44 protein-coding genes and 1 pseudogene are annotated in these 44937 nt (G+C 35.6%); 34 read left to right on the top strand and 11 right to left on the bottom strand.

Annotated elements, in window-relative coordinates; translation table 11 throughout:
• The 14 genes and pseudogenes from IAE53_RS07350 to IAE53_RS07285 all read left to right on the top strand — a co-directional run.
• Positions 1-301, top strand: a pseudogene (locus tag IAE53_RS07350) (IS30 family transposase); the annotation flags it as partial.
• A gap of 1165 nt (positions 302-1466) precedes the next feature.
• Positions 1467-2393, top strand: coding sequence for a DMT family transporter (locus IAE53_RS07345; RefSeq protein ID WP_200136123.1), 927 nt, complete (start codon positions 1467-1469; stop codon positions 2391-2393).
• 67 nt (positions 2394-2460) lie between these two features.
• Positions 2461-3273 (top strand): hypothetical protein, encoded by an 813-nt coding sequence (locus tag IAE53_RS07340; protein WP_200136124.1) that lies wholly within the window; start codon positions 2461-2463, stop codon positions 3271-3273.
• A gap of 221 nt (positions 3274-3494) precedes the next feature.
• Positions 3495-4295, top strand: a complete 801-nt coding sequence (locus IAE53_RS07335) for an alpha/beta fold hydrolase (protein WP_200136125.1) — start codon at positions 3495-3497, stop codon at positions 4293-4295.
• A gap of 523 nt (positions 4296-4818) precedes the next feature.
• The gene (locus tag IAE53_RS07330; protein WP_200136126.1) at positions 4819-5883 is read left to right on the top strand and encodes a YdcF family protein; all 1065 of its coding nucleotides are present in this window, start codon (positions 4819-4821) and stop codon (positions 5881-5883) included.
• A 20-nt stretch (positions 5884-5903) separates the two neighbouring features.
• Positions 5904-6302 carry a DUF1093 domain-containing protein gene (locus IAE53_RS07325; protein ID WP_200136127.1) on the top strand — a complete coding sequence of 133 codons (399 nt, stop codon included), beginning with the start codon at positions 5904-5906 and terminating at the stop codon, positions 6300-6302.
• 141 nt (positions 6303-6443) lie between these two features.
• Positions 6444-8210, top strand: coding sequence for a KxYKxGKxW signal peptide domain-containing protein (locus IAE53_RS07320; RefSeq protein ID WP_200136128.1), 1767 nt, complete (start codon positions 6444-6446; stop codon positions 8208-8210).
• A gap of 89 nt (positions 8211-8299) precedes the next feature.
• The gene (uasX, locus tag IAE53_RS07315; RefSeq protein ID WP_200136129.1) at positions 8300-9022 is read left to right on the top strand and encodes a serine-rich aggregation substance UasX; all 723 of its coding nucleotides are present in this window, start codon (positions 8300-8302) and stop codon (positions 9020-9022) included.
• 444 nt (positions 9023-9466) lie between these two features.
• A complete protein-coding gene (locus IAE53_RS07310) occupies positions 9467-10225 on the top strand; it encodes a hypothetical protein (protein ID WP_233610691.1) in 759 nt (252 codons plus the stop codon).
• An 11-nt stretch (positions 10226-10236) separates the two neighbouring features.
• A complete protein-coding gene (locus IAE53_RS07305; protein ID WP_200136131.1) occupies positions 10237-10827 on the top strand; it encodes an ATP-binding cassette domain-containing protein in 591 nt (196 codons plus the stop codon).
• Between the two features lie 69 nt (positions 10828-10896).
• Positions 10897-11844, top strand: coding sequence for a conjugal transfer protein (locus IAE53_RS07300; RefSeq protein ID WP_200136132.1), 948 nt, complete (start codon positions 10897-10899; stop codon positions 11842-11844).
• A gap of 15 nt (positions 11845-11859) precedes the next feature.
• Positions 11860-12087 (top strand): TcpD family membrane protein, encoded by a 228-nt coding sequence (locus IAE53_RS07295; RefSeq protein ID WP_010385861.1) that lies wholly within the window; start codon positions 11860-11862, stop codon positions 12085-12087.
• A 1-nt stretch (position 12088) separates the two neighbouring features.
• Complete coding sequence (locus tag IAE53_RS07290; RefSeq protein ID WP_200136133.1) at positions 12089-12457, top strand: hypothetical protein; 369 nt, start codon at positions 12089-12091, stop codon at positions 12455-12457.
• A gap of 135 nt (positions 12458-12592) precedes the next feature.
• Positions 12593-13201, top strand: coding sequence for an alanyl-tRNA synthetase (locus IAE53_RS07285; RefSeq protein ID WP_085699106.1), 609 nt, complete (start codon positions 12593-12595; stop codon positions 13199-13201).
• A gap of 136 nt (positions 13202-13337) precedes the next feature.
• Here IAE53_RS07285 and IAE53_RS07280 read toward each other — a convergent pair whose 3' ends face one another.
• Positions 13338-13826 (bottom strand): MepB family protein, encoded by a 489-nt coding sequence (locus IAE53_RS07280; RefSeq protein WP_085699108.1) that lies wholly within the window; start codon positions 13824-13826, stop codon positions 13338-13340.
• Between the two features lie 129 nt (positions 13827-13955).
• Between IAE53_RS07280 and IAE53_RS07275 the strand changes: the two genes are divergently transcribed.
• Genes IAE53_RS07275 through IAE53_RS07260 form a run of 4 tightly spaced genes read left to right on the top strand, consistent with a single transcriptional unit; the run spans position 13956 to position 18251 of the window.
• Entirely contained in the window at positions 13956-15977 is a 2022-nt protein-coding gene (locus IAE53_RS07275; protein ID WP_200136134.1) for a CD3337/EF1877 family mobilome membrane protein, read from the top strand.
• Positions 15977-17149 carry a phage tail tip lysozyme gene (locus IAE53_RS07270; protein WP_200136135.1) on the top strand — a complete coding sequence of 391 codons (1173 nt, stop codon included), beginning with the start codon at positions 15977-15979 and terminating at the stop codon, positions 17147-17149. The genes IAE53_RS07275 and IAE53_RS07270 overlap by 1 nt, the downstream gene beginning before the upstream one ends.
• Positions 17150-17164: 15 nt before the next feature.
• Positions 17165-17689, top strand: a complete 525-nt coding sequence (locus IAE53_RS07265) for a hypothetical protein (RefSeq protein ID WP_200136136.1) — start codon at positions 17165-17167, stop codon at positions 17687-17689.
• Entirely contained in the window at positions 17679-18251 is a 573-nt protein-coding gene (locus IAE53_RS07260; RefSeq protein ID WP_200136137.1) for a hypothetical protein, read from the top strand. The genes IAE53_RS07265 and IAE53_RS07260 overlap by 11 nt, the downstream gene beginning before the upstream one ends.
• A 32-nt stretch (positions 18252-18283) precedes the next feature.
• Here the strand turns inward: IAE53_RS07260 and IAE53_RS07255 are convergent, their stop codons facing one another.
• Entirely contained in the window at positions 18284-18826 is a 543-nt protein-coding gene (locus tag IAE53_RS07255; protein WP_200136138.1) for an NADPH-dependent FMN reductase, read from the bottom strand.
• 120 nt (positions 18827-18946) lie between these two features.
• Between IAE53_RS07255 and IAE53_RS07250 the strand changes: the two genes are divergently transcribed.
• Together IAE53_RS07250 and IAE53_RS07245 are read left to right on the top strand one after the other, a co-directional pair.
• On the top strand, positions 18947-19405 hold the full coding sequence (locus tag IAE53_RS07250) for a thiol-disulfide isomerase (protein ID WP_200136139.1): 459 nt from the start codon (positions 18947-18949) through the stop codon (positions 19403-19405).
• Positions 19406-19433: 28 nt separating this feature from the next.
• Complete coding sequence (locus tag IAE53_RS07245) at positions 19434-21932, top strand: ATP-binding protein (protein ID WP_200136140.1); 2499 nt, start codon at positions 19434-19436, stop codon at positions 21930-21932.
• A gap of 31 nt (positions 21933-21963) precedes the next feature.
• Here the strand turns inward: IAE53_RS07245 and IAE53_RS07240 are convergent, their stop codons facing one another.
• Complete coding sequence (locus IAE53_RS07240) at positions 21964-22305, bottom strand: MmcQ/YjbR family DNA-binding protein (RefSeq protein ID WP_200136141.1); 342 nt, start codon at positions 22303-22305, stop codon at positions 21964-21966.
• Between the two features lie 93 nt (positions 22306-22398).
• On the opposite strand from IAE53_RS07240, the gene IAE53_RS07235 reads away from it, so the two are divergent.
• Entirely contained in the window at positions 22399-22722 is a 324-nt protein-coding gene (locus IAE53_RS07235; RefSeq protein ID WP_200136142.1) for a hypothetical protein, read from the top strand.
• Positions 22715-24097: a cell division protein FtsK gene (locus IAE53_RS07230; protein ID WP_200136143.1), complete on the top strand. Its 1383-nt coding sequence runs from the start codon at positions 22715-22717 to the stop codon at positions 24095-24097. Before IAE53_RS07235 ends, IAE53_RS07230 begins: the two co-directional genes overlap by 8 nt.
• Before the next feature lie 84 nt (positions 24098-24181).
• On the opposite strand, the gene IAE53_RS07225 is transcribed toward IAE53_RS07230, so the two are convergent.
• From IAE53_RS07225 to IAE53_RS07215, 3 genes are all read right to left on the bottom strand, one after another.
• Positions 24182-24631, bottom strand: a complete 450-nt coding sequence (locus tag IAE53_RS07225) for an ASCH domain-containing protein (RefSeq protein ID WP_200136144.1) — start codon at positions 24629-24631, stop codon at positions 24182-24184.
• Between the two features lie 294 nt (positions 24632-24925).
• On the bottom strand, positions 24926-25246 hold the full coding sequence (locus IAE53_RS07220; protein WP_200136145.1) for a multidrug efflux SMR transporter: 321 nt from the start codon (positions 25244-25246) through the stop codon (positions 24926-24928).
• 124 nt (positions 25247-25370) lie between these two features.
• Positions 25371-25883 carry a GNAT family N-acetyltransferase gene (locus tag IAE53_RS07215; RefSeq protein WP_200136146.1) on the bottom strand — a complete coding sequence of 171 codons (513 nt, stop codon included), beginning with the start codon at positions 25881-25883 and terminating at the stop codon, positions 25371-25373.
• 268 nt (positions 25884-26151) lie between these two features.
• Between IAE53_RS07215 and IAE53_RS07210 the strand changes: the two genes are divergently transcribed.
• From IAE53_RS07210 to IAE53_RS07155, 12 genes are all read left to right on the top strand, one after another.
• The gene (locus IAE53_RS07210; protein ID WP_200136147.1) at positions 26152-26448 is read left to right on the top strand and encodes a hypothetical protein; all 297 of its coding nucleotides are present in this window, start codon (positions 26152-26154) and stop codon (positions 26446-26448) included.
• A gap of 397 nt (positions 26449-26845) precedes the next feature.
• Positions 26846-28498, top strand: coding sequence for a replication initiation factor domain-containing protein (locus tag IAE53_RS07205; RefSeq protein ID WP_200136148.1), 1653 nt, complete (start codon positions 26846-26848; stop codon positions 28496-28498).
• Complete coding sequence (locus IAE53_RS07200; protein ID WP_200554210.1) at positions 28449-28829, top strand: hypothetical protein; 381 nt, start codon at positions 28449-28451, stop codon at positions 28827-28829. Before IAE53_RS07205 ends, IAE53_RS07200 begins: the two co-directional genes overlap by 50 nt.
• A complete protein-coding gene (locus tag IAE53_RS07195) occupies positions 28822-29016 on the top strand; it encodes a hypothetical protein (protein WP_148424450.1) in 195 nt (64 codons plus the stop codon). The genes IAE53_RS07200 and IAE53_RS07195 overlap by 8 nt, the downstream gene beginning before the upstream one ends.
• 89 nt (positions 29017-29105) lie before the next feature.
• Positions 29106-29366 carry a hypothetical protein gene (locus tag IAE53_RS07190; RefSeq protein WP_072613700.1) on the top strand — a complete coding sequence of 87 codons (261 nt, stop codon included), beginning with the start codon at positions 29106-29108 and terminating at the stop codon, positions 29364-29366.
• Positions 29367-29526: 160 nt separating this feature from the next.
• Positions 29527-29742 carry a DUF3923 family protein gene (locus IAE53_RS07185; protein ID WP_148424451.1) on the top strand — a complete coding sequence of 72 codons (216 nt, stop codon included), beginning with the start codon at positions 29527-29529 and terminating at the stop codon, positions 29740-29742.
• Positions 29743-29849: 107 nt separating this feature from the next.
• On the top strand, positions 29850-30260 hold the full coding sequence (locus IAE53_RS07180) for a hypothetical protein (RefSeq protein WP_148424452.1): 411 nt from the start codon (positions 29850-29852) through the stop codon (positions 30258-30260).
• A gap of 135 nt (positions 30261-30395) precedes the next feature.
• Positions 30396-31364, top strand: coding sequence for a S66 peptidase family protein (locus IAE53_RS07175; protein ID WP_200136150.1), 969 nt, complete (start codon positions 30396-30398; stop codon positions 31362-31364).
• Positions 31365-32005: 641 nt separating this feature from the next.
• Positions 32006-33019, top strand: a complete 1014-nt coding sequence (locus tag IAE53_RS07170; RefSeq protein WP_200136151.1) for an ROK family protein — start codon at positions 32006-32008, stop codon at positions 33017-33019.
• Positions 33020-33108: 89 nt separating this feature from the next.
• The gene (locus tag IAE53_RS07165; RefSeq protein WP_200136152.1) at positions 33109-33741 is read left to right on the top strand and encodes a sugar O-acetyltransferase; all 633 of its coding nucleotides are present in this window, start codon (positions 33109-33111) and stop codon (positions 33739-33741) included.
• 235 nt (positions 33742-33976) lie between these two features.
• The gene (locus IAE53_RS07160; RefSeq protein WP_200136153.1) at positions 33977-34777 is read left to right on the top strand and encodes a Cof-type HAD-IIB family hydrolase; all 801 of its coding nucleotides are present in this window, start codon (positions 33977-33979) and stop codon (positions 34775-34777) included.
• Positions 34778-35126: 349 nt separating this feature from the next.
• Entirely contained in the window at positions 35127-36311 is a 1185-nt protein-coding gene (locus tag IAE53_RS07155) for an IS30 family transposase (protein WP_200136154.1), read from the top strand.
• A 514-nt stretch (positions 36312-36825) separates the two neighbouring features.
• Here IAE53_RS07155 and IAE53_RS07150 read toward each other — a convergent pair.
• The 5 genes from IAE53_RS07150 to IAE53_RS07130 form a co-directional block, all read right to left on the bottom strand.
• Complete coding sequence (locus IAE53_RS07150) at positions 36826-37917, bottom strand: IS30 family transposase (RefSeq protein ID WP_200136155.1); 1092 nt, start codon at positions 37915-37917, stop codon at positions 36826-36828.
• A gap of 289 nt (positions 37918-38206) precedes the next feature.
• Positions 38207-41971 carry an SspB-related isopeptide-forming adhesin gene (locus IAE53_RS07145; protein ID WP_200136156.1) on the bottom strand — a complete coding sequence of 1255 codons (3765 nt, stop codon included), beginning with the start codon at positions 41969-41971 and terminating at the stop codon, positions 38207-38209.
• Positions 41968-42150 carry a hypothetical protein gene (locus tag IAE53_RS07140; protein ID WP_147651517.1) on the bottom strand — a complete coding sequence of 61 codons (183 nt, stop codon included), beginning with the start codon at positions 42148-42150 and terminating at the stop codon, positions 41968-41970. The genes IAE53_RS07145 and IAE53_RS07140 overlap by 4 nt, the downstream gene beginning before the upstream one ends.
• Positions 42151-42167: 17 nt before the next feature.
• A complete protein-coding gene (locus IAE53_RS07135; RefSeq protein WP_147651519.1) occupies positions 42168-44348 on the bottom strand; it encodes a hypothetical protein in 2181 nt (726 codons plus the stop codon).
• A 33-nt stretch (positions 44349-44381) separates the two neighbouring features.
• Positions 44382-44831, bottom strand: coding sequence for a hypothetical protein (locus IAE53_RS07130; RefSeq protein WP_147651521.1), 450 nt, complete (start codon positions 44829-44831; stop codon positions 44382-44384).
• Positions 44832-44937: the final 106 nt, after the last annotated feature.

Genomic DNA, 44937 nt, shown 5'->3' with positions numbered 1-44937 from the left:
ACTAAAAATCAAGTTATATTATGCGACACCGTCATCACCACAACAACGTGGCTCCAATGAAAATCGAAATCGTAAGTTACGTGATTGGTATCCTAAAGGCACTTCTTTTAAAGACGTGAAGCAACGACAATTAGATGAAGTGGCTTCAAAAATGAATGCCATGCCACTTAGACAAGCTCTGAATGGAAAACGACCAATGGTAGTCTTTGCACAAGAATATAAAGCCATGCAACGTTACCGTAGAGCTTATGAAAAACGTAAACACCGAATGCTCGAAGAACGCCAAAATGATGAAAAATAAGGCATTAAAATTGGTAATAAAAATAATGAACTTTAGGCACTAGATGTGTCTTTTTTTATTGTGCTTAAAATAAAATGATTTGAAAACGGTTTTATTGACTGAAACATTTGATATAATAGTGAGTAATTAGATTGCTAAAAGCCTTTGTATAGACATTTCAAAAGCGTGGACGCTCCGTTTACTTTTAAACACAATCATGTTATTCTTGATGAAGTTGTGTCTTAATTAAAAAAGAATCATCGTTTATTTTACACAGAAGTTACCGGTAGATTACCATAACATTAAACATGTGGTGTTTAGGTTGACCGGAGTCTGTAGAATAATAAGCATAAGGTTTGATATAGGAGTTGAAATACTTCTGTAACATACCTTGTGCTTATATTTTTGTCAAAAAGGCTTATTTCATTAAGAAAACCTAAAAAATACAAAAAAGCACAAAAAAAGACCAGCCAATGGCTAGTCGATTATGTACTTTGAAAACTAGATATAAAAATTGATTACTATAAAATAATGTCCCCACGACCTTATTAAAAAAATCAAATTTGCTTAACTAATCTTCAATAAGATAATTGTAAAGTAATTTGTTAAATATAGCAATCATGGTTGGCTCTTAATTAGCTAACTCGGAGCCTCTAAAAGAGTGTAGAGAGAAACGTCTAGGACAGTTACTTCAATCAAAGTAATTTGTTACTCCGTTAGAAAAAATCTCAGTACCAATGCGATGTGAGCATACTGTGGCACGTATGTTACACCAAAGATTCTGAGTCGTGAAAACAACAAAAGTGTGAGAAACTAAACACGCACAGAGATTTAGTTAATTGTTTTGTTTAATAACACGTGCCTTAAGATTAAAAATCTAAATTCAATGATCACCTGTATACTTTACATTGAAGAACTAACTTGCTGTTAAAACTAGCTAGTCAAGCTTAGATTAAGCACATTAGGTATCGGTAAATCATTAGATATAGGTTTTTGAGCAAAGTTTGAGTTTCAATGAAGAGCTACTGCAGTAACATTGGAAAGAGAGAAGTTGCTGAAGCAGTCATAATGAAAGATAAAATTACTGATTTATTATAAATATACAATATTTTGGTAATGATTACGTTGATATGCTAATGGAATTACTGTAACATATCAGGTAATATCATAAATTTGGAGTATAAAGTTGAAAAATAGGTCAGTAGGTATTTGGTTAGCTATTATCGGTTCATTCTTTTGGGGAGCTGCGGGAACAGTAGCTCAGTTTCTGTTTCACAATTATAATTTATCTCCACAATGGTTAGTAGGAATTAGGTTATTAACATCAGGTTTTCTACTTTTGGCATTTGTTTTTTTTGTTAAAAAGGAGCCTATATTAAATATTTGGAAAAGTAAAAGTAGTATTGCGCTGTTGTTAGCCTTTTCATTTTTGGGCATGCTGCCGTCACAATTCACGTATTTTATGGCAATTAGGTTTGGAAATGCTGCAACAGCTACTATTTTACAATTCACTGGTCCACTTTTCATTATAATTTTTATTGCATTAAAGCAATTAAGACTTCCCCGTAGAATAGATTGTATTTCAATTATTATTGCCATGATTGGTACGATTCTGTTAGTTACAAAAGGGCACTTAAATACATTATCGTTAGCTCCTACGGCAGTTTTTTGGGGTTTATTGGCTGGACTTAGTCAAGCTTCATACACTTTAATTCCAAAAAAATTGTTGAGCAATTTTAGTGCTCTAGTTGTTGTAGGTTGGGCAATGCTTTTAGGTAGTATACCTTTTGTTCCAATAATCAGCACCCATCAATTGACGGTATTTAATTGGAAAATTGCTTTATCATTAGTATTTATAATTGTATTTGGAACAATTTTAGCTTATTTGTTTTATATTCTTAGTTTAAAATATATTGAACCTGCTATTACCGGTGTATTAAGTGCATTTGAACCACTAACAGCGACAGTTCTATCTGTAGCCTTACTTCATTTGCATCTTAGTTTCATTGAAATTATTGGGGCTTTCTTGATTATTTTAACTGCTTTTTTACAAGTGTGGCCTTCAAAAAATTCAAAAATACCAAAAAATATTAAAAGCAGTAAAAAGTATTAGTTATCGATTGTCTTCATGTATTGTGAAGACTTTTTTTATATAAAGAAGAAAGTAGAGAATTTACATTATGGTTAATAAGTTTGGTAGTTTATCACTACAAGGAAAAAGTATCGGAAAGCTCACATTTGCTGGGCGTAATTTAGTTGGTGCTAATGCTGATGTGGCAGTAGCGATGTTGAATGTGAATAACACATTGAATACTGAAAACGTCACACCACAGGCTGGCTTTGATTTTAGTATAGCTTTTGGTACACCGCTAAAATTGATCGATGCAAAAATTATTGCCGGTACTGCTCGCAGTAACCAAAGAAATGGCGCTCGTGTTGCAACTAAGACAGGTACTTTGTTGCCTATGTCTGATACAGCAACAGACACTTTACCAGAAGAAGATTATGATGCCGTATTCGTATCAGGTAAAGACAAAACAGTTCACGGACGTGCTCGTAGTGCTGATGCGTTTGATAGTCATGATTTAGTTTTGTTTAGGGTTACACCTAATTATAAAACTGACAATCGTGGCGAAGTTGCCCGTGATGATTACGATGAACCAATTATTTCAAATTATCAGTTCAACTTTATCCAACAAAGCAAATCAGGCGATGTTGGCAATGATGATAACATTGTCCGTATTTTGATTGACCCAGCAGAAAGTGAACGCTTGCAAGCTGGTTTGAAGCCGGGGGACAAGTTAGTACCACAAGGTTTGAAGTTTGCATTTGCTGGTAATGATGCCACTGATTGGACGGTGTATGCTGATACGTTAGTTGCACTTGATGAAAAGGCAACAGAAAAACCAACATCACATCAAAATAAGACAACTGCTAATCAAGCTAGCAAACTTAAAAGTGAGTCGTTTTATGAGCATTTAAAAATAGCATAAGTAACTACGCTATGTCTACATTAAAATATCTAAAAATTCATAGAGGGTTGTGGTTTCTAAAGAATGCGATTTTGGTTTTCTATATATGAACTATTTTTAACGTTCAAAAGTTAAGAATTCTTATACTAAATTCAGTTCCGTTTAAAGTGATTGCGGTTTAATCGGTTAACCCATAAACTATTTATTAATTATAATTTTATTGAAAAGCGGGTAAGAAATCAATGGAAACAAAAATATTTGAGAATATAGAATATCAAGTTATTGGGAACGGTATGCCAATAATATTTTTACATGGTTTATTTTTAGATAAGAGCTCAACTAAGATTTTTTTTGAAAAAGATAATCACCTTGCTGAATTCAAACGTATTTATTTAGACCTTCCAGGAATGGGTAACTCATTACCCACACCTGAAGCGACCACTGACGCTATTTTTAAAAAGCTTTTAAGTTTTATTGATTATGTAGTTGGAACACAAGAATTTATCATATACGGGCATTCATATGGTGGCTACTTGGCACAAGCAATTGCTTATCATTATCAGAATCAAGTTAACGGTTTATTCTTAACTTGTCCAGTGGCTATTGCTGATAAAGAATTACGCTTAGTAGAAAGACATAAAAGTGAATTTATTGGCGAAGTACACCATTCTGAAAATGAAACATTTTACGATGACTTTGAGTCTATGAATGTCTTAATTAGCCAATCACGATGGGCGGCGTACCAAGATCTTATTTTACCTGGTCTAAATAAGGCTGATGCCAATTTTTTAAAACGTCTTCAAGAGAATAGTTACACCATATCATTTGAAGAAAAATTACAAAATCTAGGACCAAATACAAAAATTCAATTAGTTTTGGGCAGACACGATCATGTAGCAGGGTATAAGCAACAGCTGAGTAAATTTATAAGTAATGAGAAATCAAATATAACGTTACTGGCATCTGCCGGACACAACGTTATGATAGATCAACCTAAATATGTGTATGACCTATTTGATAATTTTTTAAATACTTTTGAATAGTATTTAAAGATAAACTTTTGTCCTTTATTTTGTGAGAACTTGTTATTCTTCCATAAGTCAAAAGTTATCAACTAATTCAGGTCAGAAAATCTACAACAAAGCCGACAAAGCAAAAGGTTAATAGCTAAACAATATAGTAGAAAGGTTAAAGGCTGATTCAACAATCAGTCTTTTTTAGTTGTTAGAATGACACAGAAAATGATTTATTTTAGTTTTATGTTTGGGGTTTGGCTCGTTTATGTTGGGTCTATGCTCCCTATATTTTTACTCTTTATGAGTTTGGGTCAATCACTAGATGTCGCTATGATAATTGCTAGTGTTGTGACCTTTTTGTTTATTATCGTTCAACGAACCTTTACAGAGTTACATGTAATCAATCACACAATAACAGCTAATAAACAGACTCACTAAACTTTTGTGATAAAAAAATTTTAAGACATTTTGAGCAATAGTTTCTGCTTTTTTTGTAAAAACCTCTTTCATGCTACAATTGAAGTTAAGTAAGAGAGGGGATTCATTTATTATGGGCAATATTTTTGATAACTATTTTAGTTATTCTATATTTTTTATTGCCGCATCAGTTGTGATGTCGGCAATAACTTTTCTTCTAATCAAGAAAAACCGTTATAGACTTCTGTGTGGTATGGCAACCATTGCAACCATTTTTAGTTATTTTGTCTCACTTTCCATTATTGTGCTCCAGATCAATAACAAAGTGTTGACCTATATCTATTTAGCTGCGTTGGTATTAATTTTCATACCCATTTTTTTATTGACATTTTTAAGCGCATTCTTATTTATATGGAATGGCATCATAGTTTGGCGGCGTGAAAGTCATTCAATTGGAAACATGCTCACTTTAATTATTGGCGTTTTACTGCTGCTAATTCCAATTGTCTTTAGTTTGTTGAATCGATATATTCCAAACAACAAAATTATTGATTTTTTGGAGAATGTTTCATACGGCTTCCAAAATTATTTACTTTTCTGGGTTTTGACATTTCTTGCATCTTATCTGATTACAAAAGTAGTTCGTCCAAAGTTTAATAAAGAATATGCTATTATTTTAGGGTCCGGATTGATTAACGGTGATACGGTTTCACCATTGCTCGGCTCAAGAATTATGGTTGCTGCCAACTTTAAAAATCAACAATTCAAGAAAAATAAAATGCCTATGAAATTAATTATGTCAGGTGGCCAAGGGAGAGATGAATTGTTGGCCGAAGCTGAAGCTATGAGAGAATATGCAATTCATCATGGGGTGCCAGAATCTGATATTCTAGTAGAAAATCAGTCAAAGAATACTTATCAAAATATGATTTTTTCTAAACAAGTGGTTGAAGAAAATGGATTTGATTTACAAAAAGGGATTTTTGCAACAAATGATTACCATGTTTTTAGAGCAGCGGGTTTTGCACATTTAGTTGGCTTGAATATCGATGGTATAGGCTCTAAAACAAGTAAATATTTTTTGCCTAATGCATTAATTCGTGAATATATAGCAATTCTTTCTAATCACAAAAAATTTCACATAGCTTTTATGCTAGTCATTGTGATTATTAATATATTGCCCATATTTATCTCTTAGAATACAGGAGTAAAAATAAAATGAAAAAAGTAAGTTTAATCATTGCAAGTTTATTGACATTAAGTTTAGTGATTGGTCTAGCAATTCAGGTCAGAAATTATTATTACAACACCTATGCAGCGTCCAAGGCATATACTAGGGTGCCCCTAAAAGTTCCTAATCGTGAAGAAACAAAAGATGACACGGGAAAGGTGATTAAAGGATCATACAGTTATCAGTATCATTTTGAATTTGTGACCGCTGATGGTAATAAAAAAAGGGTTGCTTTTGAACTATCAGGAGAAAATGTTACACCATTTAAACCAGGCGAATTTTTGGAAGCGGAAGTATCGAACACTAGAGTTGTATATGGTCCAACTGCCATTAAACAAAATAAAATACCAAAATCAGTGTTAAAAAAGATTTCAGTAATTGAATAGAATATACAGACATTACTCTGTTAAAATGAGAAGTTTCCATTCGGAGGCTTTTTTTTTGAAACTAAACGATTGTGTTAGAAATATTTTATAAGGAAGGGAAACAAAGGCTACCTAATATGTAGTCTTTTTATTTAGAAAATTATGGAAAATGTAAAAAAATATAAGTTGTACAAGTCAGGTAAGCTCTGGGTTGCCGAGGCTGTTGCAGTAGTTGGTGTTGCTGTGACTGCTAATACCACAACTGTAAGTGCTAATACAGTTTCAAACGCTGATGCACAAGCAGTGACAACGACTAATACCACGAAAAATGACAAGCAAGTGCAATTGACTGCTTCATCAACTGATCAGACTAAAACTGATGATACGGCTAAGGCTGATACAGTTTCATCAACTGCTGAAAAAAGCACTGTGCCAACAACTGCTGGTTCAAATGTGACACAAGACCAGGCAAAAGATAGTGTTGATAAGGCACAAGATACTGTTAAGAATGACGCAGATACAGCTTCAAAGGCTGGCGTTAATGTGACGACTGGTAAGACAACTGATGTCACAATCAATGATGACAACGCTTCATCAAAAACAGATGAAGTGCTATCTGACTTGAATAAGCAAGACCAAGCGGTTAAAGACGCTACGGCAAAGCAACAAGCTAATGATCAAGCTTATGACAAGGCAACAACGGATCAAAAAGACGATACGACAAAGGGACAGGCTGATATTGACAAGTCAACTGCTGATTTAGATAAAGAAGTTGATCATGCTAAGCAGGCAGGTATTGATGTCAGTGTTGAAGTGTCAAAGACTGCCCCAGAATACAAGTCATTGAAAGGGCTAGAGGGTCAAGATTTGTTAGACGCAATGGCTTATAACATTGATTTGTACAATAAGGCGATTGCGGACGGTGTCGCAACACAAAATCAAGACGCACAAACTTTGGCTAAGTTGACGGCTGAATATCAAAAGCAAGTCGCTGATTATCAAGCCAAAAAGGCAGCCGTTGATAAGGCAAATGCTGATAAAAAAGCAGCCTATGATAAGGCAGTGGCAGAGTTTGAAAAGGCTGTTAATACCGAAATTAGTATGAGTGCTAAGACACAAACTGACGCTTCAAGCGGTCAATACAAAACCTTTATGACTTCTACTGTTAATCAAAAGACTGGTGAATTTACGCTAGAACACGACATGAATGACGGAGTTCATGTGATTGGTCATGGTGTTTTGAAAGGTAAGGTCAATTGGAAAGTTGTTGCCAATGGTGATGGTTCAGAAACAATCACAGTTTCATCAATTGAGTTGTATTCATACACTTATACGAACTATTATCAAAATTCGGCTGTTAACCAAAACATTAACTTCCATGTTTATGATTTGAATGGTAAGGAATTGTTCTCTGTTTATCATAACGGAAATACAACCTTTACCAAGAACATCAACACAACGACAGCGGTTAACAAGACGTTCACATTAGCACCTAATGCGACAAGTTCAGCTATTCAATTTTTGACAGTTGATGATAACTGGATTTGGAACACACATGGTCAAGTGGAATGGCAAATTAAGAACACCAATGTGACACCAACTTCGCCAACGTATGAACAAGAGCCAACGGCACCAGTTGCGCCAAAGGCAATTGTTCACAAGATTACTGTTGCCGATATGCCAACGGCTGATAAGCCAGTTCAACAAAAGGTATCAGTTCATTTCTTTAATATTAAGAAGACACCAAAAGTTGAAAAGACGGTAACATCGGTAACTCCAACCACACCAAAAGCAGTTGAGACGGCAAGTATTTTGCCAACGACACATGCTAATGAAAATCAAGGTGGCGCATGGTTAAGTGCATTGGCTGGTTTAGCTAGTCTTAGTTTGGCTTTTGGCATCTCTAAAAAAGGTAAAAAGCAAAACTAATCTTAAGAATTGATCTAGTGACGTTATCACATCATATAACCAAATGGGGTGTGAAGCCCAATCAATAAAATTGTTAGGAGACAATAAACATGTTGCAAAAACAACTTTTAATCGCAGGGTCTATGTTAGGGGCTTTAGCATTAGGTCATCAAGCAGTTAGTGCCGATACTGTGCCCACAACAACTGATACTAGTAGAGCGCAATCAGTACAGTCAGTGCAAGTTCCATTACCTACTGTTAAAGCAGTCGTACTAAGTGCCACTGATGTCACAACGAGTGATGCCAGTTCAACAGTAGATGACGGAACAACAGTTCACAATGGTGGTGTGCCAAATGATGACGGCACGAATACCGATAATGGCGGTGGCTCTTCATCAAATGATGATGGCACGAATACTGATAATGGTGGTAGTTCTTCATCGAGTGATAGTGATAGTGGTTCAAGTTCATCAAACGATAATAATAATAATGGCGGTTCTAATACATCAAATAATGGGAACACGTCTCATGTTGTAACTGTGACACCTGATAACAGTGGTAACGCTGTCAACGTGCCTACACAAGTCGCTAGTGATGCTGATGTCTCAAATGCTGTGAAAGGCTATAATCAAGCACTTACGGATAATGGTAAAGATGCTTCAAATGAAAAAGTAGTGCAAGCTAAAAAGAATTTGGATAATGCTGTTGCCAAAGCCTTACCCAAAACACATGCCACAGAAAAGTCATCAGTGGGTGGCAGTGGTATCTTGGCATTGACAATGTCTGGTTTAATTGCTTTAGGTGGTTTGATTTATAAACGTAAGCATCTATAAGACAACAAAAAAAGCCACTGTTGCCAGTGACTTCAATGGTTAGGTTGAATATTGATAACTTTAATTTTGCTTACTTTTATGTAATGCGCCTAACCAAGAGTTAGTATAGCACATAATGACATTGAATTTAAATAAGCCACTGTTACCAGTGACTTGGTTAGGTAGAGTGAATGTTTTTAATTTAGAAAACACATAGTTATTTTATGTAAATTAAAATCTCTACCTGACAATTTATTAGTATAGCACAACAAAGGAAGGGGGTGAAACATTCATGGTCTCCCAAAACTCAAAGTGCATTTTGAGTCACAAAGAAACAAAAAAATGCCGATCAATTTAGTTAAAAAATTTCATTATTAAACATAAAAATAGATTCATTCCAGACTAAACTACCTAAATATTTCCAGATAGTATATAATAACTATGTTATGACATATTAAGGAGAATATGATGAGAGATATAATGGCTTTATGTAAAGTCTATATAATTAATATAATGAGTAATAAGTTTGCTTTTGTGTATAATTTGTTACTTCCGATTATTTACTTTATTTATAAGAATGTAAATCTCTCTTCTGCAACAAATCATTTTAATACTACCACAGCTGAAGCACTTGGAAATTTTTGGGCTTACATCATATTTGTGACTATACTCAACAATGTTGTTGTGTCCTTAATTGTTCAACGAGAACAAGGGTTTTATAAACAAATGTTGTTTGTGGTAGGGTCTAAAATAAAAGTTGTTACTGCAATATTTCTCGTTCAATTAGCCATAATTTGTTTAGAGATTAGTGTATTTAATGTTGTGGTGATGATAATCATACATCAAGTCAGTTTTAAGTTGCTTTTGGCAGGAGTAGCTGTTGCACTGTTATCAGCCTTACCAGTGACGCTAGTAGGTAGTATTTTATTCATATTCAGAATTAAGATTGAATCCGTTAACATACTTCTTGGCATAATATTATTTGGATTATTTTTTATCATGTCAGTGCCAACATCTTATTCATTTACTGGTCTGTTTAATCTGTTTAATCCGTTGAGTTTTGTGACTGAAATGTCAATACAAATACAAAACATGATGTTTAATATTGGGGTAGTTAGTGCTGGAATTTGGCTTCAAATGGCTATTGTCAGTGTTTGCTATGCAATCATCGGCATTTATTCTATCTCCAAATTCTCTGTATATGCGATTGCAGATAGAGTTTAAGGAGCAAAACCATGGAAATTAAAAATTATTCTGTGACATTTGGTAATCGTCAGCTTTCGTCTAATTTAGATGTGTCTTTTTCAACAAGTAAAATGAATATTGTTATGGGTGCTAATGGAGCTGGCAAAAGTACGTTATTAGACTTTGTAGCTGGAGTAGGGCCCAAAGGAGCTGTTGGTGAAAAAGTAGGAATTCCTTCTTACAAAAAAATCGCCTATCAACTACAACAAGTTCATTTTTTTCCGACTTTGACTGTTGCACAGACCGTTGAATTTTATAGCAAACTGACCAATAAACCAAAAACAAAAATGTATGAAAATGCGCAAACGGTGAGGAAAAATTTATTGGATCCGATTTGGGACACTAAAATGGGACAATTATCTGGTGGTGAGCGACAAATTGTTTTAACCTACGGTCAGTGTTTATTAGATAAGGAGGTTTACATTTTTGATGAACCAACAAGTGGCGTAGATGAAACTAATGCGCCTGTTATCTTGAGTATGATTAATGATCTCGTCATCAATGAACATAAAATTGTCATTATGACTTCTCACCATTCTGATCAATTAAAACAATTTGATCTTAATTTGATAACGTTGTAATTTTTTGAAACATGGAAACATGTTTTTTTTATTGAAAAAATTAATTGAATTTATGAAAGGGGGTGTGGAATGCGTGGTCTCCCAAAACTCAAAGTAAATTTTGAGTATGAAAAGAAACAAAAAGAAAAAGCGGTAAAAATTCCAAAAGCACATGTATATAATTTGAGCAAAGTACGTAAAATTGTGGTTGGTTTGTTGATTATCTTAGTGCTTTATTTTGCCTATGTTTTAGTCTTAGCCAATGGTGTCGCCATTAAAAATCGTGAATTAAGGCATAACATTACTAATCTCACAACTAGACTTGATAAAGCCAGTGCTGGGACAACCAGTTATAACCCAATTGTGGGGCAATACTTGGCAAACTTTGTGACCGCTTATTATACGTTTGATAAGACCAAAAGTGATGCTTGGTTAGATAAGGTTACACCTTATTTTGCTAAAAATGTCACGTTATCATCATCAACTAATACCGAAGATATGAAGCTGTTACAAGCTAAATTGAACGGTATTTTTACTGTGGATAGTATCAAAACAGCACAATATAATCTCACGATTGATAATGACGGTAAGCAAAATGCTATGACTGTTAATGTGCCGTATACACAAGATAATGATAAATTGACTGTAATTGGTTTGCCTTATGTGTCTAATGAGATTGATAGTGTTGGTCAAGTGGGTAAAGCCAGATTTGATAAGACTGGTAAAACTATCAATGATGAAGCGATCACGGCAAAGGTTCAAAAGTTTACCAAACAATTCGTGCAAAAATATGTTTCTAGTTCAACTAAAGATATGTCATTGTTCATGAATAACCCTGTGGGCTTAGATAATGCCGTTGACTTGGTTAGTCTCGATGAGAGTGATATTAAAGTCACTGGTTCGGCAGATAAGCCAATTGTCACTACTAAAATCACCGTTAAAGTACATGGTTCAGATATTACACAGGTTCAGACAATTTACTTAGAACTTAAAAAACAAAATTCGACGTATTTTGTCACGAAGTTTTTACAGGCTTAGAAAGGAGGTGTCAGATTGGACTTTTATAATTCAATTAAACCTTTATTGTTAGTTGGTACAGTTGTTATTGCTGGTGGACGTGCGTTGATGCATTATGGCAAAAATGAATCTAAAGATATGTGGATGTCAATTTTTATTGGTGCATTAGTGTATTTTTTCGTCAATGGACCGCAAAATAGTTTACAGGCGTTTAGTGGTATTTTGAATGCTTTGTTAAATTGGGTTAAGGGTATTGGTGGTTAAGATGTTTAATTATCGACGAGTGTATATCAATTCAGCCAAGTTTAGTAAGATTGGCAAAGGCATGCGTTTACCGATTATGGTTGACACAAGGTTTTTGTACTTGTTCTCAATCACTTTAATTATTACGGCTTTCATTAGTTATGTCTTAGGTTGGTTTCACATGCAATATCTTAGTTTAGGGTTTGGGTTAATCATAGTCAGTGAAGTAGCTGTTTACTACTTAGACCGAATGCTAAAAAAAGATAACTTACCATTTGAAACAACGATCAGATATTTAGTGACTTATGTTTGGCAGTTTTGGTTTCGGAAAAATCAATTGTATCAGGGAAAGCGTGTTAATAGTAATTCAAAGCAGTACATGATACTGTAAGTAAAAAATTTTAAAGAGCATGTGCAAACATGCTTTTATTAAGGCATTGTCAATCAAACGATAGGACAAGTTGGGGCAGCACCAGCAGATGCGTAAAATAGTTGAAAAAGACAATGAGAAAGGTGGTGTGTTAAAATGGACATAACAAATCGAGATGTGAGAGAAATAACAATGCCAAAAAAGCCAAATAAAGAAAAGTTACTTGACGAAGTAAAAGATGAAAAGCCTGTTAAGTCAAAAATATTAACTTTGCCAATTCTCATTATTGGTTTTTTAGTTATTCTTTTTGGGGCATACATGGTATATGCGATGACACATAAGCATATTACAAGTAAAACAGAAACATCGACCGTTGTTAAAACATCAAGTAGTTCAGAAAAATCATCATCAAGTACCAAAAAATATGTTGCCGGTAAAGATTACAAAATTAATTATAGTAACACCAACTTGATTGATAGGGCTACTTTAGATAAGGCTTTGAAAAAAAGTACCGGTGCAGACATATCTTACATGATGGATACGTCTGAAGATGGTGGCAACATGGCAAAGGTCGAAGTCTACTACAACAAAGATAAAAACTTGTTGGTTGAAAATTTGTTTAAAAACGGACATTCTGATAGTGAAGCGACAACTGCTGTTGTATATGATTTAAAAAATAATCAAATTGTCAATAGTGGCGTGAATTATGACACAAATTACCAACCGTCATGGTTAGTCTATACATGGGAAAAAATAACTAAATAAGTTTAAGACAAACATTTACAAAACTTGTAAATGTTTTTTGTTCAACCTAAGAATCGAAATTATTAGATCAATCCACAAATAACAAAACGTTTTCAAAAAAAATATGTCACTCGGACAATACAGTTGAGAATAAGTTTTATCTTTGATTCAAAAGTAAACTAATTTTTTGACTATCTACTCTTTGAGATAAATCGACAAAGTAAGGAGCTTGCCAGGATTGTGTTTTGACAGCTGTATTATTTAGATTATTTTCCCAACTCGGATATACCCTAAACGCCATTTTTCCCTTAATATTGCCACTATTTAGAATTTTGTGTTTTATTAAAATAGATTTTGGAAAGATGAATAGGCCAGCTTTCGCTTGATCTATAATGCTAGTCATCAATAAATCCGGACTGTTTTCGTCATCAAAAGGTTTATTTTGATTATATTCATTTTTTTCCCATGCCACCACAAAATATCCACTTTTTGTTGGTGTTTTTTTTGCTAAGCGACTGCGTATGCTATGGTCGCCCAATGACAGAATCAGTCCCTCATAATCACTGTTTTGTTTTTCTTCATGAACTTCAGATATTAAAAGATTGTTCTGGTTTGCTATTATTTCTAACACTTCTAAAGATTTCATCGGGACTCCATACATCGAATTTTATTTCATTTATTCTATCACACAATCTATCACTCATGTATCAAATTAAACAAGCGAGAAACTTACGTTTATGTAAGTGCTTTTAACGTACAGAAGAAAGGAAAATTAATGAAAAAATCAATTTTATTACTGATCGTAATTGGATCAATGTTTAGTTCACTTGTTGTTAGTAGCTTTATGATTGCGCCACAACATGTTTATGCTTTAACGTTCGATTCCAAAGAAATAAAAGAAGCCAAACGTGAGTCGGATAAGGAGGCACTGGCAAAGGATAAAGCAGACGGAAAGGCAGTTGATGAGGGGACAACACAACCTACACATACCGAAAAAGCAATTAAAGACAAACTAAGATATAACGACATTGATTGGATAAACAAAAATATTTCAAAAAACTTCACAGTTTATTATCAATCTGGTTCATTAACAGATTTGGGCTTAAGTTCAGCGCATCTTCTAGCGAGTTTGTTTATGTCACTTAATTTATATATCATCTATCCGTTGTTTGATACGGCTTTATCGAAGATGTTTGATTTAACCAATATCACGCAAGGGATCAATGATATTTTCTCAAACGTCCAACAGTTTACCAAACAAACATGGGCTGGCGAAGTTTTTAAGCAACTACTGTATACTGCTTTTGGTTTAGGTCTTGTCTGGGTGTTTATTCAAAGTGTTAAAAGTGGCGCTGGTCTGAAAGCTATTTTATCAGTTCTGTTAGTTGCTATTATTGGTAGTGCTTGGATAAGTGCTGGTGGTACAGTCTTGACGAAAGTTAATCAATTCACGTCCACTGCTCAAACTGCGATGTTTACTGAAACGTCTAATATTAACGGACGATTTACTAATAGTGGCGATAAATTTGAGAGTGCAATCAGAAAAGCTTACTTTGAAAAAGCAGTTATTCGTCCCTATACATTGGTGAACTTTGGAACAACCAATTTAGATGCCAGCGAAAAAGACGGCTCGTACCGTTTAATTGGTGGTAAAGCTGATAGTGATGTGATTGATGCCCTAGCGAAATCAAATGATTATCTTTCAAAAGATGGTGGGGAAGAATGGTATCAAGCATCTGTCGGTCTTATGGCACCAATTATGTCACTAGCTTATGGAATACCATTGCTGATGATTGGTGTATTTAATTTGATACTTCAGTTAGGGGCTATTTTACTTTACTATTTGTCTCCATTTACAGTTTTACTTTCTCTTCTACCACGCTTTTCAAACAGTGCTTTAAAGACAGGTTTAAGTGCGTTAGGTTTGCTATTTGCAAAAATCGGACTGCTGTTTGGCATCATGTTTGTTTCATGGGTTGGTACAGTCACAGATACGATTGTACCAGTTACAAATAGTGCCAGTGCGCTACTCAATTCAATTGTCTATATTGTCCTAATGGTTTTGCTTTGGAAAAATAAATCATTCCTAGTGCAAACAGTTACTGGATCATCAATGGCAAATCAGGCTTTGAATAAAATTCAACTCACACAGGCAGGACAACGTGCAATGTTAGCTGGTAGTGAAATGGTCAACTCAACTAAGCATGGGCTAGAAAATGTCAAAGGTTTTAGTGGTCGTCATGCTAAAGACAAATCGGAAGACAAGTCAAATGATGAGCATGAAAGTTCGGACAATAGACGTGGCAATGCACCTGATGAGCAAGAAATGCGTGAATTAGAAGAACAACGCAGACAAGAACGTGCAGAACGTTTGGCTGACGAAGCAGAACGTCAACGTCAAAGAGATGCTAATGAAGAAAATATTGATCCTGATAACTTTGATGAAGATTACACTGATAGGCGTGGTTATGGTAATGATGATGAATTGCCAACTTATACACGTACACCTTATCTCATTAAAAATCACGACAATAACGCTAGTTATGATAACGGTTCTCATGAGCCTGATAGGTCATTTAACCGTGGTCGAGCATTAGATGACGAAAGCAGTGAAAAACTGACTGAAAAGAGACGTGAAGCACGTTCACAAGTTTTGAATCCTAGTGCTAAACCAGTTACACCAAAATCAATGATAGTAGATGATGATAAATTGCAATATCGAAACTTTGATGAAGCCGTTCATCATCAAGAACAAATCACACAAGATGAGGAAAAAGAATTAGATAAGGAGTTGTGATGCAAAAACAATTAGTGTCTCATTTCAAACATAAAATTGTGCTTTTCTTAGCGCCTTATTTAGCTTTCTTCTTAGTGCTGTTACTTATCGTAATGGCACTTTTTTATCAGGATAATAACAATGACTGTCAAAGCACAGATACCACAGTAACAGTCACAACAAGTGCTGATAAAGAAGCGGTTGGGAAATCAATTCATGATAACTTGAAAAAAATATCAGGTGTAACCGAAGCTGGTATTGCTGGTTATTTAGGTAATACTGAAAATGAAAGTGGTTTTAATGCCAGTATTGTGCAATCAAATGCGACATTCAATGAAAGTACCGCCATGAATGCTAGTATCAGCGGTTATGCTTTGGGTCTTAATCAATGGGACAATTCAAGACGTGTTGAGCTGTTGAATTATGCGAAATCACAAAATAAGCAATGGTCTGATGCTGGTTTGCAGTTAGATTTTGCTTTAAATCATGACGGCACAAACTCCGATTTGTTAAAGCAAGGTTTGAAAATGACCAACGTTGATGATGCCACTGAATTTTTAAGAGCAAAGTGGGAACGTGGTGGTGCAGGTACTACTTCAAAAAGACAAGCCTATGCTCGTGCTTGGTATGCTAAGTTGTCTAGCGGTTCATCAAATACTGCTGTTGATACGGCAACCAATGGCACAGAAACCACACAAAATACTGATAATACAACCAACAATTCAAATGGTTGCTCAACTAATTTTGCGCAAGGTATGGGAACGAGTGGTGCGCCAGTTAAAGAAATTCCTAGTGCTTATAAAAGCAAAATCAAGGACACAAACTTTACTGCCACGTCATCATCAAACACATATCCATTCGGGCAATGTACTTGGTATACCTATAATCGTATGCAAGAACTAGGTACGCCAGTTGAAAATGGTTTAGGTAATGGTGCTGATTGGGGTAAGAATGCTAAAGCCAAAGGGTATAAAACCGATGGTCAGCCACATGTTGGTTGGGCGGTTAGTTTCTCACAAGGCGCAGACGGTGCCGACCCGACTTACGGACACGTAGCCGTAGTTGAAGCGATCAGTGATGACAAAACACATTTCTTAGTTAGTGAATGTAATGTTGTGGCATCTGGAACTGGTACAGTCAGTTTCCGTGAGTTAACGGCTGGTCAAGGTGTTACCTTTATTCAAGGTAAATAATCGAAAGGAGAAAGTATGAAAAATAGCCGTTTAATCATCTTTGCTAGTCTAGTATTGGCTGGCATTTTATTAGTCCAGTTCAATCAAATACCAAACTTGGATAAACAATTAGGACAAGCTAGGGCAGATTTAAAACAGGCAAAGGCAAATCAAGTCAAATCACAAACGATTGTATCAAGTCCAAAATCCCAACAATCAAAAGTGAGTGATAGTACTAATCAAGTGACTAATTTTGTTAAGACATTTAGTAATCAGCCTACTTCAATTTATCCTGATGCTTTGAAAGGGTTGGCAACTCAAAAAGTGATTAACGAATTCACACAGACTTTTGCGCCTAGTGTGATCTTCAGTGACAAGGCGCATTATGATGTGCCACTTGTCGGGCTTAAAAATGCTTGGGGGTCTAACTTAGAATACTTGGTTATTGCTAAAAGTGATGCACAGAGTGTGGCTTACTCAATTATTTATGATACTGATGAAAAACAAGTCACAGATATGTCACGACTAACCTTGAAAGGAGCATTCAATAATGAAAAATAAAATCTTACTTAGCATTATGGGTTTGCTTTTGGTTGGTCTTGGCATCATGATGACTATTGCAAATGGCAAGCGAGCGCAGATTGAGCAAGTGAGAAAGGAAGTGGCACAAGTGACGAACAAACAAAAGCATGTGACCACACAAATTGATAACTTGCAAACAACCTATAATGCTAATGATGCAAAAGCAAAAAGTAAGTTGTTAGAATTTGCAAAGGTTTATTATACTTTTAGTAGCCAATCAGATTATGACAAGCGTTTTAATCAAGTATCAGACATTCTAAATATATCAAGTGACCAAAAAAATCAATTATTTGATAGTGGACTAGATTCCACAGGCGGGTCACGAATTGATAATTTGGGTCTAACAAGTCAATATCAAACAGCCACAGGTTACACGAGTGATTTAGATAATCAAACAATCGAAAGCCTAGCAACTGTCGTTGTCAAAACGAGTGGTACAGCTCAAAAAGCAATCTATCAAACCGTGCTAATACATGGCTGGTTTGATATCAAAACGCAGAAATTAACATCAATTAAAATCAATCAAATACTGATCAATTAAAAAAAGCTAGTCCATAAAGGCTAGCTTTTTAATTAAAACTTTTCAGCGAAAGTAACAAATTGCTTTGCACTATCAGCCAAGAACTTCTTAGTATCTTCGTTGGTAATTTGACCATTTTCATCAGCTAAATTAGCGACGTTCCCAATATACAATTCTGGTTGTTGCATTGTTGGCATGTCAAGGAAAACAAGTGATTGACGCAAAATGTGATGTGCTAGAACACTAGCAATACCACTCAATGATTGTGAAGCAACCAATGCTGGCTTGCCACCCCAAACGCTTTGTCCCCACGGACGTGAAGCAATGTCCAATGCATTCTTCAATGCAGCTGGAATGCTACGGTTGTGTTCTGGTGTGACGAAGATGAAGGCATCTTGAGAAGCGACTGCTTCACGGAACTTCACATAAGATTCAGGTGAATTTTCGTCTAAATCTTGATTATACAAAGGTAAATCACTAATGTTCAAATAAGTGACTTCTGCATCGGCTGGCAAACCAGCAACCAAAGCGTCTGCGACACCTTTTGAATATGAATTCTTACGAATTGAACCAACAATAATACCAAACTTAGTCATTAATATGAGACCTCTTTCTATTTACTAAAAGTAAGTGTAACTCATTTATTATGATTTGACAAGTAGGTTTAAATAAAAAGACATTATTTGTCTATTAAAATTAAACAAGGAGAACAACAAGTGAAACATTATATCAAAGGCGGTAATGACACTAAAAAAAGGAACAGGAAGACATTACCCAAATCAATTACAATTATTATCAATAAAGTATTACCAGTCATTTTGTTGCTAGTGGCTGGTTTTTTCTTTATTCCATACGCATCAATGAATTTTCAAAATAATGATGTCAAGGGACTGAATACAAATGCAGAAGCCGTAATGTTTTACAATTCCGATTGTGCACATTGTCAAAAGGTCTATCCCAAAATATTCTGGCACAATGTTTTGAACTTTGACAATGACGACAAGCAAATTCAAACAATCAATGTGCAAAACCCTAATAACAAGCATTACATTAGTGATTTTGCTGTTCAAGAAACACCAACGTTTATGAAGCCAAATAACCCAGACATGAAATTAGTCTCAATTGATGTCAAGAAAATTAACAGTTTTGCAGAGACCGGGGCAAATGATCAATGAAAAATTTAGAAAGGTAGGACACTAGACTATGGCAAAAAAAGCAACGGTCAAATATGAAAACCCTGTTGTACAGTATCGAGATAATTTAGTACTGACAACGATTGGCGATGTATGGGCTTATTACAAGATTAAACCATTTCAAATCAATGTTGCCAATGTTGAAGATAAACGCAAATACAAAAATAGTTTTATTGATGTGTTTGAACGTTTACAAAAATATGATGATGTTGATTTAAAGTTGATTCCAAAAGATATGGACTTAGCTGGTCGTATTCAAGGTACAAGCGATGATTGGGCTGATGACTTACGAGAAGTTGCAGAGTATTATATCGGTCAAGAAGAAGTTAATCTCTTAGAGAGTGAGTTTAACCCAGCCATTATTGATGAGTTTTATATCGGAGTTAAGCTCAAAAATATCAACGTTGGTGATGACTTGAAAGACAAGGTTAGTTTTGTGACTGATTTAGTCATGAAGCGCATTGCCGAAACCTTTAGGTATCAGGTCAAATTTGATGATATTTTCTTTGAACGTTTTAATACCATGAATGAAGATGTGTTGAGTATCTTGAAATCAATTGATGCCGAGAAAATGGACGAAGATAGATTAGTTGCCATGCTTGGCTTGCCTTATCATCACGAAAAGGAAAAATCACTTATGGCCATGCGTGATACAGTCTTTGATTTATCACATACAGGTGTGATTAAGCGTATCACTGATGAAAAAGAAGATTACTTTACGCATCTAGTGATGAATATGCCAGACAAGATGCAATTTTTGTCTGTGTTACCAGAAATTCAATCATATAAATTTCCTGTGGAAGTGCATATCAAAATCAATTTTCCACAAAGAGACGGTTGGCGTGGTTTAAAACAACAAACCAAATCATCAAAGGGTAAATATCGTGATGAATTACGAGATGCCTTTAACACTGATGAAGATAGTTCTAAGCGTAGTGAATTGAATTATAAATTGGCGAAGAATTTGGTCAATGTCCTTGATGATAAAAATGGTTTTTTGCAATGGTCGGTTATTCTTGTGGTTCGAGATGAGAACGTCAAAGAGCTAAAAAAGAAAGTCAATAAACTGAAAACACGTTTAAAGACGTTCGAGCGTGATATTGAGTTGTATCAACCAAGTTTCAATCAAGAACAATTGTTGTATCAAACATTACCTGCGGTTAATTTAGGGGTCTTCAAACAATGGCGACAATACACCACTGTACCAGCACTAGCCGAGTTGATGTTTGGTACTAGTCAGGCGTTAGGGTCACACACAGGTTTCTATGTTGGTCGTGTTTTGAGTTTAGATAAGTTTGAGACTATCCAGCAAGCCGTGGCATCTTCCAGACTATTATTATTACTTAATTTAGTGATTACCAACAAAGGCATCAGAGGGGCTAAAACAGATAGTCCTCACCTTGCATTATCAGGCGATACCGGACAAGGAAAGTCATTTTTGTTTAAATTATTGTTGCTTCACATGGCAATGTTTAACGTCAAGATTTTGTATATTGATCCTAAGCAAGAAATTCATAGGTGGTTTATGCGAGCATTAGAAACCGAGAAAAACCCTTACTTCCGTAAGTTGATTGAGTCGTTTCATTTTGTCACTTTAAATGCCAATGATAGAAATAATTTAGGGGTGCTTGACCCAATTTTAACTTTGAATGAGCAGAGTACCGAAGATGATATCCCTGATGTGTTGACATTGGTTAAAGAAATGTTAGTTCAAATCAGACCAATTTCACAAGATATTCAATTAGAGACTGCTCTTAATCGTTCCATTAGTAAAGTTTGTGCGATGCGTATTCAAGGCGAACAGGTTGGAACTTTAACAGTTTTTGATGAATTAGCTAAAGGTTCACAGGCTGAAAAAGACTTGTCAGATTTCTACCAAAGTATTGTCCCAAAAACGATGTTACGCTTAGCCTTTAGTGACGGTTCAACAGATAGTTTGCAGTTTAATGATCAACGGACAATCTTAGAAGTTACTGGTTTGCAACTACCCAATGCTAAGCAAGATGGCCGTACTTATACCGAAACACAAAAGTATTCAATGGCTTTGATGTTGGCACTAGGTAAGTATTTGGAAAAGTTTGGTCGTGCCAACCCAGATGAGTTTAGTTTGGAAATGATTGATGAAGCATGGATATTTACGACTTCACAGGCTGGTAAGAATGTGTTTGATAGCATCAAGCGGTTAGGACGTTCGGAAAACAACGCTGTTTTTTATGCGACACAACGTGTTAAAGATAGTGATGATGAAGAAAGTATCGGACAATATGGTCAATTGTTTGCGTTTGATAGTTCTGATGACCGTGAAAATATTTTGAAACAGTTTAATTTGCCAGTAACCAAAGCCAATATTGAAATGTTGGCTAACTTGAAAAAGGGGCAATGCTTGTTTAGAGATATTTATGGTCGAGTTGGTAAAGTGGTTATTCACTCATTGTTTGATGAGTGGACGGCTGCTTTAAAGACAGTTAATTCAAATGAGAGTGCCAAGTTGGAAGAAAAGTATGCTTAGAAAGTAGGACAGTATGGAGAATTTTTATATTTTAGATTGTTAAACGACTACTTTCTTTAATCATTTGCACAATTTCATCTGATGAAATTTCTGTTTGATTAACATGAATAGTGTTCCAATGCGTTTTATTCATGTGATAGCCAGCTTCAATACCTTGATATTGTCGCATAAGTTCGCCATGACTTGGTTCTAATTTGAGAGTAATTTGTAGGTCATGGTCCTTAACATAGATCAAGGCTAGTATTTTGGAATTACTCTTTTGCTTCATAACAGTCCATTCTATTTTTTCATGGCTATGTCCACCATTAAAAGGATGGTCTTCAAAAGAATTGGTATGTTGCTTAACTAAATTGATAAGGTTTTGTTTGTTCATTTTATGCCAGTTTTTCTTTATTTACTTTTTATTATATTCATTATTTATTTGTTTGTATAGAAACTATTGTTGTTTAAATAGGAGAATTAAAAAATGTCGCAAGAATTTACGCTTAATGATTTAAAGCAATTTTATCCAAAGTATGAGGAGGGTATGGATTTAACACAGAATATAGTTCAGGATATTAGAAAACGTTCAAATGCTTTACATAATTTGTTAAGTGGAAGTAAAGCGTTGTCCAGGCATAGATGTTTAATAGATTTAGATTTAAGTTTAATTGGGTTTGCTGAAACAGCAGAGCATTTACTTAAAATTGGTCGAACTGATAGCTTAGAAATATTTGGTTGGTATTTAGATTTTAATGATGAATATCGTGAAACAACTAAGAAAATGAGAGGGCGTATTTTTTATGTTTAAAACAATTAAGTATAGTGATCAGTATTTGGCAAAGACTCTATTTAAAAGGGGTTTGCTTTTTGTTTTGGTTTTAGTCTCGATTTGTTTTGGTCTTTGGTATTTAAATATATTTCAAGCAGTGATGCAAGGACAATACAGCTGGTGGTATTTGTTACCTATTGTTTTAAGTATCGTTTTGACTGGTTTGTTTGGTTGGGGTTTGTTTTGGTTTTATAAGCATTATGCACCAGAACATTCTGATTTTATTTCAAAGTATTTGAAGACTGTTGAATTACGCCAGATGATAAGTTTGTTGATTATCTCTAAAGGTTTCTTTGATACTGCTAGTGATGACAATGGGACATTTATCGCTTATTTTCCAAAATTGAAATTAAAGGTACTACACAAAACAGGTCAACTGATTTTACAAGAGCCAGTAGACGGCCAGAAATACATGGAAAGTTTTTCTAAAAATGAGTTTGATAATGTGGTTGAAACGGCGTTACTCGCTGATAGACAGACGACTGAATTTAGTAAGAATAAGATGATTAGTACCTTTGCTTTTGACCCAATTAAATTTAGACGACAGTTAAAAGAATTAAAACCTAAAAAAGGGTTATTGCAGATTTCAAAAGGTATTGATTGGAAGTATGACACTTTTTACAATGCTTTAATATCAGGTAACGTTGGTACTGGTAAGTCGTATACTATGTTTGCAATTATCGGGCAGTTGTTACAGGTCACAAAGTTTGTTGATATTATCGACCCAAAACGGTCTGACTTGGCTAGTTTGAAGTATGTTGATGAATTAAAGGGACGTGTTCATAGTACGGCATCTGAAATTAACGCTGCCGTGATTAAGTATTATCAGTTAATGATGAAACGTGCAGAACGTATTGAAGAATTAAAGGCATCAGATCAGATTGGTACTTATAAAGACTTCGGTTTTGAGCCTTGCTTTTTAATTTTTGATGAGTTCGGGGCGTTTGTTGAAATGAATGATCGGTTAGCTTATGATGACCCAATCAAAGCAAGCTATGACACAGCAATGTCTAATTTGAATGAGATAGCGATGTTAGGACGTGAACTTGGTTTTTATATTTTGATTGGTATGCAGAGACCTGATGCGGGTTCTTTGCCAATGGCAGTACGTAACCAATTGAATATGCGTATTAACATGGGTGTGCCGACACCAGAAATTGAAAAAATGGTATTCCCCGATAATGAAAAACAATTACGCCCTTTGTCGTCATATTTGAAAGGGTGGGGTTTTATTAAGATTGGGGACAGTCAAGTCAGGTCATTTTTTGCACCAGAAGTACCAAAAGATTTTAATTTACATGAATATATACGTGAAAATATCGCAAAGTACCAAGTAAAGCGAAATAAAAAATAAATGACTATCAAAAAAGCAGTTTATAGTAAACTGCCTCATGCTGTTCAATTTGTATATATTAGTCTATTTATTGGAAACTAATTATTATTGTAGAGGGTATACAACGTGAAAATTTTCGAGAACCATTTTAGCGTCTTGCTCTTTGAACACAAGTCCTTCTAATTGGTATTCGTTGACAAAAAATTTATTATGAACATGACGCCAGTATTCTAGGCTTCGGTCTCCTTCACCTTCAAGATAAGCATGTTTTTCGCTAACATCAAGGTAGTTTTTAATCTCAACGTTATCATTTTGTATGACACAAATGGCTTGATTTTCACTGTCTAATACCACATCATAGGCACCTAGTTGCGGTAGGGGTTCATCTTTTTCGTATAAGTCTAGTGAACTTGTTGTTGCTGTTTTTTGACCACTTATGACCAAATCTGCCAGTTCATCAGCAGAGACCCCAAATTGAAAAGCTGATTGCATTTTTGCGTCGTGGGGTACACTATTAGATTCTTGTGCTTTTTTAAAAAGTTCATTTGGTGTCATTTTTGATTCCTCATTTTTAGAAATTATCTTAATACCTAATTAATTGTATCACTTTGTAATTTTTGTTCAGGAAATAGTTTTTAAAAACTATATTATAGAATGTTTTGAATTGTGTAAGTAAAAAATTGGTCTAAATTTAATTGGCTTGTGAAATTTAAAAACTGATGTGATGAAATAGGCGTTTTAAAGACTTTGTGAAAGTTTTTGATAACGACCTATTTTTTAGTACCTTTAAACGTTGTTGTAGCGTTACTTTGTATAGTCAAGCTTATGTTAACTTGAATTGGTATAGTTTCAGTGCCCACTGGTGAATTTAATACCAATGATACCAATAATAAGTAAGCAAACGAAAAACCAAGTAAACATACTTAATTTGTCACCAAAAAATAAGACGCCAATAATGATTGAACCGATTGCTCCAACACCAGTCCATATTGGATAAGCAAGACTAAGAGGTAAATTTTTGAGTGATAAAGAAAGCAAGGCAAAGCTAATAATCATTCCAATAAAAGTTAGTATGGTCCACCAAAAATGTGAGAAGCCATTACTAAGTTTCATGGTACTAGACCAAACTACTTCAAAAATTCCAGCTAAAAATAAATAAATCCAAGTCATTTTTATTCTCCTTAAAATAAAAAACAGTTCATGCCACATCTTCATTGACCTAATGATGTGGATGTACTGCTTAGAAGCTGTTCCCGGTGGAACAAAATACTATATTTAATTTACAAGGTTAGGACTAAATTTCTTTAACCATAGTTAAATCAGTTTGTGGATCATCACCCATATTAAAGGTATGACTGCCAACGAACTCAAAACCTAGATGTTGATAAAAGGCTTTAGCATTCTGATTAAATTCCCACACACCTAACCAAATACGATTTTTTCCTAATTGAGTTGCTTTTGTAGTCGCAATATTATATAAAATTTTTCCTAGACCTTGCTTTTGGAATGACTTTCGGATATAGATGCGTTCAATTTCTAATGCATTTTCAAAATCATCTTCGGATTGCGCATCATTCACATTTAGCTTGAGATAACCCATAGTTTCATTCGTGTCATTGAGTACGAAATAAAAAAATGAATTTTTATTTTGTAGTTCTGCGGATAACTTTTCCAACTTGTAACTATTTGCTAAGTAGTCTTGCATGTTTTGTTCTGTATTTTGAGCTGCAAAAGTATCGTAAAAGGTTTCCATGCTTACCTTTTGTAATTCATCGAGGTCTGTTAAGTCTAATTCTTTAATATGCATGCTGTTTTCTCCAATTTTGAATGTAAAAATACAAAAGCAGTTAACTGCATTTCTTCAAAGACCTAATGAAATGCAATCAACTGCTTAGCGTTAAGCAAGGTTCCCGGTGGAACAATTATCTTTATACTAGCATAGTTCAACAAAGAGTTCAAATATGAAAGGAGCTAATTATATGAAGTACCACGCAAGAAGTCCGACACTTAGCATCTGTGTTTGGCTTTGGTGTTGATTAAATATTTGTAGTTTTAAAAAAAAGTAGGTAAAAATTATGGCTTTAGAAGTTAAAAAAATTCAATCTTTGTCCGCTCAATCAATTGAAGATTTGAAGGCAATTGAAAAAATAGGTGGACTTGAACACCTTGCTCAATTAAGTGATGAACTTAAGAAAGCAATGGCAGATGAAAAACAGCTACGTGCTGTTAGTCCAATGCTGCCACCTTACTTTGCTGAACTACGCAAGAACTTAGGTTTCTTGCTTGGTACGGCTAAGTCTTTGCAAACACACGGTGTCAATCGTACAAAAGACATTCAAGGTTTGCTGGATCAATTGTCACATATCAAGTAAGTAACTATTGTTAAAGCTCTAGTCTTTTACAGTAAATGTCCTGTAAGAGACCAGGGCTTTATGTACATAGTGACTTTATTATGGGCGTGGCTCGTAGCGACCAGCGAAGAGACAGTGCCACGCCTTGCCCCAACGCGAAGCGTTAAGGGGGCAAGGTGCGTGGTCGCGGTTAAGCACACACGACCAGTGTGTGTCAGCGACTGGCACATGCGCCAAAAATAAAGTCACCAAAAAAGCTTTAACCCCCAGTTACTAACAGGGGGGTTAAACCGGTAAAAACGCTGAAAGCGTCAACCCAATATGGGGAACAAATGCCTGTATGAAGCCATTTAGATTGAAAAACAAAAATGTCCCTTTGAAAGTACCAAATGGGACATTTTGAGAAAGGAAAGCCGACATGATAACGATTAACAATGAGCCAACAGCTTATACACCTATATTTCTAGGCACAACACAACATAGCTTACGGTTATCGTTGGAAACACTTATCATGGTCGGTATCAAATTGAATGATGAAATTATTGAGACTTATAACGTGACAGTATCGGCTATTGAGCTAGGATATTTGCCTAGTATCGGTAGTGAGATTGCGATTGATGAAATTACTGGTAGTGAATTATCGGGCTTTAAAGCAAAAATCAGGCAGTCTGATGCAAAAATACAAAACACTGTTTCTAGTGAACTAGAAAACTTAATTGAGTTAAAAAACGTTGGTCGATACCAACTTTTGAAAGGGAAAAATAATATGACACAAGAATTAAATGTACCAGAACTATCAAACAATAACTTAATATTGATGCGACAACTACTTGGCGTTACACAACAAGAATTAGCGATTTCTATGGATATGAGTAGAAAAACAGTTAATCGTTTTGAAACTGGTGAGCAAAAAATATCAGATAAATTTGTTAACAAACTGATTTCGGTTTACCCACAACTGTCTGAAGCTATCGAAGTACAATTTGATTGGGTCTCATTGACATTCCCAGACTTAACCTCAAAGCAAGTAATTTCTGATGTGTTGAGATTGCAGGAAAACCTGTTTTTAGAACGTCCTACGTCTCAAAACTTTTATACTCGTGAAATGGCATTTGCTGGCGAAAAGAATATCTATATACAAGATTTTGCACCAATTAAAAACCCAGAAACACAAGCGATTGAGCAAAAATTTGGGACAACGCTTTATTTAACTGGTAAAGGCACACGACTTTTTGAAAAAGCACTACTTGAACAAAGCATGAACTGGCGTAACTTCTTTGAGAAAGCACGACAGTATCGGGGGCATCTCACCAGATTAGATATTGCGATTAACGACAAATGGGGCTTATTGGATATGAACGAATTGGTTAAAGCCGTACAAGAAAAACGTTTTTGGAGCAAATCAAAGTCTTATGCGGTTCATGGTAACGTTGATGACGGCTGGACGGTTGATTTTGGTAAGTCGCCCTTTGTTATCCGTGCTTATGACAAACACAAGGAACAAGCCAATAAAGGTTATGATACTGATGTTAAAACTCGTGTGGAATTAGAATTGCATCAGGATAAAGCAGAATATGTCCTTGATGAATGGCTGAACAATGATGAAAAATTGGTTGATATAACTTTTGATATTTTGTACACCTATCTTTGGTTTACTAATGAGCCAATTGATGCGCAAAAGCTAAAATCAGATAAAGTACGTGAAGTGATTGAGCAAACAGTTGAACCAATGCCTGCTTGGTCGTTGCTGACAGCTTTAGGTAATCGAATGAAATTTGTTAGGCAACCAAAACAGCAAAGTGTTGAACGTATTGAAAAATGGGTCTTGCAGTCGGTTGTACCTAGTCTAGCAGTGCTAAAGAAAACAGGACATTGGCATGAAATTATAGAAGCGATCAATAGTGTTGAATTGTCGGCTGAACATCAAAAACTGGTAGAAGCTAATTTGGTCAACGCAATTACAAATGCAAAAAGCGTTTTGCATCAAGGTAATATCAATTTTGATAAGGAAAAGGAAAAGTATGATGAAGAAACAGCAGAATTTGAGAAAAAAGCCAACCTACCATTTTGAGGAAAGTTTGGCAAAAATAAGTCAGTGGATTAACTGGTTTGACGGTCTAGTAACTTGGGTATGTAAGCCTTATTTAATTTGGTTAGGTTTGGAATGCTTTATATTTCTAGTTTTGATGTTAACAGAATCTATGGATAAATCATTCAATCGTTCATTAGTTCGTGAAGCACCAAAAACCTTTGCGCATCTTCCAGCAAACTTTATGGCATCATGGCTTAATACGATAAATATATTGATGCTGTCATTATTGTTACTACCGTTAATACCAGTGTTTATTAGTAATGTTTGTTTTCTATTCAATCATTTAAGAAAGGGGCATGACAATGTATAAAGCAGTTGGTTGGCATTCACAAAACGAGTATATGACAGGTAATACTTTAGCAGATGTGATGCGTAAATTACAAAAAGAGTATCCAGCACCTAGGCGGACTTCTGGTGGTCATAGTACCCAGCATATCTATGGCGAACCATTACGAATTATTGATGAAACTGGCAAAGATAAACAGTATCTACCTTAACAGAATATATAGTATTTAACTATTGACTAAGGGAACAACTGTTCTTATAATACTTATAGCACATAAATAAGACTGGAGCTGTATGAGATATGAACCAAATTGATGCTGTCATTGGGGATATTAAAGAAATGTTTGCTAAGCAACCTAACACAATATATGAAGTGAGAGTTGTAGACCAGATTTACTCAAAAAAGGTCAATATATTTTTTGAATGGTATAAAATTGGCAAGGCTACACGGTCGCAACAAATAGCGCAATTTGATAGTACCTACACAGAAAGAATACCAGAAATCATCAAAAAAATTCGTAAAGAAACAGGTTTGACGGTTCGTACAAATATATATGATTAGTCACAAAATGAGTTAGTGCTTGCTTGATAGGTACTAGCTTTTTATTTGTGTTTAGAGGGAAAAAAACTATTAGATGTTAGCGAAAAGATGCTTAACTTATTGAATGTTTATTTTAAAAAGTGTATATTGCGTTTGGATACATAACGGAGGGGGAAATTGTATGAAAGCTTGGAAAATTGTAAGTTCTATTGAGGCTCTAGGGTATATTATTTTGAGTTTATTTATTTGGTATCGAAAAGTCGATGGTTCAGGGGCTGTAAATACGTCAGGGAATACATTAGTATCGTTAGCAGTGCTTAGTATTTTTTTTGCTTTTCTGTTTTTAATACAAGCCATTTGGTTAATTATCGCAACGAAACATTCTTCGTCAAAGTAGTATGATATTGCTTATATAAATATATTTTCAATATGTTCATCACTAAAAAATTAGTGGTGTTTTTTTATTTGTAGACTGTTATTTTTAAAATAAAGGGAGAAATTAAAATGCCAACAAAAATATGGTTAAAGCCAGAACAATTAGAGCTGTATATTAAGCAGTTAGAACGATTTAGAGACCTATACAGTCAATTAGACCAAACATTAGAAAGCGATAGACAGGGCTTTCAATTCAAAGCTGGTGCTCCCAACTTCCAAACAACATTAAGCGTATCAATGCAATTACAAGCTAAAATCAGACAAGCACAATCTCGAACATACGGAGATGTGCTTTTTTTTAACAAAGAATTAGCATCTAGGGTACAAGATTTAGTTTCAAAATCAATTGAGCTAACCTTTGCGTATCGAGATTTAGATTTGCTGATAAAGGGAACTGATCGCAATACTGAAAGCGGGTTAAACAAAATTGAAGAACAGTTGTATCAAGCCAAACGACAATTGAGAGAAAAAAATCTTTAAAATCAGTTTTTTGTTACTGATGTCACATTGCAAAATATATAAATATGATATATTATTGTTTGTATGTTAAATATCAGTTTGTATTAAATGAGATTAAACTAATTTAAGTGAATTATTTAGGAGGTTCGGCTTTTTATGCAATTAAAACTCAAAAAAGGTGACGAAATTAGAATTATATCCCCAAGTTCCTCAATGGAACGTGTTGGTGGCTTTGAGGAAAATTTAATTGCCAAACAGAGATTAGAAAATTTAGGATTTAAAGTAACCTTTGGAAAACACATTCTTGAAAATGATGAATTTTTCTCCAGTAGCATAGCATCAAGAGTTTCAGATTTCCATGATGCATTCAGTGACAAAAATGTTAAGGCAATTATGACCACTATTGGTGGTTTTAATTCTAATGAATTATTAACACATATTGATTGGGACATTGTTCGCTCAAATCCTAAAATGTTTTTTGGATATTCTGACACCACCAGTTTGCATAATGCAATTCGCGCCATGACACATCAAATTACATATTATGGTCCATGCTATTCTTCATTCAAAATGGATGAATTGCAAGAATATCAAACGACAGAATGGTTAAAGGCATCTTTAAATGACTCTTTTAAATTAGAGCCTAGTGATGTTTGGACTAGTGATTTGTGGTTTGACACGACTTTACCACGACATCCTTTGGTTAACAAATGGAAAGCGTATAATTTAGGAGAAGCTACTGGTATATCAACTGGAGGAAACATTCAGACATATTGTTTACAAGCAGGAACGCCATTTTTTCCAGAAACAGAAGATCCTATTGTTTTCATTGAGCAAGCAGAGGGTGGAGAACCACTAGAATTTTCACGGGAGTTGGCTCAAATCTTACAAGTACATACCGATATAAAAGCACTCGTAATAGGAAGATTTCCTACTGTCAATGCAATGAATGAAGAGAAACTGCATTCAGTTTTAGATAAATTTTCAATTTTAAAGAAGATACCAGTAATATATGATTTAGATTTTGGGCATACTCAACCAATTTTTACAGTCCCATTGGGACAAAGTATCAAAGTGAATGCGACTAACAGTAGCAAAATTGAGGTTATTGTGCAAGAAAATTAGATTCTTTAAAGAACACTTCTTTGGTACTTGATAATGAATATAAAAAAGCACAGGTAAAAGTGAAGTGAACCCAATAACTTGGACAGAATAAAAAATTTGTTCAGAAAGTTATTGGGTTTTCTTACGTCTAAATATTCAAATGAATTTAAATTAAAGGTCGTTAAAGAATGGCTACCTGGTCAAACAAGCTTGGATGCGCTAGTCAAAAAGTATTTTCTTAGTGACAATAGCACAATTCGTGAGTGGCGCGACGAATATCTTGTGACCGGTTCCATCGGATCTACAGGTCACAGAGTTTATTCACCAGAATTTAAAATATCCACACTTGAGTTTGTTAGTTAATTCTATTTTGTCCAACTATTGGGGTTCTCTTCAACTTATGCGGTGTGTTTTTTAACGTAGCGTTAGCATCTAGGGTATCAGATTTGTTTTCAATATTAATAGAGCTAACATTTTCTTATCGTGATTTAGGATTGCTCATTCAGGGCGCTGATTGCAATAATAAAGGCGGTTATATCCTGCTTGAAAAAAGCAAAGAAAATGTATCAGATGAGAAGATAGACAAGTTAATTTGCCAAATGTCTTTTTTTCAAGATATAATAAAGACTATTAATTAACTTAGCAGCTAGAATGGAATAATTATGGCTAACACAACGGTATCTCAATTAAGAACTAAAAATATAAAAACAATCTTGTCTATACTCGAAAGAAATTCACCATTGAAATCAAGTGATATTTCAAAATTAAGTAATCTGAGTATTGTGAGTATCAATAATATTATTAATGAACTAATCGCAACAAATCTAGTTACTGCGCAGAGTGATAAAATAAAAACTGGTGGTCGACATGCAAAGTTATTTGAGTTAGATTACAGCAATTATTATCTTTTGATAATTCAAATTTTTGAAAAAGGTAAAAACATGATTGCAACGGCGTCCCTTTGTGACTTACAAGGAAACAACCAATCGCCAAAGGAATTGGATCAAGAAATACAAAATTATATTGATTTAGAAACATTTATAAGTAGTTCAGTAGACCGTTTCAGTCATGAAGTCAGTGGAATAGTTATAGGAATTCCTGGCGCTGTTGCAAAGGGTGTCGTTAAAAACTCTGATTTAAAAACGTTAACTGGAATAAACCTATCATCCAAAATTAAAGAGTATACAGGCATCAAAACTTTTATTTTGAACGATGTTAACGCTATGATATATGGGGTCATGCCAGAAATCAATGAGCAAAATAAAATGCTTGTCGATTCGGCTATAGCTTTATACTACCCAGAACATAACCAGCCTGGAGCGGGCTTAATTATTAAAGACAGTTTAGTGATAGGAGCTAATGGGTTAGCGGGCGAAATTATTTATAGTAGCAACTCTAAACTTTATGATAATATCGACAAAGCAAGTGATTCGTTTGTTAACGTAATTGTCAAGGATATTCAAAATGTTGTGTCGATTATTGATCCTAATTATGTCATAGTTTTTGATGAAAATAAAAGTTCACCAGAACTAATCAAAGAAAAATTGAATGAAGATTTAAACATACACCATAATACAAAATTAGTGTTTAAAGATAACGCTATTAAAAACTTCAAATATGGCTTAGTTAGATTTGGTCGAGAACAAATATACAGTTTCATTACCCAAAATATCTGATTTATTCAGGTCTTTTTTTTTGACTTAATGTCTGTTAAAATATATTATATAAACTTTATAAACAAACTTAAATAAGTTGAGGAAATAAAATGTCATCACAAAAAGAAAAGATGCTAACCGGAAAATTATACATCGCAAATGATCCTGAGTTAAAAGAATTGAGCAGGACAGGTCGGCAAATAGTAGATCAATATAATAATCTTCTTCACCTTGAAGAAAATAAAGCTCTACTGCTACTGCCAAAAATATTTAAATCAATAGGAATTGATTCATACATCGAAAAAGATTTATATGTTGATTATGGATCTAACACTAGTATCGGAGAACATTTTTATGCTAACACCAAATTAGTATTGTTAGATGTTGCAGAAATTAATATTGGCAATAATGTTATGTTTGGACCCAATGTTAGCTTATTAACAGCCGCACATCCAATTGATGCGGCAATTAGAAATGAAGGACTAGAGTATGGTTTACCTATTAATATCCATAATAATGTTTGGATTGGTGGAAACGTTGTTGTTAATCCCGGAGTCACTATTGGTTCAAATTCAATTGTTGGGTCTGGAGCAGTTGTTACCAAGGATATACCAGAAAATAGTATAGTTGTTGGTAACCCAGCAAAAGTACTAAGAAAAATAGATCAACATGATCGTGTAATATGGAATGAAAAAAAAGAAGAATATTATGAAGACATGCGAGGGGGAGAAAATGACAAATAAAATGAGCAACACAAATAATAGTGGTCTCATAATATCAATCATTTGGATTTTTACTAGTTCTTTTCTACTTTTTTTAGGTGTTACAAATACTTTCGCTCAAACATTTTTGTTATTTTATTGGGTGATTGTAACTCTAATTTCCGGTTCTATATATATAACACTAAAGCATAAGTAATATCACACTGTTACCCTGATTTTCAATTATTTTAGCTAAGTATATCATGGAGAATATATTATGTTGAAACTAGTTTTAACTGATTTAGACGGAACGTTTTTAAATTCAACAGGCCATTTTGATCACGAGTTATTTGCCTCAATAAAATCAAAGCTCGATAACAAAGAAATCGCGTTTGCAACTGTTACAGGCAAGCAAGCCGAAAGAGTAGAAGAGTTATTTAATGATGAAAAAAAAGATATCTGGATTTTGGGCGACAGTGCTACCCGAATAAAATTGAACGGTGACTATATTTATGAATCTTTATTACCAAATGAAATAGGTAAGATGATTATCAAGACATTAAAGGAACATTTTCCTGACACAGCAGTCATAGCAGTCACCAAGCATGCCGCTAACATTGAAAGAGATGTTTCCGAGACAGATAAAAAAATAATCCGAGGTAGTTACGCAGTTGTAAAGCCAATAAGAAATGTGTTAGATATAACAGATGATTTTGTTAAGATAACGGTGTTTGACTCAAAGAAAAGAGCTTTTAACATTATTGAAGCAATAAAAAAATATAACGATAAAGCTTTCATGGTAGCCAGTGAAGATTCATGGATAGACATTACTAATTTTAATGTCCACAAAGGAACTACAGTATCTAAGTTGCAGGACATTTTAAATATAACTAGGGAGGAAACAATAGCATTCGGTGACGGCTATAACGATTACGAAATGTATGATCAGTCGGGTATTTCTTTTGCAATGAGTAATGCATTTCCAGAAGTTAAAGAAAAAGCAGACTGGATAATTAAATCCAATGATGAAAATGCTGTACTAACAACTATTGAAAAAATACTATTTTTGCTAACTTGAATGTCTGTTAAATTTCTTCTTGGTAGAAAAATATTAAAAAAGCATGCTTGATAAAAGCATTTTTTTTTTATAAAAATAATATTTGAACGAGCCGTAATTGACTTAAATTCCAGATTGTTGATTTGCTTTACAAAGCTTTCGGTTTGAAAGAATTGGAAGAATAGAATAAACATCTGGAAAACAATTTGTTACCTGATCTCGAACATATGCGATTAGATGATGTTGCCTATTATTTTATTATTTATCGTGTTTGGAAATAAAATAATAGGCAACATTGTGAAATGGTAAACTTGTTATAGGGGATATGCCCGAAATTTTATAATCATAATCAAAGGAGTATGTATGTTTTATGAGTGATGAAGTACCTACAAAACGAAAGCGCCAACCACATCTAAACGAAAACCAACGTCACATGATTGAGTACTTGTGGAACATTGAGAAAATGACACAGGCTGATATAGCAAGGCGTTTGGGTTACACACCGTCATCAATACTACGTGAGTTACATCGTGGTAACACGCTAGATTTTTCAAATTTAGACAGACGTACATTGTTGAATATGGATATACACGCACGTATAAAGTATTCAGCACAGCGTGGCCAATATCTTGCGTTAAAACATCGTAGTAAAATGGGTACAGGTTCAAGATTGACACCTGAATTAAAAGAAATTATTGAGACTTGGGTTAATGTTGAACATTGGACACCTGAACAAATAGCTGGTAATGTTCAAGATGTTGATGTTTCCGCATCAGTCATTAGATTATGGGCTAGAAAAGGTTTAATTGATATTCGCAAACACAAGTATCATCGACAAAATGGGACACCAAAAGAAAGAGCTGTTGCGCAAACAAGACGTGCTAAAGAACGTGAAATTGCACGTTTGCGTGAACAATTAAAAAATGACGGAGAATTAGTCCGCCATTCTATATTTGATCGCTCACAGGTTGTCGAAAGTCGCAAACAGTTTGGTCATTGGGAAATTGATTTAGTGTTGCCCGCTAAAATGAATAATCAACGTTACCAAGATACCACGGCAATTATGACATTTACTGAACGCAAAACTCGGTTTACTGCCTTAGTATTAGTTCGTAGTAAAAAATCTAGTGATATGGTTGATGCGTTTAAGTTGTTTTATGAACGTTATGGTAAAGCTGTACGTACTATAACAGCAGACAATGGCTCTGAATTTATCTCATGGGACTTTTTAGAATATGTTCAAAAAGAGCTTAAAATCAAGCTATACTATGCCACACCGTCATCACCACAGCAACGTGGTTCAAACGAAAACAGAAACCGTAAGCTACGTGATTGGTACCCCAAAGGCACGTCATTTAAAGATGTGAAGCAACGACAACTAGATGAAGTGGCTTCAAAAATGAATGCGATGCCACTTAGACAAGCACTAGACGGCAAAAGACCTATGGTAGTGTTTGAACAGGAATATAAAGCCATGCAACGTTACCGTAGAGCTTATGAAAAGCGTAAAAAGCGTATGCTTGAAGAACGCCAAAACAACGAAAATAAGCATTAAAAAGCAATAAAATAAATAATGAACTTTAGACACTAGATGTGTCTTTTTTTTGTTGTGCTTAAAATATAAATATTTGAAAACGGTATAATCGGTTGAAATATTTGATATAATAGTGAGTAATTAGATTGCTAAAAGCCTTTGTATAGACGTTCCAAAAGCGTGGACGTTCAGTTTACTTTTAAACCAAATCATGATATTCTAGAAAAAGTTGTGCTTTGATTTAAAAATAGTCTTCGTTAGTTTTACATACATGTTACCGGTAGTTTACCAAAATATTAAACATGTGGTTTTCGACTTGACATCCGCCAGATGTTTTTTAGTTAACATAATATATATTATCGAAAGTTGACTATCAAGGGCAAATGTCAAGACCTATCCGAACGTTTATACCATTTGTGGTTAAACATACTTCACACTTTTGTGCACAATAACGCCTTAAAAACATCATCACACCAATGTTTATCATATTTATTTACATTTTGGTTACAAAACATCTATTTTTGATTAGTTTTTATCAAAAGGTCAACGGTTTGGATTTGGTCTGTTTAAACGTGCTAGTCTTTTTCGTTGTTGTGTGTTTGTTGTTAACTTTGCGATCAATTTGGACTTGATGCACTGTGAATTTATGTTCTGGTGAATGCCAACCAAGTTTACCCATAGGTTTATCATTTATTAGCATTGTTGCTCTGTTAATTTGTTCTTGTGTCACGTGATTAAATTTTGTCCCTTTAGGAAAATATTTTCTGAATTGTCGATTACGTTCTTCATTGCTACCACGTTCATACGAGGCATATGGTGTTGCAAAATAGACCTTTAATTTATATATTGATTCAAGTATTAACATGTTTTCAGCATTTGCAAACTCGTTGCCACGGTCGTATGTGATGGATTTAACATAACGTGCATAACGTCGCAAAAACATGCGGGTTACTTCAGCGACATCATGACCCGATTTAGAGTGAGCTTTGATGGCCACCATAAAACGAGTTTGCCGTTCAACAAATGTAATGACCAACGGTTTGATGCCTTGCGGTGATTCTACCCCATCAGCTTCCCAATGACCAAATTCAAGTCTCTGGTTCACCCTTTCTGAGCGTGTTTCAATACTGCGTTTAATAAAAAATTTTGAATCAGATTGCGTTGATCTAACATCATACTTTCGTTTAATTCGGTATTTTTTGTGCGTGAAATTAATCAAATTGTGTTTTGCATAATTGTACAATGAATTCACGCTATATGGCACTCGAGTTCCTTGTGAAATTTGCATTAAGGAGTAGCCATTAGCTAAATATTCATTGATAACCTTCTGCCAATGATGAGATAATTTAAGTCGCTGCGTTGATTTAGCATACCAACGTTGATGGGCAAAGTATTCTGCGCCATCAGCATCATATCCTTTTGCTTTCAGCTTTGTTGACAAATGCTTATCTTGATAACGAGAATTTCGGTTAATTTCATCAACAATTGTTGATTTACTGCGACCTAACTCTCGTGCAATTTTGCTGAATGATACATTATGTTTCAGTAGTTCTTCGATACGGACACGGTCTTTATAGGTTAAATGAGTAAAATGCTTATTTTGTTCATTGATTTCTTTATTTTGCATATTGCCCTTTTTAACTATATAGCAAATTTTCGTTAGTAAGCAACATAAAAATTTTCACAATATTTTTCTAACATGTTATGAAACATAATTTCTATTATATTTTCTAACATATTGTATGATATGTTGTAAAACATAATTTATATTATAACACATATTGTATTTCATGACATAATCTAAAAGTGATTACAGGGAAACAACTAATTTTGTTACCTACAAAAAACTCCCACACCTTTCAGTGTGAGAGCATTTTTGTTGACTCTATTTTTTTATTGCTGTTGGGAAACTTGTTTTAAGCCTTTTGCTTACGCTGAGTTCCAGCTAGTCCCAATGCTAAACTAAGGGCGCCCAATGCGACACCAGCAGCTAATAGAGCGCCTGAATCTTGCTGATCAGCACGAGTTTGTGGCAATACAGTAGCGGTTTTAACTACGGTCTCTGGCGCTGGTGTGTCTAATTCAGTCGGTGCTGGAGCAGCTAACTTTTGTGGTGCTGCCGGAATATTTGGCTGTGCCGGCGTTCCAGGTGTTTGCGGTTGGTTAGGTATTGTTGTTTTAGGCGCCTTGGGCACGTCCGGCTTAATTGATTTAGTCACGACTTTATCGGTATGATAATGAACGTTATTCATACCAAATGTTGCTTGATTTTCAAGACCATCAGTTGGCGCCATTCGCTTAGCCTGAATTTCAACATCATAGCTCATCGCACTGGTTGGTTCTAGTTGATCCAAAAAGTCTTGCGTGAACGCCCAACTAAAGACATCCTTAATTGTTGAGCCTGCTGGAACTTCCTCACCTGCTTTATAAACTTTACCGTTAATGTCGGTAACATCATGGACAAATGTATCAGCCTGCTTCAGCGTGTAATTGCCATACGTCACTGAAATATACTTTGATAGATCTGTGCCGACAGGCACTTTATCGTCAATTGCAGTATTTTTCAACTCATTCCACAAAGCAGTTTGAGAGCTAGAACTTGGGGCAGTCTTTAGACTTAATTCAGCTGTATTCAAAAAACGATATTGGCCCGTATATTCATCATACGTTGGATTTAAGGCATCATAACCCGAAATGTCATAGAGTGGTTCACCTAGTCCATCTTGAGTGGCTGGAATAACTGGTGAATGCAAAACATACTTGAAAATATCACCTACATTCACATTACCATGGTTAATGTCCTTACCATCTAGATCATCAACTGACTTAGTTGCTTTCATTGGTGGCACATTATTATAAACTGTGTCTGTGGCATAACCGTTGCCAAAATCAAACTGATAAGCGGTATTTTGGTAGGTGCCCTGGAAGGTATCTTTGACGGTCATCGGTTGCGTAATTACAATATTTTCACCAGTTTCGACATAATCTTTGTAGAATTGCTCCGGATCATCCGCTAGATAGGCCACAAATTCACCTTTAGGTGAGATATGGTAAGCTTTCATGGCATCTTGAAACCATTGTGGTGCTGCTGTAATTGACTGGTAAAGATGAATCGAGACACCTTTGATAGCTTGCCCGTTAGCCGTTAAAGTCGTTTTATCAAGATTGGGAATGACGGCTTCTTCTGGATCATCATCTATATAGAAAAAGCCTTTCTTGACTTGATCATCACTGGCAGTGATTGCTTTATAGGATGATAAGTCCCAAGTTAGCTGATAAATGTTAATGGTGCCAGGTAGAACAGTTTTATTATCAATGTTAACACCGTTTAAATTCAAATCCTCCTTGGTTGGCTTAGGATTTGGCGTTTTGTTGGGCACCACATTTGAATCAACATGGTAGTCATTGATCGTAGTCGTAAACTTATTATCGATAGTGACATTATCGTTCGTAACGTGTGCTGGCATAGCAATCGTGGACACTTTGAATTCTTTGGTTTTATCTTGATTCATTTGTGCTAAAAGCTTGTCAGTTCCTGTATAGGTGACAAGTTGGCCACCTTGTTCATTGCCACCAGAAACTGTGACTGTATACAAATCACTTAATCCTTGCTTATTGAGTCCTGCCTGTGCCTCACTTTGAGTGATATGCACGTTTTTATCGAGTTGGTCTGTAATCGTATAGGTCTTAACATTGTCTGTTCGGTTAGCAGGTAAATTATCGTTTTTTAAACTATAAATAATTGTGTCATTCTTGTCAATTAGCTTGCCTGAATCAGAAACTTGATCTTGATTGATGTCATCATCTTTTTGACCTTGCGGTTGCACAATTAAGTCATGTAGTTGATAGGTAACTGATAAATCGGCTGGTTTAATAGCTGGTGGTAAGACAGCTACCTTAAAAGTTTCAACATTAACCTTAGTGGCGTTTGGATGCGTAACTGGTGGAGTTAATTCAACCGCATAACTTGGTAAATCAACTGAAATATGATTAGGTTGAGGAATACCTGGAATGACTATTTTTTGATTAAATTCCCAATCATTACCAGGATCAGCATTACCCGATGCTGTATAAGCCATACCACGACGACCAAAAGTAGCTAAAGTAAAACTACCATCAGGGTTAGCCGAAACAGTAAAACTCGTATTAGCAATTCCGGTTTGTGCTGTGGCTTGCGTAGCGTTTTGTTTATCCGCTGCAAAAATCAGAGTGTTAGCTGAATGGCTTTTAATCGTTGATAACAAAGATTCTGTTGTATTAACGGTATCTGTTCCAAGATGACCATCATGGCCAGTTACACCTTGACCAGTTACATCAGCGTGACTAAAGTCGCCACCACCATTACCTTGTTGCAATGTGACGGCATCGATGAAACCATTCCCACCATTAGTAACTCGATCTAGCCATGGATTATATTTCACGTTGGATACGGTTACCTTCACTGTGTTTGTGGCGGGATCCCATTCCCAATGCAAATCAGCGGAAAAATCTGGTGTGTAATAACCAAGCCAGCCATTATTATCCAGAGTAGCACCTTTAATGTCGCCGGAACGTGGCTGGTTATAATCAGCTACTTCTTTTTGATAATTTGAAAGCTGTTCTTGAGCAGCACTGACCGCCTGCTGAGTTGCTGCCTTAGCGCTAGCAATGGCATCGTCATATAATTTTAAGTTGTCAGCGGATTTTTTAGCAATAGTAGCGGCATCGTCAGTGGCTAAAATAATTTCATATTTTGGCTTGATGACTTGGGCATTGATAGTAACACTATTTTGATCGCTTGCCGCCTTGATTGCTTTTTCAATATCCGCAACTGTCTTGTTGCTCGTAGCTAACTCATCTTGTCCCTTAGTTGAAGCGCTTTTTGTGGCGGCTACCGCATCATTATAAGCTTTAGTATTGGCCTCCTGGGTGGCTTGTGCTTCTTTAACTGCTTTGGTATTAGCATTTTCAGCTGCGACAGCGTCCCGAACAGTTACATTATAAGCATCAATGTTTGCTTGATTAGATGCAATGACACTATCGGCGTCCTTATTAGATGGCTCTTGATAAGCTGGCTTTTTTTCCTGCACTGGGGCTGTTGTCACCACAACACCCGCATTTTTGGCTGAGGATGCTGCTGAATTCAACGAATCAGTCGCTTGGTTTAAGCTGGCATCACCAGCCGTTTGTGCAGTGCTAATTGCTGCTTTTTCCTTATCATACGCCGTCGTATTAGCTATTTGCGTTTCGGTTACTTTATCAATTGCTTTTGTTTGATTATTGTAGTCGGTCGCAATTGACTGTTGTGTGGCGGGGCTCGCTGATTCAGCAACCGTTTGTGTCGTTGCTGCACTTGATGCAACTTTTACGCCTGCCTCGGATGCAGCGACTGCTGCTGAATCAACATTAGTGTGAGGCACTTCAACATTTAGCCCAGTGTTTGCTGATTTAGCTGGTGCTGTTGGTGTTGGAAGAGTTGGCGCCGCCATCGTTGGTGTAGCAGCTGTTGTGTCGGCGCTGGCTTGTCTGATACCAAAAGTTGCTATGGCACCAACAGTCATTGTTGTCACGGCCACGGCTTTACCCGCCTTGTGTCCAATTTGACTGCCTACCACCCAATGCCCATTCGCCTTATACATTTTATAGCGTTGAATAGCACGTAAATTGTTGCCCACTTCAACTTGATTAATTGTTTTTGTCATTTTGTTTTCCTTTCTGAGAAACATAATAATATTAAGCCAACAATAATTATCAGTAGCGCTATGATAAACGCTGCAGCATTATCAATAGTCGCTGCCGTATCAGGCATAACCGGTTGCTTGATCGCTCGATGAATTTGTTGGCCGATTGGTATTGCTTGATAGATTATATGTGGTGCCATGGTGATTACTCCCTACCTTATGGTATTTGGACAAAGTAAGTTTGATGATTAAAATCTACATTGACACCATCATTTTTGACATCAGTAATTGGAACAGTCTGTGTCATGCCATTGATACTAACTTGAATTTGATCACCAACATGATATCTATCGTCTAATCGACTCGTACTAGTGGCAGCAGGTGCGCTGCTACTATCTGCTGAATCCTTATCCTGATTGGCTGAAGATACAGATGAATGTTGCAACCTAACAGATGATTGTTCTGCTAAAGGCTTTTGTGTTGTTGGTTTAGTTTTGGTTTCCTGATGCTTACCACGTATGGTTTGGCCAGCCACAAACGATCCGCCACCAATGCCAAGTAAAGCTAACACGCCAACTGTACTTAATAAAGCTGTTTTCCAGGGATTATGGGCACGTTGCTGATTGAGTTTTTGTTGTCGCTCTAAACGAGTTTTGAAGTCATTCACCTGCGCTTCTAACTGTTCAATCCGTGGTTCAGATGCTGGCTGAGCAGTCTCAACAGCTGCTGTCGATGTGTGTGTCGCTAATAACTTTGCGTTTTCTTGCCAATCAGCTAATTGCTGCTTGGTTGAATCCAATTGTGTTTCCAGCTTTGATACTTGGGTAATGTTATCAGCAATAGATTTTTGATGCTTTTGTCGTAAATCATCGTTTGTAGCTTGTAATTGATCAACTTGTCGCTGTAAAACATCAACATCGTGTGCTTTAGCTTGTGCACTCGTACGTTGTGCCTCTGCCACCAATGCTTTATTATGTTCAGCCAGCCATGTTGAGCGACTTTTAACCATGTTTTCATCCAGCTGTGTCCGTAACTGCTGGATGGTTTTTGTATTCTGGATAACGAATTGATTCACCTTGTCTTCGACTTGCGTTAACAATTCTTGATTAGCATTATCTTGTAGGGTTTGTATTTGGGCAATAATTGCACTTGAATAGCTTTCAAGTGCTTCTTTCTCTTGTTGCGCAAATCGCTGTCTAACAGTTTCAGTGATGCTTGTTCGTAACCCTTGAAGGTCAGTGCCGTAATTACTTTTTAATTCAACCAAAGCCTGTTCATGGCGAGAATTTTCCGTATCAACGTCACGATCATATTGCTCCCGTCGTTCTTTTTGTTGTTCAGTTAATTCCTCTTTCAAAGTTGTTTCAGATTGCTTAGCAAATTCAGCCTTCAAAGGGGTTTGCCAATCACGGTCCATAATTTCTTGAAGACGGTCTGTGATCTGATGCTTTGAATCTTTCACTAGCTTTAACAAATTGCTTCGAGCGGCACTGTCTAACTCACGACTGTTCGATGCCAAAAAAATGTTGGCATTCCGTTTTGCCTCATTTTCTCGATAAGCTACATATTGATCTGATTGAGCCTCAACAGCTAATTGATTACCTGATAATTCAAACAATGGCACGTTTGTTTGAAGATTATCCAATGCTAGCTCAATTGGATCAATTGTTTCATTGAACGGTGTTGTTTCTACTGGAACAGGTGGTTCTCTCACCTCCTCTTGTGTCTGTTCAGTCACGCTTAGTTGATTGCCTTGTTTTGTCTCATTCGAATCGCCATGCTCTGGAGACTGTTCGCTGACCGGTTCAGAGGATTCCGAAAAAGCTTGATCAACTGCCTCTTGTGTTGATAATCGATGTTGCTGTGAATCAAAACGTTTAGCAGTAATTGTCAAATCATCGTCATTGTTCAGCGCTTCCATATATTCCGCCACCGTAGGCAATGTTGGCATATCTTGTTCCTTTAAATCAGAAAAGGCTAACGCATTCTCAATCAATCGTTGTGCGGCATCAATCATATCTTCGTAACCAATTTCTTCATCTTGCCTAGTAGCCCGATCATTAAACATTGAAGATAAGGTTGAAACAACAAAGTTTTGATAATCAATCGTTAAAATAGCTGGTTGCCAATCAAGTCCGGTTTCTTCCTCCTTATTGTGGCGACCTTTCTGCAAGTACGTGATGGCACCAATCGGTAATTCGCTACTAGCTGGGCGAACCAAGTTATTGTAAAGATCCGTCAGAAAATGATCGAGATCTCGTAACGTTGAAAGTGTCCAAGTTTTTGACAAATCACCACTGGACTTGATCGCTTCGGCAACTGCTTCATTGTCTAAGTCAAGACTGTTTGGGGAGATTCGCACATAATAAGAATCATCAATCTTATGTTTTATTAACACGCCTTTTACTCCTTTCACTTAATTTAGTGTTCATTAGAATGGCAACTGCCAAGAATTACCACCGCCGGCACCGGTTGCGACGCCCCATACCCACTTAATTAGCAACATCGTGAAGGCGCCACCAGCAACGGACATACCAGCAATCAAAATCTTAGACATACCTTGTTCCTTCCAACGTTGACCACCAGTAGAATGCATAATCCATCCAATCACCATCATAATGGCACCGACAACTATTAGGATTACCATCAAGACAGTAAAGACTTGACCCCCTGCCCCTTTGGCTGCTTCTTTAACATCAGCATTGGCGATGGTCGGCAATAAGGTGGGAGACATAATACCGCCCATTATCAACACTTTATGCAACATTGGGACTTGTTTTTGTATCAAGTCAACCTGATAGGCTTTTCGCCACACGTACAACCATGTTGCCAAAACTACTAAGGCTGCGATTACAGCCAAGAGATAAATCATCTCGTTCATTTCCATACCTCCATAAAGGTTAAATTTGCACATTGCACTGTGCTTGACTTAATTATCAGACCCCAACAAAAAAAGACCAAAACGCGCATTTTTTTGACGGTTTTGG

It is taken from the genome of Leuconostoc sp. S50 (assembly GCF_016624925.1).
GTDB classification, from domain to species: Bacteria; Bacillota; Bacilli; order Lactobacillales; family Lactobacillaceae; genus Leuconostoc; species Leuconostoc pseudomesenteroides.
This window is presented reverse-complemented; position numbering and strand designations above follow the sequence as displayed.

Coding starts and splice junctions, on each gene's coding strand:
- IAE53_RS07340 (WP_200136124.1), top strand. CDS start 2,461: ATGGTTAATAAGTTTGGTAGTTTATCACTACAAGGAAAAAGTATCGGA.
- IAE53_RS07335 (WP_200136125.1), top strand. CDS start 3,495: ATGGAAACAAAAATATTTGAGAATATAGAATATCAAGTTATTGGGAAC.
- IAE53_RS07330 (WP_200136126.1), top strand. CDS start 4,819: ATGGGCAATATTTTTGATAACTATTTTAGTTATTCTATATTTTTTATT.
- IAE53_RS07325 (WP_200136127.1), top strand. CDS start 5,904: ATGAAAAAAGTAAGTTTAATCATTGCAAGTTTATTGACATTAAGTTTA.
- IAE53_RS07320 (WP_200136128.1), top strand. CDS start 6,444: ATGGAAAATGTAAAAAAATATAAGTTGTACAAGTCAGGTAAGCTCTGG.
- uasX (WP_200136129.1), top strand. CDS start 8,300: ATGTTGCAAAAACAACTTTTAATCGCAGGGTCTATGTTAGGGGCTTTA.
- IAE53_RS07310 (WP_233610691.1), top strand. CDS start 9,467: ATGATGAGAGATATAATGGCTTTATGTAAAGTCTATATAATTAATATA.
- IAE53_RS07305 (WP_200136131.1), top strand. CDS start 10,237: ATGGAAATTAAAAATTATTCTGTGACATTTGGTAATCGTCAGCTTTCG.
- IAE53_RS07300 (WP_200136132.1), top strand. CDS start 10,897: ATGCGTGGTCTCCCAAAACTCAAAGTAAATTTTGAGTATGAAAAGAAA.
- IAE53_RS07290 (WP_200136133.1), top strand. CDS start 12,089: ATGTTTAATTATCGACGAGTGTATATCAATTCAGCCAAGTTTAGTAAG.
- IAE53_RS07285 (WP_085699106.1), top strand. CDS start 12,593: ATGGACATAACAAATCGAGATGTGAGAGAAATAACAATGCCAAAAAAG.
- IAE53_RS07280 (WP_085699108.1), bottom strand. CDS start 13,826: ATGAAATCTTTAGAAGTGTTAGAAATAATAGCAAACCAGAACAATCTT.
- IAE53_RS07275 (WP_200136134.1), top strand. CDS start 13,956: ATGAAAAAATCAATTTTATTACTGATCGTAATTGGATCAATGTTTAGT.
- IAE53_RS07270 (WP_200136135.1), top strand. CDS start 15,977: ATGCAAAAACAATTAGTGTCTCATTTCAAACATAAAATTGTGCTTTTC.
- IAE53_RS07265 (WP_200136136.1), top strand. CDS start 17,165: ATGAAAAATAGCCGTTTAATCATCTTTGCTAGTCTAGTATTGGCTGGC.
- IAE53_RS07260 (WP_200136137.1), top strand. CDS start 17,679: ATGAAAAATAAAATCTTACTTAGCATTATGGGTTTGCTTTTGGTTGGT.
- IAE53_RS07255 (WP_200136138.1), bottom strand. CDS start 18,826: ATGACTAAGTTTGGTATTATTGTTGGTTCAATTCGTAAGAATTCATAT.
- IAE53_RS07245 (WP_200136140.1), top strand. CDS start 19,434: ATGGCAAAAAAAGCAACGGTCAAATATGAAAACCCTGTTGTACAGTAT.
- IAE53_RS07240 (WP_200136141.1), bottom strand. CDS start 22,305: ATGAACAAACAAAACCTTATCAATTTAGTTAAGCAACATACCAATTCT.
- IAE53_RS07235 (WP_200136142.1), top strand. CDS start 22,399: ATGTCGCAAGAATTTACGCTTAATGATTTAAAGCAATTTTATCCAAAG.
- IAE53_RS07230 (WP_200136143.1), top strand. CDS start 22,715: ATGTTTAAAACAATTAAGTATAGTGATCAGTATTTGGCAAAGACTCTA.
- IAE53_RS07225 (WP_200136144.1), bottom strand. CDS start 24,631: ATGACACCAAATGAACTTTTTAAAAAAGCACAAGAATCTAATAGTGTA.
- IAE53_RS07220 (WP_200136145.1), bottom strand. CDS start 25,246: ATGACTTGGATTTATTTATTTTTAGCTGGAATTTTTGAAGTAGTTTGG.
- IAE53_RS07215 (WP_200136146.1), bottom strand. CDS start 25,883: ATGCATATTAAAGAATTAGACTTAACAGACCTCGATGAATTACAAAAG.
- IAE53_RS07210 (WP_200136147.1), top strand. CDS start 26,152: ATGGCTTTAGAAGTTAAAAAAATTCAATCTTTGTCCGCTCAATCAATT.
- IAE53_RS07205 (WP_200136148.1), top strand. CDS start 26,846: ATGATAACGATTAACAATGAGCCAACAGCTTATACACCTATATTTCTA.
- IAE53_RS07200 (WP_200554210.1), top strand. CDS start 28,449: ATGATGAAGAAACAGCAGAATTTGAGAAAAAAGCCAACCTACCATTTT.
- IAE53_RS07195 (WP_148424450.1), top strand. CDS start 28,822: ATGTATAAAGCAGTTGGTTGGCATTCACAAAACGAGTATATGACAGGT.
- IAE53_RS07190 (WP_072613700.1), top strand. CDS start 29,106: ATGAACCAAATTGATGCTGTCATTGGGGATATTAAAGAAATGTTTGCT.
- IAE53_RS07185 (WP_148424451.1), top strand. CDS start 29,527: ATGAAAGCTTGGAAAATTGTAAGTTCTATTGAGGCTCTAGGGTATATT.
- IAE53_RS07180 (WP_148424452.1), top strand. CDS start 29,850: ATGCCAACAAAAATATGGTTAAAGCCAGAACAATTAGAGCTGTATATT.
- IAE53_RS07175 (WP_200136150.1), top strand. CDS start 30,396: ATGCAATTAAAACTCAAAAAAGGTGACGAAATTAGAATTATATCCCCA.
- IAE53_RS07170 (WP_200136151.1), top strand. CDS start 32,006: ATGGCTAACACAACGGTATCTCAATTAAGAACTAAAAATATAAAAACA.
- IAE53_RS07165 (WP_200136152.1), top strand. CDS start 33,109: ATGTCATCACAAAAAGAAAAGATGCTAACCGGAAAATTATACATCGCA.
- IAE53_RS07160 (WP_200136153.1), top strand. CDS start 33,977: ATGTTGAAACTAGTTTTAACTGATTTAGACGGAACGTTTTTAAATTCA.
- IAE53_RS07155 (WP_200136154.1), top strand. CDS start 35,127: ATGAGTGATGAAGTACCTACAAAACGAAAGCGCCAACCACATCTAAAC.
- IAE53_RS07150 (WP_200136155.1), bottom strand. CDS start 37,917: ATGCAAAATAAAGAAATCAATGAACAAAATAAGCATTTTACTCATTTA.
- IAE53_RS07145 (WP_200136156.1), bottom strand. CDS start 41,971: ATGACAAAAACAATTAATCAAGTTGAAGTGGGCAACAATTTACGTGCT.
- IAE53_RS07140 (WP_147651517.1), bottom strand. CDS start 42,150: ATGGCACCACATATAATCTATCAAGCAATACCAATCGGCCAACAAATT.
- IAE53_RS07130 (WP_147651521.1), bottom strand. CDS start 44,831: ATGAACGAGATGATTTATCTCTTGGCTGTAATCGCAGCCTTAGTAGTT.